Origin of the sequence: Rhodococcus sp. NPDC078407, from assembly GCF_044542515.1 — a bacterium.
Taxonomy (GTDB): domain Bacteria; phylum Actinomycetota; class Actinomycetes; order Mycobacteriales; family Mycobacteriaceae; genus Rhodococcoides.
The window spans coordinates 344,552-395,810 of sequence record NZ_JBITUQ010000002.1 but is presented as its reverse complement, the minus strand read 5'-3'; the positions used below and the strand labels follow the sequence as shown (position 1 = coordinate 395,810).

58 protein-coding genes (1 of these 58 only partly in view) are annotated in these 51,259 nt (G+C 64.4%); 33 read left to right on the top strand and 25 right to left on the bottom strand.

Annotated elements, in window-relative coordinates; translation table 11 throughout:
- The first annotated feature begins 53 nt into the window (after window positions 1-53).
- The 4 genes from ACIGGF_RS04310 (at window position 54) to ACIGGF_RS04295 (ending at window position 2,979) form a co-directional block, all read left to right on the top strand.
- Window positions 54-332: a metal-sensitive transcriptional regulator gene (locus tag ACIGGF_RS04310; protein ID WP_314145663.1), complete on the top strand. Its 279-nt coding sequence runs from the start codon at window positions 54-56 to the stop codon at window positions 330-332.
- Window positions 333-388: 56 nt separating this feature from the next.
- Entirely contained in the window at window positions 389-1,750 is a 1,362-nt protein-coding gene (locus tag ACIGGF_RS04305) for an MBL fold metallo-hydrolase (protein ID WP_314145652.1), read from the top strand.
- Between the two features lie 178 nt (window positions 1,751-1,928).
- Window positions 1,929-2,267 carry a hypothetical protein gene (locus tag ACIGGF_RS04300; protein ID WP_397520145.1) on the top strand — a complete coding sequence of 113 codons (339 nt, stop codon included), beginning with the start codon at window positions 1,929-1,931 and terminating at the stop codon, window positions 2,265-2,267.
- A gap of 85 nt (window positions 2,268-2,352) precedes the next feature.
- Complete coding sequence (locus tag ACIGGF_RS04295) at window positions 2,353-2,979, top strand: DUF305 domain-containing protein (protein ID WP_314145654.1); 627 nt, start codon at window positions 2,353-2,355, stop codon at window positions 2,977-2,979.
- 103 nt (window positions 2,980-3,082) lie between these two features.
- On the opposite strand, the gene ACIGGF_RS04290 is transcribed toward ACIGGF_RS04295, so the two are convergent.
- The 3 genes from ACIGGF_RS04290 to ACIGGF_RS04280 all read right to left on the bottom strand — a co-directional run bounded on the left by ACIGGF_RS04290 (window position 3,083) and on the right by ACIGGF_RS04280 (window position 6,389).
- Window positions 3,083-5,251: a heavy metal translocating P-type ATPase gene (locus ACIGGF_RS04290; protein ID WP_314145655.1), complete on the bottom strand. Its 2,169-nt coding sequence runs from the start codon at window positions 5,249-5,251 to the stop codon at window positions 3,083-3,085.
- Entirely contained in the window at window positions 5,248-5,499 is a 252-nt protein-coding gene (locus tag ACIGGF_RS04285; RefSeq protein ID WP_314145656.1) for a copper chaperone, read from the bottom strand. The genes ACIGGF_RS04290 and ACIGGF_RS04285 overlap by 4 nt, the downstream gene beginning before the upstream one ends.
- A 635-nt stretch (window positions 5,500-6,134) precedes the next feature.
- Window positions 6,135-6,389: a hypothetical protein gene (locus ACIGGF_RS04280; RefSeq protein WP_397520144.1), complete on the bottom strand. Its 255-nt coding sequence runs from the start codon at window positions 6,387-6,389 to the stop codon at window positions 6,135-6,137.
- 597 nt (window positions 6,390-6,986) lie between these two features.
- On the opposite strand from ACIGGF_RS04280, the gene ACIGGF_RS04275 reads away from it, so the two are divergent.
- From ACIGGF_RS04275 to ACIGGF_RS04265, 3 genes are all read left to right on the top strand, one after another.
- A complete protein-coding gene (locus tag ACIGGF_RS04275; protein ID WP_314145657.1) occupies window positions 6,987-7,979 on the top strand; it encodes a prolipoprotein diacylglyceryl transferase family protein in 993 nt (330 codons plus the stop codon).
- Between the two features lie 170 nt (window positions 7,980-8,149).
- A complete protein-coding gene (locus tag ACIGGF_RS04270; protein WP_314145658.1) occupies window positions 8,150-8,476 on the top strand; it encodes a rhodanese-like domain-containing protein in 327 nt (108 codons plus the stop codon).
- Between the two features lie 347 nt (window positions 8,477-8,823).
- Complete coding sequence (locus ACIGGF_RS04265; RefSeq protein WP_314145659.1) at window positions 8,824-9,087, top strand: hypothetical protein; 264 nt, start codon at window positions 8,824-8,826, stop codon at window positions 9,085-9,087.
- Between the two features lie 54 nt (window positions 9,088-9,141).
- Here the strand turns inward: ACIGGF_RS04265 and ACIGGF_RS04260 are convergent, their stop codons facing one another.
- From ACIGGF_RS04260 to ACIGGF_RS04245, 4 genes are all read right to left on the bottom strand, one after another.
- On the bottom strand, window positions 9,142-10,104 hold the full coding sequence (locus ACIGGF_RS04260) for a M56 family metallopeptidase (RefSeq protein WP_243597147.1): 963 nt from the start codon (window positions 10,102-10,104) through the stop codon (window positions 9,142-9,144).
- Entirely contained in the window at window positions 10,101-10,457 is a 357-nt protein-coding gene (locus ACIGGF_RS04255; protein WP_094610783.1) for a BlaI/MecI/CopY family transcriptional regulator, read from the bottom strand. The genes ACIGGF_RS04260 and ACIGGF_RS04255 overlap by 4 nt, the downstream gene beginning before the upstream one ends.
- A 121-nt stretch (window positions 10,458-10,578) precedes the next feature.
- Window positions 10,579-12,078 (bottom strand): multicopper oxidase family protein, encoded by a 1,500-nt coding sequence (locus ACIGGF_RS04250; protein ID WP_094662170.1) that lies wholly within the window; start codon window positions 12,076-12,078, stop codon window positions 10,579-10,581.
- Window positions 12,079-12,175: 97 nt separating this feature from the next.
- Window positions 12,176-12,802 carry a TlpA disulfide reductase family protein gene (locus ACIGGF_RS04245; protein WP_032375710.1) on the bottom strand — a complete coding sequence of 209 codons (627 nt, stop codon included), beginning with the start codon at window positions 12,800-12,802 and terminating at the stop codon, window positions 12,176-12,178.
- Window positions 12,803-13,260: 458 nt separating this feature from the next.
- Here ACIGGF_RS04245 and ACIGGF_RS04240 point away from each other — a divergent pair, with 458 nt between their 5' ends.
- On the top strand, window positions 13,261-13,584 hold the full coding sequence (locus ACIGGF_RS04240) for a hypothetical protein (RefSeq protein WP_149408140.1): 324 nt from the start codon (window positions 13,261-13,263) through the stop codon (window positions 13,582-13,584).
- Window positions 13,585-13,675: 91 nt separating this feature from the next.
- Window positions 13,676-14,440 carry a M23 family metallopeptidase gene (locus ACIGGF_RS04235; protein ID WP_094648452.1) on the top strand — a complete coding sequence of 255 codons (765 nt, stop codon included), beginning with the start codon at window positions 13,676-13,678 and terminating at the stop codon, window positions 14,438-14,440.
- A 201-nt stretch (window positions 14,441-14,641) separates the two neighbouring features.
- Here the strand turns inward: ACIGGF_RS04235 and ACIGGF_RS04230 are convergent, their stop codons facing one another.
- Both ACIGGF_RS04230 and lnt (ACIGGF_RS04225) read right to left on the bottom strand, forming a co-directional pair.
- The gene (locus tag ACIGGF_RS04230; RefSeq protein ID WP_176457818.1) at window positions 14,642-15,403 is read right to left on the bottom strand and encodes a M23 family metallopeptidase; all 762 of its coding nucleotides are present in this window, start codon (window positions 15,401-15,403) and stop codon (window positions 14,642-14,644) included.
- Window positions 15,404-15,590: 187 nt separating this feature from the next.
- Window positions 15,591-17,186, bottom strand: a complete 1,596-nt coding sequence (gene lnt, locus ACIGGF_RS04225) for an apolipoprotein N-acyltransferase (protein WP_373454000.1) — start codon at window positions 17,184-17,186, stop codon at window positions 15,591-15,593.
- A 242-nt stretch (window positions 17,187-17,428) separates the two neighbouring features.
- Between lnt (ACIGGF_RS04225) and ACIGGF_RS04220 the strand changes: the two genes are divergently transcribed.
- From ACIGGF_RS04220 to ACIGGF_RS04205, 4 genes are all read left to right on the top strand, one after another.
- Window positions 17,429-17,629 (top strand): hypothetical protein, encoded by a 201-nt coding sequence (locus ACIGGF_RS04220; RefSeq protein WP_141215005.1) that lies wholly within the window; start codon window positions 17,429-17,431, stop codon window positions 17,627-17,629.
- A gap of 46 nt (window positions 17,630-17,675) precedes the next feature.
- Complete coding sequence (locus ACIGGF_RS04215) at window positions 17,676-18,095, top strand: hypothetical protein (RefSeq protein ID WP_255182256.1); 420 nt, start codon at window positions 17,676-17,678, stop codon at window positions 18,093-18,095.
- Window positions 18,096-18,199: 104 nt separating this feature from the next.
- Entirely contained in the window at window positions 18,200-19,330 is a 1,131-nt protein-coding gene (locus tag ACIGGF_RS04210) for a PLP-dependent cysteine synthase family protein (protein WP_094642698.1), read from the top strand.
- Complete coding sequence (locus ACIGGF_RS04205) at window positions 19,327-20,616, top strand: MFS transporter (protein ID WP_032375707.1); 1,290 nt, start codon at window positions 19,327-19,329, stop codon at window positions 20,614-20,616. Before ACIGGF_RS04210 ends, ACIGGF_RS04205 begins: the two co-directional genes overlap by 4 nt.
- A gap of 145 nt (window positions 20,617-20,761) precedes the next feature.
- Here the strand turns inward: ACIGGF_RS04205 and ACIGGF_RS04200 are convergent, their stop codons facing one another.
- Window positions 20,762-20,986 (bottom strand): DUF4396 domain-containing protein, encoded by a 225-nt coding sequence (locus tag ACIGGF_RS04200; protein ID WP_094648397.1) that lies wholly within the window; start codon window positions 20,984-20,986, stop codon window positions 20,762-20,764.
- Between the two features lie 418 nt (window positions 20,987-21,404).
- On the opposite strand from ACIGGF_RS04200, the gene ACIGGF_RS04195 reads away from it, so the two are divergent.
- The 6 genes from ACIGGF_RS04195 to ACIGGF_RS04170 all read left to right on the top strand — a co-directional run bounded on the left by ACIGGF_RS04195 (window position 21,405) and on the right by ACIGGF_RS04170 (window position 25,651).
- The gene (locus ACIGGF_RS04195) at window positions 21,405-21,608 is read left to right on the top strand and encodes a heavy-metal-associated domain-containing protein (protein ID WP_032375705.1); all 204 of its coding nucleotides are present in this window, start codon (window positions 21,405-21,407) and stop codon (window positions 21,606-21,608) included.
- A gap of 32 nt (window positions 21,609-21,640) precedes the next feature.
- A complete protein-coding gene (locus ACIGGF_RS04190) occupies window positions 21,641-21,904 on the top strand; it encodes a hypothetical protein (protein WP_032375704.1) in 264 nt (87 codons plus the stop codon).
- A gap of 29 nt (window positions 21,905-21,933) precedes the next feature.
- Complete coding sequence (locus ACIGGF_RS04185; RefSeq protein ID WP_032375703.1) at window positions 21,934-24,198, top strand: cation-translocating P-type ATPase; 2,265 nt, start codon at window positions 21,934-21,936, stop codon at window positions 24,196-24,198.
- Window positions 24,199-24,306: 108 nt separating this feature from the next.
- A complete protein-coding gene (locus ACIGGF_RS04180) occupies window positions 24,307-24,474 on the top strand; it encodes a hypothetical protein (RefSeq protein WP_155288777.1) in 168 nt (55 codons plus the stop codon).
- Between the two features lie 23 nt (window positions 24,475-24,497).
- Complete coding sequence (locus tag ACIGGF_RS04175; RefSeq protein WP_032375786.1) at window positions 24,498-24,836, top strand: metal-sensitive transcriptional regulator; 339 nt, start codon at window positions 24,498-24,500, stop codon at window positions 24,834-24,836.
- 86 nt (window positions 24,837-24,922) lie between these two features.
- Window positions 24,923-25,651 (top strand): TVP38/TMEM64 family protein, encoded by a 729-nt coding sequence (locus ACIGGF_RS04170; RefSeq protein ID WP_317810557.1) that lies wholly within the window; start codon window positions 24,923-24,925, stop codon window positions 25,649-25,651.
- Window positions 25,652-25,667: 16 nt separating this feature from the next.
- Here the strand turns inward: ACIGGF_RS04170 and ACIGGF_RS04165 are convergent, their stop codons facing one another.
- Window positions 25,668-26,171 (bottom strand): hypothetical protein, encoded by a 504-nt coding sequence (locus ACIGGF_RS04165; RefSeq protein ID WP_176457804.1) that lies wholly within the window; start codon window positions 26,169-26,171, stop codon window positions 25,668-25,670.
- A gap of 401 nt (window positions 26,172-26,572) precedes the next feature.
- On the opposite strand from ACIGGF_RS04165, the gene ACIGGF_RS04160 reads away from it, so the two are divergent.
- The 3 genes from ACIGGF_RS04160 to ACIGGF_RS04150 all read left to right on the top strand — a co-directional run bounded on the left by ACIGGF_RS04160 (window position 26,573) and on the right by ACIGGF_RS04150 (window position 28,806).
- Window positions 26,573-27,520: an NlpC/P60 family protein gene (locus tag ACIGGF_RS04160; RefSeq protein ID WP_032375702.1), complete on the top strand. Its 948-nt coding sequence runs from the start codon at window positions 26,573-26,575 to the stop codon at window positions 27,518-27,520.
- Window positions 27,521-27,524: 4 nt separating this feature from the next.
- Window positions 27,525-28,043 (top strand): DUF6153 family protein, encoded by a 519-nt coding sequence (locus tag ACIGGF_RS04155; protein WP_353852273.1) that lies wholly within the window; start codon window positions 27,525-27,527, stop codon window positions 28,041-28,043.
- Window positions 28,044-28,233: 190 nt separating this feature from the next.
- Entirely contained in the window at window positions 28,234-28,806 is a 573-nt protein-coding gene (locus tag ACIGGF_RS04150) for a DUF305 domain-containing protein (protein WP_306303528.1), read from the top strand.
- Between the two features lie 316 nt (window positions 28,807-29,122).
- Here ACIGGF_RS04150 and ACIGGF_RS04145 read toward each other — a convergent pair whose 3' ends face one another.
- The 3 genes from ACIGGF_RS04145 to ACIGGF_RS04135 are packed head-to-tail and all read right to left on the bottom strand — an operon-like array spanning window position 29,123 to window position 30,716.
- The gene (locus ACIGGF_RS04145; protein ID WP_032375700.1) at window positions 29,123-29,944 is read right to left on the bottom strand and encodes a cytochrome c biogenesis CcdA family protein; all 822 of its coding nucleotides are present in this window, start codon (window positions 29,942-29,944) and stop codon (window positions 29,123-29,125) included.
- Window positions 29,941-30,573 (bottom strand): TlpA disulfide reductase family protein, encoded by a 633-nt coding sequence (locus ACIGGF_RS04140; RefSeq protein WP_080736598.1) that lies wholly within the window; start codon window positions 30,571-30,573, stop codon window positions 29,941-29,943. Before ACIGGF_RS04140 ends, ACIGGF_RS04145 begins: the two co-directional genes overlap by 4 nt.
- Complete coding sequence (locus tag ACIGGF_RS04135; protein WP_155288776.1) at window positions 30,570-30,716, bottom strand: hypothetical protein; 147 nt, start codon at window positions 30,714-30,716, stop codon at window positions 30,570-30,572. Before ACIGGF_RS04135 ends, ACIGGF_RS04140 begins: the two co-directional genes overlap by 4 nt.
- An 11-nt stretch (window positions 30,717-30,727) precedes the next feature.
- On the opposite strand from ACIGGF_RS04135, the gene ACIGGF_RS04130 reads away from it, so the two are divergent.
- On the top strand, window positions 30,728-30,859 hold the full coding sequence (locus ACIGGF_RS04130) for a DUF3703 domain-containing protein (protein ID WP_080733457.1): 132 nt from the start codon (window positions 30,728-30,730) through the stop codon (window positions 30,857-30,859).
- Window positions 30,860-30,868: 9 nt separating this feature from the next.
- Here ACIGGF_RS04130 and ccsB read toward each other — a convergent pair whose 3' ends face one another.
- From ccsB to lnt (ACIGGF_RS04115), 3 genes are read right to left on the bottom strand one after another with little or no spacing between them, the layout of a single operon-like run.
- On the bottom strand, window positions 30,869-31,840 hold the full coding sequence (gene ccsB, locus ACIGGF_RS04125) for a c-type cytochrome biogenesis protein CcsB (protein WP_397520143.1): 972 nt from the start codon (window positions 31,838-31,840) through the stop codon (window positions 30,869-30,871).
- Between the two features lie 4 nt (window positions 31,841-31,844).
- On the bottom strand, window positions 31,845-33,470 hold the full coding sequence (locus ACIGGF_RS04120) for a cytochrome c biogenesis protein ResB (RefSeq protein WP_230074466.1): 1,626 nt from the start codon (window positions 33,468-33,470) through the stop codon (window positions 31,845-31,847).
- Window positions 33,471-33,497: 27 nt separating this feature from the next.
- Window positions 33,498-34,976, bottom strand: coding sequence for an apolipoprotein N-acyltransferase (lnt, locus tag ACIGGF_RS04115; protein ID WP_241260673.1), 1,479 nt, complete (start codon window positions 34,974-34,976; stop codon window positions 33,498-33,500).
- 319 nt (window positions 34,977-35,295) lie between these two features.
- Between lnt (ACIGGF_RS04115) and lspA the strand changes: the two genes are divergently transcribed.
- On the top strand, window positions 35,296-35,811 hold the full coding sequence (lspA, locus tag ACIGGF_RS04110) for a signal peptidase II (protein ID WP_052053813.1): 516 nt from the start codon (window positions 35,296-35,298) through the stop codon (window positions 35,809-35,811).
- A 205-nt stretch (window positions 35,812-36,016) separates the two neighbouring features.
- Window positions 36,017-36,430 carry a Rieske (2Fe-2S) protein gene (locus ACIGGF_RS04105; RefSeq protein WP_057479439.1) on the top strand — a complete coding sequence of 138 codons (414 nt, stop codon included), beginning with the start codon at window positions 36,017-36,019 and terminating at the stop codon, window positions 36,428-36,430.
- A 182-nt stretch (window positions 36,431-36,612) separates the two neighbouring features.
- Here the strand turns inward: ACIGGF_RS04105 and ACIGGF_RS04100 are convergent, their stop codons facing one another.
- Entirely contained in the window at window positions 36,613-37,536 is a 924-nt protein-coding gene (locus ACIGGF_RS04100) for a cation diffusion facilitator family transporter (protein WP_032370892.1), read from the bottom strand.
- 238 nt (window positions 37,537-37,774) lie between these two features.
- On the opposite strand from ACIGGF_RS04100, the gene ACIGGF_RS04095 reads away from it, so the two are divergent.
- The 8 genes from ACIGGF_RS04095 to ACIGGF_RS04060 all read left to right on the top strand — a co-directional run bounded on the left by ACIGGF_RS04095 (window position 37,775) and on the right by ACIGGF_RS04060 (window position 46,337).
- Window positions 37,775-39,814 carry a cytochrome c oxidase assembly protein gene (locus tag ACIGGF_RS04095; RefSeq protein ID WP_094650928.1) on the top strand — a complete coding sequence of 680 codons (2,040 nt, stop codon included), beginning with the start codon at window positions 37,775-37,777 and terminating at the stop codon, window positions 39,812-39,814.
- 495 nt (window positions 39,815-40,309) lie between these two features.
- Window positions 40,310-41,107, top strand: coding sequence for a M23 family metallopeptidase (locus ACIGGF_RS04090; protein ID WP_094651186.1), 798 nt, complete (start codon window positions 40,310-40,312; stop codon window positions 41,105-41,107).
- Between the two features lie 25 nt (window positions 41,108-41,132).
- The gene (locus tag ACIGGF_RS04085) at window positions 41,133-41,486 is read left to right on the top strand and encodes a BlaI/MecI/CopY family transcriptional regulator (RefSeq protein WP_032382574.1); all 354 of its coding nucleotides are present in this window, start codon (window positions 41,133-41,135) and stop codon (window positions 41,484-41,486) included.
- A complete protein-coding gene (locus ACIGGF_RS04080) occupies window positions 41,483-42,439 on the top strand; it encodes a M56 family metallopeptidase (protein ID WP_094650929.1) in 957 nt (318 codons plus the stop codon). Before ACIGGF_RS04085 ends, ACIGGF_RS04080 begins: the two co-directional genes overlap by 4 nt.
- 84 nt (window positions 42,440-42,523) lie before the next feature.
- On the top strand, window positions 42,524-44,296 hold the full coding sequence (gene ctaD, locus ACIGGF_RS04075; protein ID WP_094650930.1) for a cytochrome c oxidase subunit I: 1,773 nt from the start codon (window positions 42,524-42,526) through the stop codon (window positions 44,294-44,296).
- 94 nt (window positions 44,297-44,390) lie between these two features.
- Window positions 44,391-44,990 (top strand): copper resistance CopC family protein, encoded by a 600-nt coding sequence (locus tag ACIGGF_RS04070; protein ID WP_037107040.1) that lies wholly within the window; start codon window positions 44,391-44,393, stop codon window positions 44,988-44,990.
- Window positions 44,991-45,000: 10 nt separating this feature from the next.
- On the top strand, window positions 45,001-45,963 hold the full coding sequence (locus tag ACIGGF_RS04065; RefSeq protein ID WP_094650931.1) for a cytochrome c oxidase assembly protein: 963 nt from the start codon (window positions 45,001-45,003) through the stop codon (window positions 45,961-45,963).
- Window positions 45,964-46,079: 116 nt separating this feature from the next.
- Window positions 46,080-46,337, top strand: a complete 258-nt coding sequence (locus tag ACIGGF_RS04060; RefSeq protein ID WP_052057734.1) for a DUF4229 domain-containing protein — start codon at window positions 46,080-46,082, stop codon at window positions 46,335-46,337.
- 206 nt (window positions 46,338-46,543) lie between these two features.
- Here the strand turns inward: ACIGGF_RS04060 and ACIGGF_RS04055 are convergent, their stop codons facing one another.
- The 7 genes from ACIGGF_RS04055 to ACIGGF_RS04025 form a co-directional block, all read right to left on the bottom strand.
- Window positions 46,544-46,879, bottom strand: coding sequence for a hypothetical protein (locus ACIGGF_RS04055; protein WP_094650933.1), 336 nt, complete (start codon window positions 46,877-46,879; stop codon window positions 46,544-46,546).
- A 329-nt stretch (window positions 46,880-47,208) separates the two neighbouring features.
- A complete protein-coding gene (locus tag ACIGGF_RS04050) occupies window positions 47,209-47,742 on the bottom strand; it encodes a DnaB-like helicase N-terminal domain-containing protein (protein ID WP_037107051.1) in 534 nt (177 codons plus the stop codon).
- Between the two features lie 109 nt (window positions 47,743-47,851).
- Complete coding sequence (locus ACIGGF_RS04045) at window positions 47,852-48,157, bottom strand: hypothetical protein (RefSeq protein WP_094650935.1); 306 nt, start codon at window positions 48,155-48,157, stop codon at window positions 47,852-47,854.
- A gap of 175 nt (window positions 48,158-48,332) precedes the next feature.
- A complete protein-coding gene (locus ACIGGF_RS04040) occupies window positions 48,333-48,899 on the bottom strand; it encodes a hypothetical protein (RefSeq protein WP_094650936.1) in 567 nt (188 codons plus the stop codon).
- Window positions 48,900-49,338: 439 nt separating this feature from the next.
- A complete protein-coding gene (locus ACIGGF_RS04035; protein WP_094650937.1) occupies window positions 49,339-50,214 on the bottom strand; it encodes a DUF2637 domain-containing protein in 876 nt (291 codons plus the stop codon).
- Entirely contained in the window at window positions 50,211-50,561 is a 351-nt protein-coding gene (locus ACIGGF_RS04030) for a hypothetical protein (protein WP_094650938.1), read from the bottom strand. Before ACIGGF_RS04030 ends, ACIGGF_RS04035 begins: the two co-directional genes overlap by 4 nt.
- Window positions 50,561-51,259, bottom strand: the 3' portion of a protein-coding gene (locus tag ACIGGF_RS04025; protein ID WP_094650939.1) for a ParA family protein. 90 nt of this gene lie beyond the right edge of the window; the window shows 699 of its 789 coding nt (coding positions 91-789); its start codon lies off the right edge, out of view — the gene reads right to left on this strand; its stop codon occupies window positions 50,561-50,563. The genes ACIGGF_RS04030 and ACIGGF_RS04025 overlap by 1 nt, the downstream gene beginning before the upstream one ends.

Sequence of the window (51,259 nt, the reverse complement as noted above, 5' to 3'; positions counted from 1 at the left end):
AAACTCACCCCAACCGAGTTTGAGACAATCAATCAGTCCGCACACGCGGCCTGATTCACTCAACCCAACGAGTCAACCGAACTCGGGGCAGTCCCCTCAACCGGCTGCGCCGCGCACACGGCCAGCTCGCCGGAGTGATCGGCATGATCGAGAACGGACGTGACTGCAAAGACGTCGTCACCCAACTCGCCGCCGTCTCCCGCGCCCTCGACAAAGCTGGCTTCAAGATCGTCGCCACCGGCCTCCGCGAATGCATGACCGGCGAGACCGCCGACAACAAAGAACCCATGACCGAAGCGGAACTGGAAAAACTCTTCCTCGCACTGGCCTGAACCACCCATTTCACGTCAGAAACGAGGCCGACCCGACAACACCGTAGGAGTACCCCATGAGCACGACCAATCCAGATATTGCCGTCATCGAAACCTCGAGCCTCGGTGACCGCAGCTACCTGATCAGCCACGACGGCATCGCCGTCGTGATCGATCCTCAACGTGACATCGACCGCGTCCTGGCATTGGCAGCGGACAAGAACGCCGCGATCACCCACGTACTCGAAACCCACATCCACAACGACTACGTCACCGGCGGACTCGAACTCGCACGCACCACCGGAGCCGAATACGTTGTGCCCGAGGGTGACCCGGTCGAATACGAACGCCGGTCAGTCGGCGACGGCGATGTCGTCGCCGCGGGATCTGCGCAGTTTCAGGTCATGCACACCCCAGGCCATACACATCATCACGTCAGCTACGTGCTGCGACTCGGCGACAAGCCAGTCGCGATCTTCACCGGCGGCTCGATGCTCTACGGATCCACCGGCCGCACCGACCTACTCGGCTCCGAACACACCGACGAGCTCACCCATGCGCAGTTCCACTCGGTCCGTCGAATCGCCGCCGAACTCCCCGCTGACGTCGAGGTCTACCCCACCCACGGATTCGGTAGCTTCTGCTCCGCCACACCCACCAGCGGCGACTCGTCGACCATCGGTGAACAGCAACAGTCCAATCCCGCGCTGACCCAGGACGAACAGACCTACGTCGACGAGTTGATCGCAGGACTGTCGGCCTACCCCGCGTACTACGCCCACATGGGCGTCATCAACACCGAAGGTCCGGCCCCGATCGACCTGTCGACCCCAGAACCCGCCGACCCCGACGAACTACGTAGGCGCATCGACGACGGCCAGTGGGTCGTCGACCTCCGTGCACGCACCGCCTTCGCTGCAGGGCATCTCGACGGCTCCCTCGGCTTCGAGCTGTCGACAACGTTCGTCACCTACCTCGGATGGCTCTACCAATGGGGCGCGCCGCTGACACTGATCGGCGACACATCCGATCAAATCGAAGATGCCACACGCGAGTTGGCGCGCATCGGCATCGACCGCCCCTCCGGTTCGGCTGTCGGTGAGATTCACTCACTCGCCGGCGACGGCCACGTGCGGTCCTACGAGGTGTCTGACTTCGCCGGACTTGCCGCAACCGACTCCGACATCACTGTGCTCGACACACGTCAACAGTCCGAGTACGCGGACGGCCATATCCCCGGTGCAGTGAATATCCCCCTTCACGAACTACCGCACCGACTTGCAGAGGTCCCCGACGGCGACGTGTGGGTGCACTGCGCCTCCGGCTACCGCGCCTCGATCGCGGCCTCACTGCTCGACCGCGAACACCGCACCGTGACGCTGATCGACGACGACTACGACCACGCAACAAATCTCGGACTCGACACCTCGAAGACATGACGAAACGCTTCTACGACCGAAAGCGAAGAGACGAGTGTACCCCCAGGGGGTATATCCGAGTATCATCGGCCGCGTGCGCTCAGTGAGTCGGCGTGGTCGACGGGGCACAGCTCCAACGGCAGCTTTACTGATTGCACTGACAGTGTTCGGTGTTCTGTTGATGCATTCGGTAACACCGATGTCGATGTCCGTGACCGGCTCGATGTCCGCCGCGATGACCGACGGCCATGCCTCGATGTGCGGCGGCCACGCCTCGATCGCAGCACCGTCCCACACGGACGCCGCGGTTCCGGTGATGGCAGGGGAACACGACTGCCCGTCGGCACACCAGATGATGCACCCCTGTGTGGGCACGACAACTTCGTGGCCCGCGCTGACGTACCCGGCGGTGAACGCAGCCCTCGACCCGGTACCGACGCTGCTCAACCGGATCGTTGGGCGCACCGACTCCGCGTGGGGACGTGCGCCGCCGTGGACGTTGTGGGAGTTGGACAGATCGGTGACCTTGCGAGTGTGACAGGGAGCCCGGCAGACGCGTGTCTGTCGGCGGATCGAACGACATCGAATCCTCTGTACTACTCACTCTTGCAAGGAGTTTCCTCATGCGTACCAAAGTTGTTGCCTCGATCGCTGCTGCTGCCGCGAGCGCGTTCCTCGTCGTCGGCTGTAGCGACAACTCTTCCGAGTCGTCGATGGATGGCCATTCGATGGGATCGATGTCCTCGACGCCGGCATCGTCCGCTCCGGCGAGCTCGACGGCGCAGTTCAACGATGCCGACGTGATGTTCGCGCAGATGATGTACCCGCACCACGCGCAAGCAGTCGAGATGGCCGACTTGGCGAACGGCCGCACCGAAAACCCGGAGGTCCTGTCACTGGCATCGGCGATCGCCGCCGCGCAACAGCCCGAGATGGACCAGATGACCACCTGGCTCACCGAATGGGGCCAGCCCATGCCCGACATGGACATGGGTGACATGGGCGGGATGGACCACAGCTCCGGCAGCGGCATGATGACCGCTCAGGACATGGACGCGTTGATGGCAGCGTCGGGACCAGAATTCGACCGCCAGTGGTTGACGATGATGATCGCCCACCACACCGGTGCCATCGAGATGGCGAACACCGAAATAACGGACGGTTCCAATCCTGACGCCCTGGAGATGGCCCGCACCATCGTCGCCACTCAGCAGCAGGAGATCGACACCATGCAGCGACTGCTCGGCTGACCTGGTCCGCTACGCGAAGCGGCCGCATCCTCTCCGGCGGAGAGGGTGCGGCCATCAGCGTTCCGCAGTTGTCAGCGCCGTACTCCTGGGACGAGATCAGCTCTCACAGCGCCGGTTCGCGCTGCGACGGAGCATCGGAATTCCCATCGTTCACCGCTCCGGTGATGGCGTCGGGTGTGAGGTCGAGTCGACGCAGTAACTGCGCGTTCGCGGCGACGATGATCGTTGACAGCGACATCAGGATCGCGCCGATCGACATCGGCAGCACGAACCCGACCGGCGCGAGCACTCCTGCCGCAAGCGGGACTGAGATGAGGTTGTATCCCGCTGCCCACCAGAGGTTTTGCTTCATCTTCCGGTACGAGGCGCGCGAGAGTTCGATCACCGACAACACCGACCTCGGGTCGTCGCTGGCGAGGATTACTCCGGCCGACGCGATAGCAACGTCGGTACCCGCGCCGATAGCGATACCGACATCGGCCTGCGCGAGAGCCGGTGCGTCGTTGACCCCGTCCCCGACCATCGCCACGGTGCGCCCTTCTTGTTGAAGTTCAGCAACGTTGTGGGACTTGTCTTCCGGTTTCACCCCCGCGAAGTAGCGGTCCACACCGAGCTCGGTGGCGACGGACTTCGCGACGGCATCGGCATCACCGGTGATCATCACGACCGCGATTCCGCGCGCATGCAACGCGTCTACCGCAGTGCGTGATTCGGGCCGGATCTCGTCGGCGAGCGCAAGGGCACCGATCACAGCACCGTCGGCCAGGACGTGCAGGATGATCGCCCCGTCGCCGCGCCACCGATCGGCGACAGCGAGTTCGGATCCGTGTTCCTGCTCGAGCAGCGCGGGCCCGCCGACCTGGACGCGGGTGACGTCGACCTCAGCTGAGACCCCGACAGCGGGAGACGACTGAAAACCGGCTGCAGCCGGGACGGTCAGGTTCCGCGCACGTGCGGCCTCGACGATGGCACGGGCGAGGGGGTGCTCGGAATCTGCTTCCGCGGCAGCAGCCAAAGCGAGGACCTCGTCGGCGGTGCGGTCGCCGGTCACCTCGATCGCGGTGACGGTGGGTTCACCCTTGGTGAGCGTGCCGGTCTTGTCGAAGAGCACGGTGTCCACCGTGCGCATGGTTTCGAGTGCGAGCCGGTCCTTGACCAGAACCCCGCCGCGGGCGGCGCGCTCGGTGGCGATGGAGACCACCAACGGGATAGCAAGTCCGAGTGCGTGCGGGCAGGCGATGACCAGCACGGTGATGGTGCGGATGACGGCGTCGTCGGGCATCCCGACCAAAGTCCACACGGCGGCGGTGATGACCGCGGCACCGAGAGCGAACCAGAACAGCCAACCGGCGGCGGTGTCGGCGATGCGCTGAGCACGCGACGTCGAGTTCTGAGCGTCGGCGACCAAGCGGCCGATGCCGGCGAGGGCAGTGTCGTCCCCGACCGCGGTGACCTGGACGCGCAGACCTGAGTCGGTGGCGACAGTGCCGGCGACGACCTGATCGCCGTCGCTGCGGCGGACGGTGCGTGATTCCCCGGTGATCATCGATTCGTCCATGCTCGCCGATCCGGACACGATGGTGCCGTCCGCCGGTACGCGGCCGCCGGGGCGCACGACAACGACATCACCGAGCTGCAGCTCGGCCGGGGACACCTGCACCACATCGTCGCCGTCGACGCGTTCGGCGGTGTCCGGGAGCAGCGCCGCCAACGAGTCCAGAGCGGAGGTGGTCTGCGCGAGGGACCGCATTTCGATCCAGTGCCCGAGCAGCATGATCACGATCAGCAGCGCCAGTTCCCACCAGAAGTCGAGCTGATGATCGAGCAGACCGAGGCTCGCTCCCATCGACGCGACGAATGCGACGGTGATCGCCAGGGCGATGAGCAGCATCATTCCCGGTGCACGTGAACGGATTTCGCCGATTGCGCCGGTGAGGAACGGGGAACCGCCCCAGGCATACATCACGGTGCCCAGCACCGGGGAGACCCAGGCGATCCACGACGAGTCGGGCAGTGAGTATCCGAGAAGCATCGCGAACATGTTCGAGGCCACGATCACCGGAACGGCGAGGACCAGCATGATCCAGAACAGGCGACGGAACATGCCGACGTGATCCCCATGACCGGCATGACCACCGTGCCCGGCATGACCTCCGTGTTCAGTGTGCTCGCCGCGGCCGGAGCGGGCTGCGCCGTGGTCGGACATATCGTGGCCCGGCAGCGTGCCCGCTGTCTCGACTCCGCCAGCGTCGGCATGTGTGTGGTTGTTCATCGTGTGATCCTTCTCTTTACCGAGTTCGATGGGTTACCCAGTGCGCGGGTCTGAGGGTTGCGGTTCGGCGGTGATGATCCGGCCTGGTCGAGGTGGGCTGCGCGTGTCACTGTCAGCGCTCCCGCCGACGCCGATACGTCGACTGTGTCGACCCCGGCGACCCCGGCGACAGCGTCGACTTCGTCGCGGACCGATGCCGTGCAGTGCCTACGGGTCGTGCCTGTGACGCGATAATCGGTGGTGCTCATGCGGCGCTCCCTTCGTACCCGATTCACCATACCCCATAGGGGTATGTCTGCCAGTGGGTTCGCAACCTCGCCTGAACCTCTCGGTAAAGAAGTCGATGCTGTTCGCGGCCCTGGACGGTGCGAGGCGGCTGACATTGGGGTGCGTCGACGCGCAGGCCACTGTCATGTGAGACGGGCAGAGCGGGAGTGCTATCGACCCCGGGTGTAGGCAATCGGTCGGCCCAGCTGGGCTCGCAGCGGTGGACGCGCCCAGCTGGGCACGACATCGTCACATCCGCGGTGACGATTCCGATTCAGGTGTGCTCACCGTCCGCAGGCGGAGTGGGCATCTACGCCGGGTAGCGGCGCGCGTGGCGGGCCCATGTGCCGATACCCGATGGGGGGACACCTGCTTGTTCGGCCGCCCGGAGACGTCGAAGACCAGACGGCGGAGAGCTCAGCTCTCGCCCATCATGGGGCGGCTCGAACATAGCGCTGAGCGTGTCGTAGATGGGCGTGTCGCTCACTTTCGGCTTCCTGTCCCAATTCTATTCATGGTCGGCTGCGTCGACGTTCTTACAGTCGGCGCACCTAGGCGGCGGGCCCGGTCTGCGGGTTGAGTCAATTACTGTCCAACACTGCGCAACTACATCTGCTCACTGTCGGTTGGCGGCACGCTTACGCAGCTCGGCGGTCGCCAACTCCGTGACTGCGGCACGATATAGGTCTCGATCTATTTCCCCGGCGGCGAATCGACGATCGAGGATTTCCTGCGCATCCTCCCCCGATTGTGGACGAGCGCCGACAAGCCGAATCACACCCCAGGCCAGCAGGGCGATCACGAACAGCCAGAACACGGCCATCCCCGTCATCATCGCCCATCCTCCACCCATGTCGCCCATATTCATCACTGTCGGCTCCTTCTCTTTCGGCGGCTACTCGCTGACCTGCGAAATACGACCATCCGCGCACCTACTATACCGCTTAGTAGTTCAGCTACTATCGGTGATAGTAGTTGGATGCTGTCGAAACGCCATCGCGCCGACCGGCGATAATGGAGGTCACCTGTGGGAAACAAGTCCAACAAGTCACGATCGAAAGCGCCGAAGCGCCGAAGCGCGGTCGAACGATCCGAGCGGTTTGCGTCGAATTCTCGCTCCGATAGCACGTCGGCCGAGCCTCGGTCCGGGCATCCCCTCTTCACGGTGACCCCACCCTCTGCGGTCAGCGTTGCCGTCGCCGACCACCTTCGGAGCAGGGGCCTATCGCCCCAGACCAGCACTGTGCACCCCACTGTCTCCCACCGATTCGTGTCGCCCTCCACCGCCGCAGCGCGACCGACGGCCCCGACAGTAGGACCGGCGATCGATTCCGCAGCGCCACCGGAACGCCCACGTGAAAGCATATCCGAGGATGCTGCGCCCGCACCGCGGAGATATGCACCCAAGCGCTCACCAGCCAACAGTTGTGCCGATGAGCTTTCGCAGGTCGAGCCACTGGGGCTCGCGGTGACCTACTGGGGTGTCGGCGATGCCGATTCCGAGCCCCACCAGGACGTGGCGATTCGCTTCACCGGATCGCGGGTGAAGGCCGAGGGCCACCCGCCGACCGACAAGGACAGTTTCGATCGAACACTGGTTCTGAAATCACGTCCAGCTGTCGAGGGCCGGTTCGCCGCCACCACCCGCATTCAGGGCATTGCCAGCGGAGAGTGGGAGGTGAGCGCGCGACGTATCGACGGGGGCGCAGACAGTGCCGAACGGCAGCAGAACTCCGTGCTCACCGCTCGCACTGCGCTACTGACGTACGGACCCGCTGTGCGGGTGTGGAGTTGGCCGGCGTTGGTAGCGGCGGGCGCGGTGGTTGCACTGATACTTCAGGGACTCCTCCTCTCGCGTACGGACACCAATGTTGCTGCCGCTGTTGCAATGTCAGCTCTGAGCTGCGTTCTGGGATATATCGGAGCCAAGGTGTGGTACTTGGTCTTGCACCGTCGACCCGTTGCTACCTTCATCCGCGCTGGAGCGTGCATACAGGGCTTTCTCCTCGTGTCGCTCGGCACCTTGGTCATCGGCGGAGCACTCGGGGGTATGGACGTCGGCGCAGTCCTGGATGCAACCACCCCGGGATTGTTTCTCGGCATGGCGATCGGTCGCCCCGGATGTTTCTTGGCGGGCTGCTGTTCGGGACGCCCGACCGGATCTCGATGGGGCCTGGTCTCCTCCGATCGCACCCTGGCGACGAGGAGGATCCCCGTTCAGCTCTACGAGGCCGCCGCAGCCCTGCTGATCGCAGGCGTGACGCTCGCCGTTGTACTTTCGGTCGACCTTCCCGTCGCAGGGCTGGTCTTCCTCGGCAGTATCGCCGCATACACCTTGATCCGGCAAGGCCTGTTTCTGTTCCGGGTGGACGCGCACACTCGCCGAGGCCGACTCGCTGTCTCCATCATCTGCGTCGCGATCCTCGCCGGCGTAGTTGCAGGGTCGCAGGTGCTCTCGTGATTACTGAACGTGCCCTGATACGGGCGCCTTTCGATGATCATCTCGAAGCGATAGCACCGCATTCGGTGGCCCGGTCGACGCGCCGGAGGAGTCCGGCATCGGCACTGGCTGTCCTCGTCCTTGCACTCGCTGGATGTACCGGCAGCGAGGCAACTGAGCCCAGTGCGTCAATGCCCGTCGCTACGCGGGCAGAACTGCTCAATCCCGCTGACTTCGCCGCCGCGATCGCCGACCCCAGCCGAGTCACGATCAACGTCCATACCCCCAACGAGGGCCAGCTCCCTGGAACCGACTCAAGTCTTCCCTTCGACCAGATCCAACAACAGGCCGCGACGTTGCCGCCCGACCGGACCACACCGCTGGCGATCTACTGCCGTACCGGGACAATGAGCGCCACCGCGGCGAAAGACCTGGCCGCTCTCGGCTACACCGATGTCATCGAACTACAAGGCGGCATGCTCGCGTGGCGACACACCGGACGAACCATCGAAGAATGATCAATCACCTTCCGCAGCGCCGACCCCAGAGGTTGATCACCAGAACGTGTCCAACGAAATCGGATGCCGAGATCGTCTTGTTCGGGGTTCACCAGGTCGGGACCGGACAATTCGCCGATGGTTCCCGCTGCTGCCGGGAAGTAGACGATATCGGTTTGCCACCGGGCGCAACGAAGTCGAACGAGCCCCCGCCCTGTGCCGCCGAATCAGAACCTCTCGCGCATGCTGTCCCGCTCAGCGCTACCGGCGCAGGGATGCTGCCGCTCGCGGGAAGCCCTTCTCGGCGGTGCTTTGGCTCCGCCAGCCAACGTGCACACGAGCAGTAGCGTGTGGACGCGCACGGTGCGATGACAGGCGAGCAACGAGACGGCGGGCGGCGGAGATCGCGGGCGCTCTACACCGAGGCGTACAAGCGTGAACGCCGCCGTCAAGGTCGGGGCTGGGTGGTACTGACAGCGGGTGTAGTGATCGGGTCGACCCACGTCATCACCCATCTCGGGCAGCTTCGATTTCTTCCGAGCACCGGATGGCAGGATCTCGCGGTCGGCTATCCGATGGCGATGATCCTCGCACTCATCGGTTTCATGATGATCGCTACCCGCACCGGATAGCAGAGGGCGAGTACGGCGGGCAAGCGAACGTGATCGCCAGTGCCGCAGTTCGTCTCATCCCACCGCGCAGGACGCCAACGTCATGGCCGCCAGCAGGGCCACTACTGGTAACGCAGGCAGGGCGACGGCGGTGCACGCGGCGAACGCACGCGCCCACCGGAAGGAAGCACGTGGGGTCGTTCGCTCGACCGCGAGACGCTCGAGCCGTACAGCGGTCGCGTCCGACACCATACCGAGGGCGGGCAGGGGAACAGGGTGCGGGCGAAGAGAAGTCAGAGCGCGCCGCACCGGGTCTCGCCCGTGCGAGCGTGCTGCCCGAGCGTCCGCGTCGAGTTCGACGAGAGCTCGCACGAGTGCAGGGGACTGCCGCATGATCGGCAGCCACGGAAACGCATAGGCCACCGACTCGGCAATGCCTACGAGCAGATGATGCCGGCCATCGATGTGTGCACGTTCGTGTGCGAGGACCGCCTCGACTTCAGCAGGCGTCAACTGCGTACGCAGCCCCTCGCTGGCCACGACCATCGCCGGTCGTCCCGCGACGCTGTACGCGAGAGGACTGTCCAACGGAAGCCACAAGGTCGACGCGGGTTGATTCGAACCGGAAAACCCGACGCCTCCAGCGATGATGCGCAGCAGATCGATGTGCCGCTCGTACACTCGCCGTCGCTCACACACTGCGCGCCTCAGGTGGACGATCCAGCGGACTGCGCCGCAGCCCAACATCGCAATCCCGACAACCCCGACGATGGCCTCGACGCGGGCAGGTATGTCGCCCTGAAGGGCGAGCCAGCATTGGTGTGCGATGTCGACCAGGGTCGTCACGCCCCCATGACTGGGGATCGCACTGAGCACGACCGGTACCGCAATGCTGACCAAGGTGCCCACAACGAGCGCCGACCACGTCAAGAGCGTGACGTGCGCATCGATACCTCTGTCGATCATCGACCTCATCAGCAATGGCGCGGCAGCCGCAACCAACAGCCCACCGAGGGCCCACAGGAGTACGGCAGTCACCTCTTACGCTCTTTCAGACCGCGGGTGAGCACCTTCGATTCGTCATCGGAAGCGCCGCGGGCGAAGTGCAGCAGCACGCTCGTCGGGTCGCCGGTCGATTCGAGAAGTATTCGCAAGGCGTCGGAGGCGGCTTCTTCCCTGCTTCGGGTGGCTTCGTACCAATATGCCCGTCCGTTGCGTTGTCGGTGTACCCAGCCTTTACGGTGCAAATTGTCGAGCACCGTCTGAATCGTGGTGTACGCCGGTTCTCGACCGTCCTCGAGTTGATCGATGACATCACGAACCCGGACTGCGGCGCTGGTATTCCACACCACGTCCATCACCAGAGCTTCGAGCTCTCCCAAACCCTGCATGAGTGCCTCCTAGGCGCGTGTTCACTCTATCCCGTCGAACGAGCCAGCTACGTGATCCTTCGGTAGCGAGCACCCTGGTCCGAGAGGTTTGCATGCCTCGAATACGAATGCGGCCGTAGGCTCACGCCAGGTAGGACACCGATGTCATCATTCCCGCTTCCCCGTGATAGAGGTTGTGGCAGTGCAGAAGCCACTGGCCGGGATTGTCGGTGTCGAAGTCGACTTCGACAGTTTGGTTCGGCAAGACCAGCGAGGTGTCCTTCCGGGGGCCTGATCCGGCACCGTTGACAACCTCGAAGGTGTGTCCGTGCAGATGCATGGGATGAAACATCGTGGTGGCGTTGACGAAGCGAAGTCGTACTCTTTCGCCTTCGCGAACGTCGAGGGGGGTGTGCTGCTCGTACGTCTCACCGTTGAGCGTCCAGGTGTACCCGCCCATCTCCATCCCGAGAGCGATGTCGTACGTGCGATCCGGCTCGCGTGCGGACAAGCGGACCGTATCGAGCGACCTCAGTCGATCAGCCATCACCGGGGCTGCAGAGAGTTCGGCAGGCCGGACTGAGGACTGCGGCGCGGCGCCTGGCCCGGTACGCAACACAGCGAACCCGCTCCCGTCCTTACCTTCCGCGGCGGCGACAATCGGAAACGCCCCGTCCTGCAAGGTGATGATTGCGTCGTAACGCTCTCCCATCCCTATCAACAAGCATTGCGCCTGCTCGGGCTGAACCGGAAATCCGTCGCTGTGAGTAACAGTGAGAGGATGCCCCCCCACTGCGAAACGGAAGGCCGTGTCGGCAGCTGCGTTGATGATGCGCAGGCGCAGCCGCTGGCCCGGCCGTCCGCCGAGCACGATGGGATCGGCCCCGATCTTGCCGTTGATCAGGTAGTACGGGTAGCTCACGTCGCCGGTGTCGCCACCGAGAGGCGACTGGGCGGTGGGCGCGCTCATCGACATGCCGCCCATCGACATGCCCTCGCTGCGCAGCCGTTCGAGTTCTCGATCGGGGTCGCCGGCTACCCCGTCGAGCCAGTCGTCGAGGACCAGGACGGCTTCGAGGTCGTAGTCCGAGCCGTCGGCGGGGTCCTCGACGATCAGCGGTGCATACAGTCCTCTGTCGAGTTGGGTACCGACGTGAGGGTGAAAGAAGTACGTGCCCGCGTCGGGCACGGTGAAGTCGTAGCCGAACGAGTCACCGGAAGCCACAGCCGGCTGAGTCAGGCCCGGCACTCCGTCCATGTCGTTGCGCAAGGCGATTCCGTGCCAATGGATCGTCGTCTCCTGCTCGAGGCGGTTGTCGAGCTGTGCGCGCAACACATCACCTCGGCTCAGGCGAATCTCGGCACCGGGGAGTCTGTCGCCGAAAGTCCAGGTCTGTACCTGCACTCCGCCGAGGTCGATCGTGCTGGGCTGAGCACTCAAGGAAATATCGACTTGTCTGCCGGTAGCCGAGCGGCGCGCGTCCTCGGCCTGTCCCACCACATCGGAGTCCGGTCCGACGACTGCTGTTGCGGACGAGCCATTGCCGCATGCCCCCAACACGACGGCACTCGTTCCGGCCGCGCTCAGCGCGAGAAAGTTGCGGCGCGTGAGCGAGAACGCACCTGCCCGCTGCCCGGTCATACACATCTCCCAATTCTGTAGAAGTCCGTCCGCCGGCGGGCGTTCGATCCTCGCCGCGTTGCTGGTGCTGGTGCTCGTGCTCGTGCTCGTGCTGAGATCAGCGCACAAGCGCTGTTACCGCCTCCCGCACCTGACTCGGGTCGTAGAACACCGGCGTCGAGGTGATGCGCTCGATCGTTCCATCGCTCTGGACCAAGAAACTCAGGGGCAGGACAGGGGGCGCGTCAAGTGTCTGCAACGCCGCGTCGGCCTGATCGAACGAGGGATAGTGCACTCCCAGCTCGGTGAGCAGGCTCAATGCCGCATCGGCATCGTCTTGGACGTTGAGACCGACGACCCGAACCGCATCCGGTTCTGCGGCGTACTGGGCCAGAACCGGAATCTCCTGTCTACACGGACCGCACCACGACGCCCAGACATTGAGCAATGTGGGTTGCCCAGCCAGGGAGGTCCCCAGATCGGATAAGTCCGACGTTCCCAAGCATCGTGCGGACGTACCGACGAGCTCGCCAGTTACGGGGGACGGAACCGGCGACGAGGTCGGGCACGGCTCGAGGGCAGCACGGGTAGCGATCACTGCCGACGGGAGATCCTCGTCCTCGACGTGAGGTGCCGATCCTGCGGACCCCACCGACTGGGTCGAGGGATCTCGAGACCACAATGCCAGCGCTCCAACAACTGTCACGATGACGATGATCGCAAGTAGGGACCAGCGTGTCGTCACCCGCTGCACCCTGCACCTCTGTCTCGTTCACCTCGACGATGTCTTCCGGTCTGTCAGCGTCATACTACACGATCTACTATCTTCGATAGTAGCAACGTGGATCCTGCACGCCGTCAACGCTTTCGCGGCCCCCTTCACCCTCGGGCCTCACAGTGCCAGCACACAGCTCTCCGGCCGTTCGCCGAAGACGACCGCCCCCATCGAGGCGCACGATGAAGGCCGTCCAGCGACGCCGAGTCCTTCTGGCGCAGAAGATATTACGTACATGAACCCCGGCTCCCGAGAAACAACCCGACGATCGAAATGGGTCGCAGGGTGCGAATGTTACCGATGTAATTCACTGTGACTGATGGTGCTTGTGCGGAAAGAGTGTAATAGTGATGCGGCGTGTCGCCTTGACTCGAAGGCGACCTGAATTACTGCCAGGTATGCAGTTGCCGTCCAGGAGGACCACCGACATGAGACCTCTACCCTCGTCCTCGTACATGGCGCACCGAACTCGGTGGGGTACTCGCATCCTCGTCGGTACCGCGTTCGTGGGAGGCATCCTCGCGCTGGCACCCACGGCGTCTGCAGCCCCGGACGCCGATCCGGCTGCGCCGCCGCCTGCCTTCCCCGCGCAGGCCCAATCGGACCCGCACGTCCAACAGGAGGTCCTCGATCTCGTCGTCGGCGCACTACGCGAGATTCGCGCCAACGGTGCTCTCGACGACCTGGCCGGCCCACAGAGCCGCATCGTCTCCTGCCTCGTGGGCACGATCGGAGCCAACCGATACAGCTGACGGACCAACGGGAGCCCTTTCGCGACTGATCCCCTGTCTCGCGCCGATCGACGACATCGACCCCACAGTTCTCCCCCGACTGGTGTCGTCGATGGACGTCGCCACACTTGCATCCACACTCGCGGCCGCCGAGACTCCCCACGATCCGGCCACCCCGCACACCTCGTCGCGCGCACATGCGGCGGTCCCACCCGGCAGGTCGAACGCCGAGCCCTCGACCGAACAACCGACCGCCCAAGGCACCCAGGACACTCAGGACCCCGAGTCGGCCGCCGAGTCGGCCGACTCGGCGACGCCCGAACTGCCCGCGCTCGAACCCGACGCCACTGTGCCTGAAACGTCGGCACCCGGCACGTCATCTGAAACAACGACACCCGAAACCACGACACCCGAGGCGGGCGATCATTCGTCGGCCGCCCCGCAATCCCCTACCGGCACAACAGGGTCGAGCAACGGAAAGTATCGTGCGCCGACAACAGGAACGTTGACCTCGACCTTCGGCGACGGCCGCGCCCATCAAGGAATCGACATCGCCAACTCCACCGGTACACCGATCGTCGCCGTTGCGGACGGCGAGGTGATCAGCGCGGGACCGGCCCAGGGCTTCGGACTCTGGGTGCGTATACGCCACGATGACGGCACCGTAACGACCTACGGGCACAACAACGACAACCTCGTGACCGTAGGTCAACGCGTCACTGCTGGTGAAGAAATTGCGACGGTAGGAAACCGGGGTATCTCCACCGGTCCACATCTGCACTTCGAGGTCGACACACCCGCCGGCAACAAGGTCGACCCCAGACCCTGGCTCGCGGAACGCGGAGCCACCATCACCGGTTCGGATCGTGACTCGTAGCCGAGCCTCGACCGCACGGCCCGCCGATGGGAACGAATTCCGCACTGTTGCACTGACTTCGGATGCGTCTCTGCGGTCTCGTTTTCACCATCAGACCTGAACCCTCGGTGCCTCGACATGTTCAGCGGGAGCGCAGTACGATCGCCCGCATTCCGGTAAGTTCGCCGTACCTACTGCGAGCCCGAGAGGTGAAACGGGGGCCTACGACCGAACAGCCGCGTCGGACAGCGCGACACCCCGAGAGGCGAGCCACTCCTGAGGATCGACCTTGCTCCCCGCCGCGTCGACGACCTCGAAATGCAGGTGAGGCCCGGTCGATTGGCCACGATTGCCGACGGTGGCGATCTGCTCACCGGCTTGTACTCGTTGCCCCACTGTCACCAAGGTTTGATCGATGTGCCCGTAGACCGTTGTCGTTCCATCGTCATGTTGAAGACGTACCCAGAGGCCGAATCCGTCTGCAGGACCGGAGTCGAGCACGGTAGCGTCGGCTGCCGCGTAGACGGGAGTTCCGATAGCGTTGGCGATGTCGAGCCCGGTGTGCGTAGTCCCCCATCGTGGACCGAAATCCGAGGTCAGGGTCCCGGCGACCGGACGAACGACGAGTGGTCGCAGCGCCGCTGCATCACGCGCAGCGCTCTCCTCTGCCCTTCGTTGCCCCTTCGCCAACTGCTCGATCGCATCGTTGATATTGGAGATCTCCGGTATGGCGAGGATCTGAGGCAAGTATTCGGCCACCGGGTCCTGCATCGGTGTCGCTTCGTGCACGGGGACTGCCTGCGCCTGTGCGGGACTCGCATATTGGGCACCCGCCGTGACCAGAGCGCCCGCTGCCACCGCAATACCGACAGCGACACTGCCGCGGCGCTCGGTGGCGCGCGCCCGAGCGCGATGCCGCCCTCTCGGCGTCACCGCCACTCCCTGCACGTCACAGTCCATCAACTGTCGACGTCGGTCGGTCATGCGGGTCATACGGTGTTGTGCCACAGCAGAGTCCTCGGAAATCGAATGGAGCGAGGCGTAATCATCGACGTGCGCACCTCACTGATGTATCGAACGGATCACGACGCGATAACGAAAAGATACACGACGAGTGGGGTAATTACTATCATGGTTAGTAGTTCGATGTCCCCCGCAGTGGTTTCGTGCCTCACAGCGCGGTAGCACCGGACGTCGACGGTCGGAGACCATCGGCCGGCGAACGCTGCCTTCTCCATGCGAGAGCACACCCCACGACAGCAAGAACGACCGCGGCGTACTCCGGAAGCGGTCCCAGCTTTGTCGCCCACGTCGATCTCGTTTCCAGGGCAACATCAGCGACCAACGTCTGCGCAGTGAACAAGCCCGAACGATCTGCGACCTTCCCCTGTGGGTCGATGACGGCACTGACCCCACTGGTCGCCGCAACGAGAACAGTCCTGTTGTGCTCGACCGCCCGCAGCCGCGACATCGCCAACTGCTGGTAGGTCATGTCGGTGCGCCCGAACGTCGCATTGTTGGTGGGGACCGTGATCAGCTGCGCCCCCGCACGCACGGACTCAGTGACCAGGTCATCGAACGCGACCTCGTAACACGTGGCGACGGCCGTCGGAATTCCGGCGATATCGACGACACCGTCGCCCGACCCGGGAACGAAGTTACCGGCCTGCGAGGCGTACGAGGACAACGCCGTCATCACAGATCGCATCGGGAGATACTCTCCGAAAGGAACAAGTTTGCGTTTGTCGTGTCGCTCCCCCGGTCCGAGTACCGGATCCCACACGATCGAGGTATTCGTCGAGGTGCCGTCGTCGTTGCCAAGGACCGCACCGACCAGAATCGGCACCCCGACCGACCGCGCTGCAGCGTCGATCCCGGCAGTGGCGTCGGCATTGCGCAGCGGATCGATATCGGATGCATTCTCCGGCCAGATCACCAGGTCGGGAGCGGGCACACTGCCGACGGTGATGTCGTCCCCGAGTTGCCTTGTTCGCTCGATGTGATTGTCGAGAACTGCTCGACGTTGCGAGTTGAAGTCCAGACCCAACCGCGGAACGTTGCCTTGCACAACGGCGACCGTCGCACGCGCTGCGCCTGCGTCGCCAGCGGGAGTGAGCGCGAAAGCCAGAGCTGGCACGATCACTACAGTGGCCACCGATCCGACTGCGAATCGCGACGTCGGCGAGCGTACCTGGCGGACCACACTTGCCAGTGCCGCGCCGATCACTGCGACTGCGAAAGATACACCGGGCGCACCGGCGAACGCGGCAAGCGAGAGCAGAGGGCCGTCTGCTTGGGCGAAAGCTAATCTCCCCCACGGAAATCCCCCGAACGGAATCCGTGCGCGCAGACCTTCGGTGGCGGTCCAGATCGCGGCGATCCACAGCGCTTCGAAGCGCAACCCGGACACTGCGGCCGCTGCAGCGCAGAACAGTGCCACTGCTATCGCTTGGATCGCCGCGAGCGCCAGCCACGGCGGGGCGCCGACGTAGACGCCCACCCAGGGCAGAAGGGGCAGAAAGAACGCAAGCCCCGACAGATACCCATAGAAGAATGCCGCCCGGATAGAACGGCCGCGGATGACGAGAACAAGAACCCCGATACCCAGCGGCGCGAGGAACCACAGCGACCGAGGTGGAAAGCCCGCGTACAACAGCACACCAGCAGATACCGCGGACGATGACCTGCCTGCTATCGCGGTGAACGCACGACGTCGGGTTCGTCGGTGACGGTTCATTGTTGTTGCGCTGGACTCGATATCGAGCATGCCTGCATGGCTCTTTTCTCATGTACGGCATAGCGCCACCTGACCACCCTCGGTTGCTACTATGCACGATAGTAGTAACAGCGGTGAGCCCGGACCGGCTCCCCCGCCGACACCGCGCCTCTGCGACGTCGATGCATACCCCGGGATATCGACCGCGCACCTTCGCTGTGCCCTTTCTTCTTCGCGGTGCCCTTCGTGGCCGGGCATCGACCGGTGCACGGACCACCCTCGGCTCGCACAAGATGCGTGCTGGACCCCGGGATGGAGACTGGCTTCTACCGCGCCGCAGCACGCCGACATATGCGGGTGCATCTGCTCTGGCGGCCATCATGATCACCGCCCCGATCGTCCTGGCCGTGTTCGACGTGACCAGAAACATGTGGTGCCTGCGGGCGGGCGGTGTGACCGCCCGATTCGGCGGCGGCACATCAGGGGCACCCTGAATGGGTTTGGGCCAACCCAGTTTCCGGCTGCTACCGTCGAGGCGTTGTGAGAATCTCTGTGCTGGGCCCGCCGCGCCTGCGGACGGTTATCGCAGTCGCCGCTGTCCTGTATTTGTTGGCTCACACCATCGCTCAATGCGGCATCGCCTGGGAACAGGACCATCACAGCGACGGCGTACACATCGTTTCGTCCTCGTCTCAGGCCGCCGCGGAACTCTCCCCGAACCACGCGCACATCGACGTCGGATCGCCCCACATGGCGCACGATACGAACACCGTCATCGCAATGCCCCGATCCGACAACCCGCCCCGCCCATCGACCATCGCCGCGGTCGCCGCGATGGCCTTCGATGTGGTGTTGGTGGCGATGTCTGCCCCGCGCATTTCGCGAGCCCCACCGGATCTACCCATTCCGATCCGGCACGGCCGAACCGTCTTGAACGAACTCTGTATCAACAGGTGCTGATCAGCAGCCCGCGGGCCATCCGAGGACTCCTCTTCTCATGGCCCAGTTCGTGCTGCCCATCACTCACTTACTGCGCCCTCGCAGGTCACATACAGGGATTACTCATGAACAGTGCTGTTCGCTCCACACTCGTGCCACCGTCCTCCGCCGGCCACATGTTGGCGACCGCCAAGAACTGCCCGGAACCGAGCACGATGGTCGGCAACACTCCTGTTCTGTGGATCGGTGAACCGTTCGCGGACTCCGGCCGCGGTTTCTGGGCGAAACTCGAAGGCAGCAATCCCGGCGGGATGAAAGACCGCCCCGCGCTGCACATGGTCGAGAAAGCAAAGGCCCGCGGCGACCTCGCTCCCGGTTCGATGATCATCGAATCCACCAGCGGCACCCTCGGCCTGGGTTTGGCCCTGGCCGGGATCACCCATCACCACCCCGTCACCCTCGTCACCGACCCGGGACTGGAACCGATCGTGCACCGGATGCTCGCCGCGTACGGTGCCCGCGTCGAACTGGTCACCACACCGCACCCCGACGGCGGCTGGCAGCAGGCCCGGCGTGAGAAGGTCCGTGAGCTCCTCGATACACATCCAGGGTCGTGGTGCCCGGATCAGTACACCAACCCGGACAATGTCGAGGCGTACGAGTCGCTCGCTCACGAACTCATCGCCCAGCTCGGACGCGTCGACACCTTGGTTTGCTCGGTGGGCACCGGAGGGCACTCCGCCGGGGTGGCCCGGGTGCTCCGGCAGTTCTGCCCCGACCTGAAACTGGTCGGTGTCGACACCATCGGATCGACGATCTTCGGGCAACCCGCCAGCACTCGGCTCATGCGCGGGTTGGGTTCGAGCATCTATCCCGACAACATCGACTATCCCGCCTTCGACGAGGTGCACTGGGTGGCCCCGCACGAAGCGGTGTGGTCGTGCCGCACCCTGGCGGCGACGCACCACGCCAGCGGCGGCTGGAGCGTCGGGGCCGTCGCCCTCGCGGCCGGCTGGATCGCTCGCACCAGCCCGCCGGAGACCCGGGTCGCGGCCGTCTTCCCCGACGGACCGCAGCGCTACTTCGACACCATCTACAACGACGACTACTGCACCGAGCACGGCCTGCTCGACGTTGACCCGCCGACCGAGCCGACGACCATCGCCCACCCCACCGATGAGACTGTGACGTCGTGGACGCGGTGCGCCACCGTCGTCGATCCCACCGTCGTCGATCCCACCGAGAGCGTTCGATGAAAACTTTTCTGACCAAGTTCCGTAGCTTCGACCGGCCCAGCCAGGTGTTGATGGTCAACCAGTTCTCCATCAACGTCGGTTTCTACATGCTGATGCCGTACCTGGCCGGGTATCTGGCCGGTTCCCTGGGCCTGGCGGCGTGGGCGGTCGGGCTGGTGCTGGGGATGCGGAACTTCTCCCAGCAAGGGATGTTCCTGCTCGGCGGCACCCTCGCCGACCGCCTCGGATACAAACCCCTGATCGTCGCCGGCTGCCTGCTGCGAGTTGCCGGTTTCGTACTGCTCGCGGCCGTGGAATCGCTGCCGGCGATCCTGCTCGCCTCGGCCGCGACCGGGTTCGCCGGTGCGCTGTTCAACCCGGCCGTGCGGGCGTATCTGGCCGCCGACGCAGGGCCACGGCGGGTCGAGGCGTTCGCGGTGTTCAACGTGTTCTATCAGGCCGGGATTCTGCTGGGCCCGTTGATCGGTCTCGCTCTGACCACCCTCGACTTCCGAGTCACCTCACTGGCAGCGGCCGCGATTTTTGCTGTTCTGACGATCGTGCAGATTTGGACGCTCCCCGCGCACCGGGCCGAGACGACCGGGGCCACGACATCGGTACTCGAGGACTGGCGGGTGGTGATGGCCAACCGACCCTTCGTGCTGTTCGCGCTGGCGATGATCGGATCCTACGTGCTTTCGTTCCAGATCTATCTTGCGCTGCCGCTGCAGGCTGCGGTGGTAGTCGGTAACGGCAGGTCCGACACCGCTCTGGTGACCTCGTTGTTCGTGGTCTCCGGCGTGGTCGCGATCGCCGGGCAGTTCCGGATCACGTCCTGGTTGTCCCGCAGGTGGGGTTCGGGGCGAAGCGTGGTGGTCGGTATGGCAATCATGGCGCTGGCGTTCCTCCCGCTGATCGTGCTGCCGAGCCCGGCCGCGCTGGGCGGGTGGGCCGCCGCCGGTGCCCTGGTGTTCACCGCTGCACTGTTGGCGGTCGGCACCGCCGCGGTGTTTCCGTTCGAGATGGACACGGTGGTGACCCTGTCGGGCGGGAAGCTGGTGGCCACCCATTACGGGTTCTACAACACCATCGTCGGGGTCGGCATCCTGCTCGGCAACCTGGGTACAGGAGCCGTCTTCGGGCTTCTCAGCGACGCGCATCTGGGTGCACTGATCTGGGCGATACTGACCCTGGTCGGGGCGGCATCTGTGGCCGCTCTCTATGCGCTCGATCGATCCGACCGGCTCACCCCACCCCCCACCGAGACCACGGTGACCGAAAGCGGCGAGGTACCGGCCACCGGCTAGCGGCAGTGCACGCCGAGAAGTGGCCTGCATTGCCCACACCCGAGACCTCGACGATGGTTGCCGAACAGAGGGTGTGACGCGGCACCGTTCACGACTATCCACCGACCGGTGGCCCGCATTCACACGAATGCGGGCCACCCACGCCTCAGGCGGGGGTGTTGCGGTGACGTTGGAGGCGACGGACGACGGGGTAACCCGTGACCACCCCGAGGACGATACCGATTTGCATGAGCATCCAGAACGCAGCGTCGGTGGCCGGTGGCATGGTCTCGGTGTAGTACAGCAGCAGCATCCAGCCACCCATCCCGAGGTCGAACGCCAGTACGGTCAGTGCAGCGACGCCGAGCGCAGCCACGACAGAACGCCGAATGGATTGCCTGCGTACCGACTACCGGTGTGATGGCCGAACGCTCGTATACGAAGAGCATGATCGTGGCCAGTATGGCGATGACGATGATCATCACCCAAAGAACACTCTGTCCGCACGAGATTCGACGTCGGCAAGGACGGAAGCGACATCATCGAGAAGATTGTGGGCATCTCTGCGCGCGCGTAATCCGCGTTCGTAGTAGCCGGAGTCGAGGACGCCCGCCGATGCAGGCTCTGGTGCGACGTTCGATTCTGGGTGCCGCTCCCGCATCCGAGGGCGGTGTTCCGGTCAGTGCCCAGGGTCATGCCGTAGCACCGGTGCGGCACATCTCGTTGCATACCGTAGGGGGGTATGGTAAATCTGTAAGTGGGTCGCGACGACCTCGATCACATTCCGAATCGAAGAAAGAAGGGCATCGATGAACACCACCGTCACCGTCACCGGAATGACCTGCGGGCACTGCGTCTCCTCGGTCCGAGAGGAGATCAGCGGCATCCCCGGTGTGACCGCCGTGAATGTCGACCTCGCGAGCGGCCGAGTCGATATCGACTCGGACACCCCGATCGAGCAGACGGCCATCGCCCACGCAGTCGACGAGGCCGGCTACCAGCTCGCCTCCTGATCGACACCAGACCCGGACAGGAGATTCGCACGATGAACGCATCATCGAAGTTCGTCGGATTCACCATCGCCCTAGCCGCGGTCTTCGGGCTCGCCTTCGGAGCCGGGGACGCCTTCGGCCCCGAAGGTGCCGCACCACCCGACACACACGACACCTCGACTCACGACGCCGCCGCGGTGTCCACTGCGGGCGGGCCCGTCGCCAATCAGAGACCTGGAGGATTGATGGTCACCGACAGCAGATACGCCGCGGTGCCCGCCGCCTCGGAGCCGATGCCCGCCGGGCACGGACACTGACACACCACCACACCCCGAGAGGAGCGACGATGAATCCCGTCACGCACCACCCCACCGCCGACGGCCGGGTCGAACTCGACATCAGTGGTATGACCTGCGCCTCCTGCGCGAACCGGATCGAGAAAAAGCTCAACAAGCTCGACGGTGTCACCGCGACGGTGAACTACGCCACCGAAAAAGCACGCGTCGACTACGTCGGTGATGTCTCGACCGAGGATCTCGTGGGCACCGTCGAGCAGGCCGGCTACACCGCCACGGTCCCCGCGCCCGCCGCCTCCTCCACCGACCCCGACGCGGCCGGGCCAGCCGAGATCGACCCCACCGCCTCGCTGCGCCAACGCCTGCTCATATCGCTGGTGCTCAGCGTGCCGGTGATCGCGATGGCCATGGTTCCGGTACTGCAGTTCACCAACTGGCAGTGGCTTTCCCTGACCCTCGCCGCACCCGTGGTGGTGTGGGGGGCATGGCCGTTCCACAAGGCCGCCTTCACCAATCTGCGGCACGCCACCTCAACGATGGACACCCTGATCTCGATGGGCACCATCGCAGCACTGGGGTGGTCGTTGTATGCCCTGTTCTGGGGCACCGCCGGAACGGCCGGCATGACACACCCGTTCGAGCTGACCATCTCCCGCTCCGACGGGGCCGGCAACATCTACCTCGAGGCCGCAGCCGGAGTCACCACCTTCATCCTCGCCGGCCGCTACTTCGAAGCACGCTCCAAGCGACGCGCCGGTGCCGCCCTGCGTGCCCTGCTCGAGCTCGGTGCCAAGGAAGTCTCCGTCCTGCGCGAGGGTGTCGAACAGCGCATCCCCACCGATCAACTCATCGTCGGTGACGAGTTCGTCGTCCGCCCCGGGGAGAAGATCGCCACCGACGGCGTGGTCGCCGACGGCTCTTCCGCGGTCGACAATTCGATGTTGACCGGCGAATCCGTGCCCGTCGAGGTAGGACCCGATGATCTGGTCGTCGGCGCGACGGTCAATGTCGGTGGCCGAATCGTGGTCCGGGCGACCCGCATCGGCTCGGACACCCAGCTCGCACAGATGGCGAAACTCGTCGAAGACGCTCAGACCGGTAAAGCCCAAGCTCAGCGTCTGGCCGACAAGATCTCCGGAGTCTTCGTCCCGATCGTGATCGCCCTTGCCGCGGCGACACTCGGCTTCTGGATCGGCACCGGCGGTGGGATCGCGGCCGCGTTCACCGCAGCCGTCGCCGTCCTGATCATCGCCTGCCCGTGTGCCCTCGGCCTGGCCACCCCGACCGCGCTGATGGTCGGCACCGGCCGCGGCGCTCAGCTCGGCATCCTGATCAAGGGTCCCGAAGTGCTCGAATCGACCCGCCGTGTCGACACCGTGGTACTCGACAAGACCGGCACCGTCACCACCGGCAAGATGACTCTGCTCGACGTGATCACCGCCGACGGCGAGGACACCGCGCAGGTGCTGCGCCTGGCCGGTGCACTCGAAGATTCGTCCGAGCACCCCATCGCCCAGGCCATCGCCAAAGGTGCCCGCGAGAAGGTCGGAGCCCTGCCACCGGTGGAGCAGTTTATAAATATCGAAGGCCTCGGGGTGCAGGGCATAGTCGACGACCACGCAATGATCGTCGGACGGGCCCGCCTCCTCGCCGACCGGGCGCAGCAGCTGCCGGACGAACTCGAAAGTGCGATGCGTGCAGCCGAATCCGAGGGCAAGACCGCCGTCGCAGTCGGTTGGGACGGTCGGGCTCGCGGAGTACTGGTCGTCGCCGACGCGGTCAAACCCACCTCCGCCGAGGCGATCGAGCAGCTGCGGGGCCTGGGTTTGACGCCGATCATGCTCACCGGCGACAACGCAGCCGCCGCGCGTGCCATCGCCGACCAGGTCGGCATCCACGAAGTGATCGCGGAGGTGCTGCCCGCAGACAAGGTGGACGTCGTCAAAAGGCTGCAGGAGCAGGGCAAGGTAGTGGCGATGGTCGGCGACGGCGTGAACGACGCCGCCGCGTTGGCGCAGGCCGACCTCGGTCTGGCGATGGGCACCGGTACCGACGTTGCGATCGAAGCCAGCGATCTGACGTTGGTGCGCGGTGATCTGCGCGCAGCAGCGGATGCTATCCGCCTGTCCCGCCGAACGTTGGGCACCATCAAGGGCAACTTGTTCTGGGCGTTCGCCTACAACGTGGCCGCCCTCCCCTTGGCTGCGGCCGGGCTGCTCAATCCGATGCTGGCCGGTGCAGCGATGGCGTTCTCGTCGGTGTTCGTGGTCAGCAACAGCTTGCGGTTGCGCCGGTTCAAGTCCCTCACCGGATAACCGCGCGGGTAGAACAAGCACCCAAAAGGCTGGGGTGGGCGTGGCATGCAGGCGCGCCACCCCACCCCACCGCTACAACCCCGATGCAGCCTACGAAAGGAGAGGGCCATGTCCTTCGTGACAACGACCTTGGTGCAGATCACCCGGCACCCGGCGACCCGAGCGGTGGCCCGCTGCGCGGTGATGTGCGCTGCGGCGGCGGCCCAGCGACGACTCGACGGACCGACCCTCTCGCGCCATACCCCGGGCGGGCATAATCGAGGATGCTCGGCATGACACTCGGATTCCAGGAGGACACCATGGCCACTCCCGCGGCCGCGCAGGCACCCGCCGAGACCGACGGCCATGATCACGCCGCGCACGGCTACATCACCGAAAAGGACGCCTACCTCAAACGCCTCAAGCGCATCGAAGGCCAGGCCCGAGGACTGCAGCGCATGGTCGAGGAAGACAAGTACTGCATCGACATCCTCACCCAGGTCTCGGCGATGACCAAAGCCTTGCAGGCGGTGGCCATGGGCCTGCTCGAAGCTCACATCAGCCACTGCGTGGTCGACGCCGCCATCGCCGGCGGTCCCCAAGCCGACGCGAAGATCAAAGAGGCCACCGACGCGATCTCACGGCTCGTCCGCTCCTGAGCACCGGCAGTGCGAAGCCATTCCTCGCCGTCCACTCCCGCGTGCTTGTCGGAAACCTCGGCGAGGCGGCGCAGGCAGAGACCGTCATGACCGAAACCGTATCGGCGATTCTGCGCGATCGCCGAGTCCTCGCCACCGTGGCAGCGCTGGCAATACTGGCAGTGGCTGCCGCCCTCGTACCCCGCCCGTCGATCATTGTGGTGCGCGAGTGGGCGGAGTCGATGGGCCCGTCGTTCATGGTGGTGTTCTTTCTGACCCAGGCGGTGTTGACGATTGCCCCGGTACCGCGCACGGTGTTCACCCTCAGCGCCGGACTGTTGTTCGGTCCCGCCACCGGGGTCGCCGTCACGATCGCCGCCACAACTGTCAGCGCTGTGCTGGCGTTGCTGCTGGTGCGCGCGCTCGGGCGCACCGCGGTGCAGGAGCGGCTGACGAATCCTGCGGTCAAGTCCATCGATGCCCGGTTGGCTCGGCGGGGGTGGCTGGCCGTCGGGTCCTTGCGGCTCATTGCCCCGGCACCGTTCGCCCTGGTCAACTACTGCTCCGGACTCTCCGCGGTGCGCCTGCTGCCCTACACGACGGCCACTGTCGTGGGGATTCTGCCCGGTACGATCGCCGCGGTGCTGTTCGGGGACGCTTTGACCGGGCGAACGAATCCGGCATTGATAGTGGTGACGTCGGCCTGCGTGGCCGCCGGGGTGGCAGGATTGCTGGCCGACGCCCGCCTGCCGGTGTCGCAGGCACAGCCCAACACCGCAGATGGCGCATCGAGAAGCGGTCGCCTTCGTCGTCTGTTGCTGCCGGACCGCGGATAGGACGTGGCGAGAAATCCTACAATTTTGCTGCGCCTGCACCGCCAAAGCCAGCGGAGTTGCCGAACTCCTGACCTACGCGAGAAGTAGGGCACGCGCGTTCCCCGCGGATTCGCAGTCGAAGAGCCCACACCATCACCCCCACCGACATCACTCCGATTACGGGCTGCACGGGTGCCCATAGATCCAGAGCACCGCTCACCCCGACCGCCACCACTACCAGTTTGTTGCATATCGGACATCCGACTGCCAACAACGACAACGCATTCGCACTGACCCCTACACGGGAAGAAACCGACGACGCCAGCCCAGTGCTCACGTATGTCGCAAGAATGAGGCCACTGAGAACTGCGGTGGCAATCCACACCGGATAGTTCCACCACAACACCGGGGTCATTCGAACGTAGAACGCAGTGTGGATGATCCCGGTGGGGATCGCCACGACCAGCGCGGCCACCGTCGCGCCCAGTAACGCGGCCACCCAACGCCGCGCCGGCCAGTCACGCATCGTCACAGTCGTCATCCCTCTCCCGGTCAGCGGATACCACCCCACCATCTACTATGAATGATAGTAGTTTGCAGGTGCGGTGAGTCGGCGTCAATCGACGCCGACTCGCCGCCCATACGGCACAGGCGTCGAGCGTCGACGCGAGCCTCAGCCGACCGTGAGGAACCGTCTACGACTGCCGATACCCGACAATGGTGACCGGCGAGGCCGGACACAGTCCCATGCGGCTCTCGCCGCGCTCCGTTTCCTTCGCTGGTGACGCAGGGAACCCACACCGACCCCAGAGGATTTCTTCTGTGCATTCTTTTTCAGGCCCGACGCGGCGTGTCCGCGCTACCCTGATCGCCTCGATCATCGTTGTTGCCGCGGCATTTTCGGTAAATGCTCCAGCTTCGGCGGACCCTGCTGCACCCCCGGTGAACGCATCCGAAGCCGTACGACAACTCGCTGAACTCAATGCGACCGCCTTCACTCTCACCGAGAGCATGTACGCCGCGCAGGACACCCTCGATCGTCGCCGCGGCGAACTGAGTACCGCAGTTCAATTCGCCCACGAGACCTCGGCGGCGGCTCGGGAAGCCGAAGTGGCCGCATCTGCCAACCGTCGAGCACTGGCCACAGCTGTCGACGCCGCGTACAAAGGTGTACCGCAATCCCCTCTCGGGGCCGTTCTGGTCGCGGACAGCCCACAGCAACTACTCGATCAGATGGTGTTGTTGGACCGGATCCTCGCCGATCGAGCCGCTGCACTCGCCGACTCGACACAGATCGACGACGAAGCGCGAGACCAGCTCGAACAAGCCCGGCAAGCACAGGCGTCCGCTGCGGTAGCCGAGGCGGACGCCGCACGTACACAACGCGACCTCGAGCAACGCCAGACCGACCTGGCCGATCAGATCGCCAAAATCACCGACCAATTCGCCGCCCTCACCGATGCGGATCGAGCTGCCATCGTCAGCCCCGGCACCACGAATCCTTCCGAGCTACCCGCCGCCGTCTCGGCTGCGAGTGGAACATCAGCGGAGGCGATGCGCATCGCCCTCGACCAACTCGGCAAACCCTATTCCTGGGGAGCTACCGGGCCGGGGTCCTTCGATTGCTCCGGACTGATCTACTTCGCCTACAAACAACTGGGACTGACCGTTCCACGCGTGGCCGCAGACCAAGCACGAGCGGGCACACCTGTCTCCCGCGAATCAGTGCAACCGGGTGACTTCATCTCTCTCTACTCACCGATCGGACACATCGGGATCTACATCGGCGACGGGAAATACGTCAACGCCCCCACCGGCGGCGACGTCGTCAAAGTCGCGCCCGTTCCCTGGGATGAAGTGACCGCAATCAACCGGCCCATCGCCACCTGATTCGATGTCCACGGTCCGGACGCCGCGACTGCGAGGAGACCGGATGCCCGTGTGGCAGACCGGTAAGATCGAACCGGTGAGGACTTCAGCCACGGAACCTATGAACCAGAAGTGGCTCCTAGGTGCTGTTTGCGCTTCGATAGTGCTGTTCGGAGTCCTTCTCATGCATTCTGCGCCGATGTCGTTCGCAACGGCGACGAGTATCGGCGAACACTCGATGACCTCGACGGTGAGCGCTCCACCTGCCGTCGACGAGCATTCGGGAGCATCATCTGCGACAGCATCGGAGAGTGGTTCCGCAGCACACTGCGGGAACGGCTGTGGCGATCACAGCTCGGTCATGCATCTGTGTCTGGCTATCATCGGTGCTGTCGCGGCGTTGGCCGTCTTACGGGCAATCGTTGTGGGCTTCGCCGGTTCTCTCGTCCACGCTGCGCGGCTGTCGGCAGTTCGTCGTCGAACCGGGCACCCGCCGCCCTGGACCATTTTCACTCTCTCCGAATTGTCTGTGCTTCGGATCTGACAGGTGACTCACCGTTGTGTGAGACACAGATGTCGACGGGTCAGTGTGCCTGTCGATCCGAACCACCCCACCATAATTTCAGGAGTTTGTTATGCGTTCGAATCGATCTACCCGTTTCACGATCGCGATAACGGCGGCTTCCGCTGTCGCCGCCGCAGTTCTCGCTGGCTGCAGCAGTAACGACGGCGAAATGAACATGCCCGGCATGTCGAGCAGCGATACACCGGCCTCGTCGTCCTCCGAGAATTCCGCCGAAGCATCGGCCGAATTCAACGATGCCGATGTCACGTTCGTCGAAGGGATGTACCCCCACCATGCACAAGCGGTGGAGATGGCTTCACTTGTCGACGGCCGAACCGAGAATGCTCAGGTCATCGAGCTGGCCCAGGCCATCGAAGCAGCTCAAGCACCGGAGATGGAGCAGATGAATGCCCTGCTCACCGCATGGGGACAGCCCGCAGCGTCCGCCGACATGGGCGGAATGGACATGGGCGGAATGGACATGGGCGGTATGGACATGGGGAGCGGTGGCATGACCGGCATGATGAGCCAGGAAGACATGGACATGTTGTCGGCCGCTAACGGAGCGGAGTTCGACTCCATGTGGCTCACCATGATGATCGAGCACCACAAGGGGGCAATCGAGATGGCTCAGATCGAGTTGGCCGACGGCTCCAATGCTGATGCCAAGGAGCTTGCCTCCACAATCATCGATGCGCAGCAGAGCGAAATCTCCACAATGGAAAGTTTGCTCGCCCAGTAACTCTCAATTCTGGGAACTATCAACCGTAGGGCGGGGCTCGGCTAATACCGAGCCCCGCCCTTCGGTTTCGAAGGACCTGGCCCTTTTAGCTGCCACACCGATCAACACGGCCCCGGAAACATGCCCTCCCCTGCTGATGCACCCGCCTGCGGGGTCCTTGGGACACGCAGACCCGCGGTAGGGACAGGGGGCGGCTCTCGGATCGGGTCATCGCGGCCCGGCGGGGGCGCGCCGTCGACAGAGAGTGGGTTCGATACCACCGGCACTGGCAGTTGGGGAGGCGTGGTCTTGCACGTGCGGCTGCTCGGTTTCCTTCTCAGATGGGTAATACAACCGAACTGACGAATTCATTGCGTATCCAGGCAATGAACAGACCCCACACCCCCGTCAGCAGGGCGACACCGACGGCGATCATGATCACTCCGCCTGCCACTTTGATTCTCTGCGAGTTCCGCCGTAGCCAGCCGACACCGCGCATCGCCGAACTCGAGCCGAACGCGAGGACCACGAACGGTAGACCGAGTCCCAGACAGTAGGCGACGATGAGAGTGACGCCGCGCGCTGCGGTTGCGCCTTCAGTGCCAGCGGCAACGGACAACACCCCGGCGAGCGTGGGGCCAAGGCACGGCGTCCAGCCGAGCGCGAACACGCCACCGAGCAGCGGCGCTCCAGCAAGAGACGAGATGGTTTGCGGCGCGAATCGAGTGTCGCGTTGGAATGCGGGAATGAACCCGATGAACGTCAAGCCCATGATGATCGTGATGGCACCGCCGACCTGCTGAAGCACCTGTTCGTTGATGCGCAGGGTGCCGATGACCCCGAAAATCGAGGCGGTGGCGAGGACGAAGACGATGGTGAAGCCGGCGACGAACAACCCCGCTGCACCTGCCACGCGCCAGCGGCTTGCCAGCTTCGGCGGTGCTTCACCAGTCGAGGCGGCGGCGAGCGACGGCACGTCGGCACCTGCGATGCCCGCCAGGTACGACAGGTAGCCCGGCACCAGGGGCACCACGCACGGTGACGCGAACGAGACCAGCCCGGCGAGCATACATGCGGCGATCGCCAGTACCAGAGGTCCGCTCGATGCCAGATTTTGGAACGTCGAGCCAACGCCGCCTTGGGCAAGAAGAACAGTCATTCGTCTGCTATCCGTTCGACGACAGGGAGCAGGTCTTCGGCGAGGAGGGCACGCATGAACACTGCCGCCACCCGGTGCTCTCGATCGAGTACCAGCGTCGAGGGAATCACGCTGGTCGGGTAGTTCCCGCCGAGGGCGATCAGCGTCCGCATCGAGGGGTCGTAGATCGAGGCGTAGGAGACATTGTTGTCGACAACGAAGTCCTGCGCTTTGTCCTTCTGCGGATCTCGAACATTGATACCGAGGAACTGCACACCGCGCTCGCGGGTTGCTTCGTAGACCTCTTCGAGGTCGTCGGCTTCGCCGCGGCAGGGGCCGCACCACTGACCCCAGAGATTGATCACGACCACCTCGCCGTCATAGTCCGACAGAGCGGTGTTCTTACCTTCCTCCATCAGATCGGGTCCGGCGAGTTCACCGATGGTTCCGCGCGTTTCGGGGGGATCGTAGACGATGTCGGTTTGACCACCGGGTGCAACGAAATCGAAGCTACCTCCGGAGGGCACGGCGTCGGCGCCTGCGGAACATCCGGAGACCAGGAGTACAACGGCAAGGATGGATGCCGTTGCCGTGGCGGGCAGACTGCTCTGTTCGCGTGTGCGAGCCCCCGTAGGGCGGCCGAGTCTCATGAAGTCGACGCCTTTGCTGCAGTACGGATCTGCGCCGATGTCTCGAACATCGTGGGATCGGTGACGCGGTCGATGCCCCAGTCTTGGCCGGTGACGAAGCTCGGGGCACTGTGACTTCCCTCTCCGGAATGCACTACGGACACGAGGCAGTCAGTTGATTCGGATCGTGGTCGTGGCTCCTGGATCCTGGTCCGGTCGATACCCGGTCGGCAACACCGGCCGGGTCGACGCGGGATTGACGCGACCGGTGCCGCATGACCTCGCCGAAGCACAGGGCGGCGGCTAGCAGGCGACATCAGTTCAAACCCGCGTACGAATGCAGTCCGGAGACCACCATGTTGATGATGAACAGGTTGAACAGCATGGCCACGAATCCGGCGATGTTGATCCACGCGGCCCGGGTGTCACGCCACCCGCTGGTGGCCCGGGCGTGCAGGTACGCGGCGTAGATGATCCACGCGATGAATGAGACCGTCTCTTTCGGGTCCCAGCCCCAGAACCGACCCCACGCGGCCTCGGCCCAGATCGCGCCGAGGATGACACCGATTCCGAACAGGGGAAACGCGAAGATGGTGGTCTTGTACGCCAGCACGTCGAGCGAGTGCGCCGAGGGGAGACGAGCGACGATCCGGCCCACTCTGCTGTCGGGGACGGCGTTGTTGTTGGGATATCGGATCCGGATCAGGAACAATGTGCTGGCTGCACCGGAGATCAGGAACACCCCGCTGCCGAGCGAGACGATCGAGACGTGCACCGGCAGCCAGTACGACTGCAGTGCCGGTACCACCGGTGCTGCGTCGGCGTACAGCACGGTGCCGGCGACGAACAGGAGGATCAACGTCGGCACCAGGACGAACAACCACAGGGTGCGCAGTTGCTTGGAGCGCAGCACCACCAGTGCAGCCAGTACACCGGCCGCGCAGGTGACCGAGACGAATTCGTACATGTTGCCCCACGGCGGCCTGCTGGCGGCGATCCCGCGAAGAACGATCGACCCGACATGCAACGTCAGCGCCACCATCACCAGCCCGAGTCCGGTACGGCCCATGCGTTCGGACGGAACCCGCCGGGGTGCGTCGGGAATGCGTCCGGGCGTCGTCGATGTCACTGCGATCACCCGCGTGCGCAGTCGCTCCATATTGTGCAGCTCCGCGCTACGGGTCGACGCGAGCTGGCCGAGGAATGCGATTGCTGCGAGGAGATAGACCACGAAGGCGGTCTCGAAGCTGATGTCGCTCCAACGAGCGAGGGTGTCGTCGATCGGCATGGTGCTACACCGTTTCTCTGTCGTGGGTCTCGGAGTCGCTCGGGGTTGTCTGCGGCCAGATCTGTGACCGGAGGGTCTGGAATTCGGGTCCCCAGCCGGCGTGATCGGTGCGAGCCAGGCCGCCCATGTCCACTCGCGAGAGTCCGTGTTCGCCAAGGTGGGCCCGGAACCAGACGCGCCGGCGTGTGATGACCAGGGACACCAGCAGTCCGGTCATCATCGTGACCGCGAACACGAGGACCCACCGCTGCGCGGGGTCGTATCCGACCTGGAGATTCGCGAATTCCTTGGCACCGTCGAACCGGACGAGGGTGCCGTCGGAGAGGGTTGTCGATTCTCCGGGCCGCAGGTTGACCCGGTCCTGCTTGACCAGCCGGCCCTGGTTGATCATCTCCTGGTCCAGGGAGAAGATCGACTGCGGGATGCCGGTGTCGAGACCGGTGTCGCCCTTGTAGATGTCCACTGCCACAGCGGGATCGACCAATTCCGGGAAGCGGGAGGAGAGCAGATTTCCGTTGAATTGCGCGGTGGGCGCGAAGAGTCCTTCGATGGCGATCTGGCCTCGGCGGCGTTCGTCGGCGGTGGCGTAGGTCCCCCCGGGTGGGTCGAATCGCAGCGCGCCGCTGCTGAGGAACGTGGTGGCGTCGTCGGGGCGGAACTGCAGGGCTTCGGTGCGGGTCTGGCCGTCGGGGAAGGTGACGGTGAATTCGGGGGCGTAGCCGTGTCCGGTGAGGTATATGCGTTCGTCGCCGAGCCGGAGGGGTTCGTTGACTTTGAGTTGATAGTCGCGCCAGGTGTCGGCGGCGATGTCGTCGGCGCTCTGGTAGGAGATGTTCGAGGTGAACATCTCGGCCTGACCGTTCTCGAGGTAGTCGGCGGTGAAGTCCTTGACCCGGATACAGAACGGCTCGAGTCCGGTGCCGTCGGTGCTGTTGCCGGCGCGGAAGGAGTCGTAGACGGCGGGAGAGGTGTTGCAGAAACCGGGTCCGTTGTCGGCGATGACGATGACCGAGCCTTCGTAGCCGAACAGTTTGCCGATGGCGATAGCGGCGAGCAGGCCGATCAGCGAGAAGTGGAAGAGCAAGTTCCCGGCTTCGCGGGTGTAGCCCTTCTCGGCCGAGAGAGTCAGTGCGCCATCGGGCTCGGGTCGAACGACGGTGCGCCACCCTTTCAAGTGCGGCGCGATGTCGGCGATCACCTTCTCGGGGTCGCCGGCGAGGGTGCCCGAATGATGCAACGGTAGTCGGGTGAGGTTTCGAGGCACTCGAACAGGTTGTGCGCGAAGAGCTTTGCCGTGCTCGATCAACCGGGGAGTCAGACAGCCGATCAGGGACACGAACAGCAGGACGTAGATCGCGGTGAACCAGGAACTTGCGAACACGTCGAACAGTTCCAGCGTGTCCATCACCGGCCCGAGAGCCGGGCGCGCGGCGATGTAGGCATCGACGGCCTGGGTATTGAGATTGCGCTGCGGCAGCAAAGCGCCGGGGATTGCTGCGGCGGCGAGGAGGAACAGCAGCACCAGCGCTGTACGCATCGACGTCAGTTGTCGCCACCGGTTGCGCAGCATCGCCACTGTTCTGCGCACCAGTCCCGGCGAGTGGGCACGGGGGTGTTCGTCGATCGTCATCTCCGCACGCCCTTCACCGACCACCATCTAAATACTACGCGACATAGTAGTTTGGGGGTTCGGTGTGGTGGAGCGTGGTCGGCGCAGCAGCGAGAACGCCAGTGCCGCAACAACGCCGGTGGCGGCAATCCATTCCGGAACGCTGCCGGTGATCGTCGCCGGGGTGAGCGTGGTACTCAGCGAGACCTCGGTGACGACAGCTGCGGGGGTGAACAGCTCCGTGCGCTCGACGACCTCCCCGCGTGCATCGATGACGGCGCTGACTCCGCTGGTGGCCGAAACGACGACGCTGCGCCCGTGTTCGACCGCTCGTACCCGCGACATGGCGAGTTGTTGATAGGTCATGTTCGTCCGACCGAAGGTGGCGTTGTTGGTGGGCACTGCGATCAGCTGGGCACCGGCGCGAACGGAGTCGGTGAGCAACGAGTCGAAGGCGACCTCGTAGCAGGTGGCCACCGCCACGGGCACTCCGGCGACGTCGACGACACCGTCACCCTGACCCGGAACGAAGCGTCCTGCTTGGGCGGCGTAGGGAGAGAGTGCGGTGACGATCGTGCGGAGCGGCAGGTACTCCCCGAACGGCACCAGTTGCCGCTTGTCGTGCATCTGTCCGGGCCCGGTGGCGGGATCCCACACGATCGAGGTGTTGCTCGTGGTGCCGTCGCCCTGGCGTAGTACTGTGCCGACGAGAATGGGCACACCGACGGCGCGGGCTGCGGCGTCGATTCGTGCGGCGGCATCGGGGTTGCGCAGGGGATCGATGTCGGAGGAGTTCTCCGGCCAGATGACCAGATCGGGTGCGCGTACGCGGCCGGAGTCGATGTCGTCGGCGAGCTCGATGGTGCGCTGAACGTGGTTGTCGAGCACTGCTCGTCGTTGGGCGTTGAAGTCGAGACCGAGCCGCGGCACGTTGCCTTGCACCAAGGCGACGGTGACCCTGTCCTGCGGCGGCGGAGCGAACAGTGGGGCCACCACCGTGAGCGCCCCTACAGCAGTGGCCGCACCGATGCACGACGCTGCTGCAGTTCTGCGGGTGATGCGATCGGAAGCGATGGCACCGGCCAGAGCGGACCCGATCAGCACCACGACGAACGACAACCCCGGCGCGCCGATCAACGCAGCCAGAGGCAGCAGCGGACCGTCGGATTGACCGAATGCGATGCGGCCCCAGGGGAATCCGCCGAACGGGATCCGAGATCGTGCCGCTTCAATCGCCACCCAGGCGCTCGCCACCCAGACCGGCCCCCACGGCAGTCGCGACATCCGATCCGCCACTGCGCCGAACATCGCCACGAAGAGGGCTTGAACGACAGCCAGCGCCAGCCACGGCACCGATCCGACATACTCCCCCACCCACGGCAGCAGAGGCACGAAGAACGCCGAGCCGGCAACGAAGCCGTAGCCGGCCCCCGCACGCGCCCCTCGCCCGCACACAGCCAACAGCAGCATTGCAATTGCTACCGGAGCGAGAAACCACAGATCTAGGGGCGGGAACGTGGCGTACATCGCCAGCCCCGAAGTTGCCGCTGCGGTCAGACGTGCCCAGGTTCGGGGCCCTTCACCTCGACTTGTCCGATACAGCCGCCACACTCGACCTCGGTCGACGCAGGACGGTCCGGGCCCGGGTTCGGCATCGGGCATCGCCCTCATGACGAGGGTGCCGCCGCCCTCACGGCGACACGACGCATCGGGTGGCGGAGAAATCGACGGTATTCATCAACTACTATGGTGCATAGTATTTCAAGTGTTGGCAAATCCGGGGTCACCTGCACCGTCTGCGGTGCACCCGGACGTACGCACGGTGTACACCCGAGAACGAGGACCAGTGACCCGCTCCCCCATCGCCACCGCTCGGCTCCGCGCCGCCGCAACCGCCCTTGTCCTGGCTCTGGTCGCTGCCGCTCTACTGGTCGACTACTGGGCGCAGGCGGCGTTGCCCGGCTCGACGATTCCGCTGCGGATACTCGAGCTGCGACTGGCCTTCAATCGCGGAATGGCGTTCAGCCTGGGTGATTCTCTGCCCGTGTGGGTCGTCGTCGCCGTGACGGCGTCGATCACCACCGGGTTGGCGATCTACGGGTGGCGTACCGCGCCTCACGCGGGTCCGGTCACCACGGCAGCGCTGTCGTTGGTCCTCGCCGGTGCACTCTCGAATGTCCTCGACCGGCTCCTCGACGGCGCGGTCACCGATTACTTTCACACCGGTTGGTGGCCGACATTCAACCTCGCCGACATCTACATCACCTGCGGGGTGGTGCTGATGATCGGGGCGGCACTGTTCACGCGAGAGGCCACAAAGATTACCCCTCGGCCCGCAGTGCCCGACAGCGCCGAATCGTGAACTTGCATGAGATACCTCGGTGCTCGAATCGAATGCCCTGCAGTGCAGACACATTCGCGACAGGACAATCATGCTGATTCGCTCGAACAGTGAGAGTGATCGACACCGGAACGGCTCGAAACATATTCGACCACAACCACCGACAAGCGATCGTCGCCTCTCGCTCACCGAGGCGCACCGAGGCGCACCGAGGGGAACCTGCTGCATGAGCGACAACATCCCGGCGCTACCGCGCCGTATTTTTCTCGCTACGAGCTGCGCTACAGCGTGCCTGGCTGCCGCCGGATGCAGCGTCGGCGAAGCCCCGTCCGGTGAGGACACCGCTTCCGACGGTCCCATCACCTTGTCGGTGAACGATGTTCCTGTCGGCGGTGGAATCGTGCTCGCCGACCGGCAGGTCGTCGTCACCCAACCGGAACCCGGTACCTTCCGGGCCTTCTCGGCTATCTGTTCTCACCAAGGGTGCACAGTGAACCGAGTCCGCAACGGCACGATCGAGTGCCCCTGCCACAACAGTGCCTTCTCGATCACCGACGGGGTGGTCGTGCGCAGCCCCGCTACCGAGCCACTGCCGAACCGCGCCGTGACCAGAACCGTAGATACCCTCACAGTCGACTGATCCATCACCGGGCGGCCGAACATGCGAGGTGGACGGGTTCGGGGTGAACGGTGTCGACCGGGCCGATGTGCGGCAATCGAGGACCCACTCTGTGCCCCCACCCGACTGGTGCCGGTTCCGGTACATCGCTGCCGTGTCGACGACAGCACGGCGTGCCGATCTCGCACCGGGTCGAGACCTGCCTACCAATTGACCTCTCGGCAACGGCCTTCGCCTTCCTGGGGTTCGACCTGCACAGTGGCGTGCTCGAGACCGAACTCGTCGCGGAGAACCTGCTGCGCTGCAGCGAGCACCCGGGGTGTCTCGGCCTCCGGGGCGACCGTCAGATGCGCCGAAGCGACCTCCATCCCCGACGTCAGTGTCCAGATGTGCAGATCGTGTACCTCTTCGACATCGTCGACACCGGTCAGGGCCTTTTCCACGGCGGCGACATCGATGCCCGACGGAGCGTGTTGCAGCAGAATTCGTACGGCATGACGCCCCAGAGTGAATGCACGCGGCAAAACGAACAACCCGATGGCGACCGCGATGACCGGGTCGGCGTACCGCCACCCGAACACGACGGTGACCAGTCCGCTGACGAGCACTCCGATCGAGCCGAGCATGTCCGCCATCACCTCCAGATACGCACCCCGAACATTGAGGCTCTCTTTCGCACCACTACGCAGAAGGAGGAACGCGATGAGGTTCATGGCCAGACCGAGCAGTGCCACCAACATGACCGGAATCCCGGGCACCTCCGGTGGGTTCGTGATGCGTTGCGCGGCTTCGTAGAGAATCCACCCAGCGACACCGAAGAGCAGCACTGCATTGAACAGAGCCGCGAACACTTCGGCTCGATACAGTCCGAACGTGCGGCCGGTCTTGCGAGACTGCCGCTGTGCGAGTGTGATTGCCACGATCGCCATCAAGACCCCGAACACGTCGGTGAACACGTGCGCGGAATCGGACAACAACGCCAGCGACGAGGTGGACAGACCCACTACCACCTGCGTCACCAACGTAACCGCCCCGAGACCGACAGCGATCCACAGTCGCCCGAGGTGCTTACCGGATGCGCTCGCCGGCGATCCCGGCTCTATCCCGTGGCCATGTCCGTGTCCCATCGTGGGTACCCCTTCTCGGCGTGGTTCGATAGCAGGAACACAACATATTGCGATATGCGCATATATGCAAGTGTCGTGTTCGCTGGAAGCTGCTGCCCGCGCGGCCGCACTGCGTCGGCGCAGAACTATGATTCGTAGTAGTTCGATCTCGGTTGCGCGACTTGGTGGCGCAGCCGTGCCGATATTGCCGGCCGACAGTTTTCCCGCCACACATCATCCACGTAAGGGGTGCCGCGTCATGGCCACCGACGACATGGCCACCGAAGCCGCACTCTCGACCCGCGGTCCGGTGAATCGACGCTCCGGTTCGCAGGTGATGCTGCTGTGGGCCGCGATCGCGGCAGTGGTGGCCGCTGTGCTCGCGGCGTTGTCGACGTCGCAGGCGCTGATTCTGCTCGGGCTTCCCGATCCGGGACCGATCACGACCTACGGTATTCCGGCGCTGACCGCGCTCGGAGAGGTAGCCGCGGTCGTGGCGGTGGGGTCGTTGCTTCTCGCAGCGTTCCTCGTTCCTCCCCAAATGTCGGGTGTGCTCGCCATCGACGGGTACATCGCCGTCCGCACCGCGGCGAAGGCCTCCGCAGTGTGGGCGGTGTGCGCGGCGGCGTTGGTGCCGCTGACGCTCTCGGACGCGTCGGGTCAACCTGTCGGATCCGTTGCGGCGCAACCGGTGCAGTTCCTCGGTGCGATCGGCGATGTCGAGGCCTCCACTGCATGGGCCATCACCTCTGCGGTCGCGGCGATCACCGCCGCAGCATGCGCGGCGGTGTTGCGGCATCGGTGGACCCCCGCCTTGTTCGCCCTGTCGATGCTCGCGTTGATCCCGCGCGCGGTCACCGGCCACTCCTCGACCGGCGGCAATCACGACATCGCGACGAACTCGTTGATTCTGCACATCCTCGCTGCCGCTCTGTGGGTGGGCGGACTCCTCGCACTTCTCGCTCATGCGCTGCGCGGGGGTGGACACCTTGCCGTCGCGACCCGCCGCTATTCGACGCTCGCTCTGGTTGCGTTCGTGATCATGGCGGTCTCCGGAGTGGTCAACGCTGCCGTGCGTGTACCCGTGACGTCGCTGTGGGATTCGACGTACGGCGCTCTGATACTGGCGAAGATCGCAGCCCTGGCGATCGTGGGGACCCTCGGGTGGATACAGCGACGACGAACGGTCGGCGCTCTGGCTCACAATCCCGAGAACCGCAGATCCCTGATCACGTTGTCGATGATCGAGACCCTCGTTCTCGTCACCACAGTGGGCCTGGCGGTTGCACTCGGTCGCACTCCCCCGCCCCCGCCGCAGGACGCCTCGCTACCTCAGGCGCACGAAGAGGCCTTGGGCTACGTGTTGGACGGCCCGCCCACCGCTGCGCGGTTGGCGTTCGAGTGGCGTTTCGACCTGGTGTTCGGCTCCGCTGCGGTGATCGCGGCCGTCCTGTACCTGGTGGCCGTGCGGCGCCGCCGGCGGGTAGGCCTGCCATGGCAGAGGCGGTGGACAGCGAGCTGGTTGATGGGCACTGCGGTGCTGCTCGTGGCGACCTCGTCCGGGGTCGGGCTCTACAGCCCGGCGATGTTCAGCGTGCACATGGCGGGACTGACCGCGGTCGCCATCGCCGTGCCGTTGCTGTTGGTCCTCGGCCGACCGGCCACCTTGTTCGCCTCGGTCCTGCCGACCGCGCCGGCAGCCGACGCACCGGGCTCGCGCGAATGGCTCCGGGCTGCATGGCACAGCCGAGCAGCCCGGATCGCGATCCACCCGTGGGTCAGCACCACGGTGTTCCTGAGCAGCTTCTACCTGATCTACCCCGGCGGAGTGTTCGACACCGTCGCCGACTCGCATGTGGCACACATGGTGATGAAGGGCTGGTTCCTGACCGTCGGGATGGTGATGTTCTGGGGCACGGTCGGCGAAGACCCGGTACCGAGACCGATCGCGGGACTGACGAAGTTGCTCGCGAGTATCACCGCGTTGGCCGGGTTCGCATTCTTCCTCGTCGTGACGATCGATCTCGAGACCGCGCTCGGAGCGAGCTTCTACAGCGGACTGCGTCTGGATTGGAACGCAGACCTGCTGGCCGACCAGCGGCGCGGCGGCACTCTTGCGTGGGGCATCGGCGAGTTGCCGTTGCTCGCTGCCGCGGTTCTCGCCGCGGTCCGGTGGTCGGCGGCCGACGAGAGCGCGGCACGGCAACGAGATCGCCGAATCGACGATCAAGGTGATACCGAACTCGAGGCGTACAACACCATGCTCGGTGGCCTGTCCTCTCGGCGCGATCACCCCTGATACCCGAAGAATCCGTTCTCGGTCAGGGACGCCGTAGCCCGCGGGATGTCCTCCGAGGACCGTGACCAGCGGTATGGGCGAATCCGGGTCGAGTGGGATGGAAAAACTATGCTCGATAGTAGTAACCTGTGGCCTGACCGTCACCATTTCGTTATCTCGAGCGAGGCCTCGGCCTCGTAGCCACCAAGGATTGTGATCTTGGCCCGACACCGCACACCCGATCCGATCGACGACGACTGCGCAGCGCCGGCGCGCGGCGGCGTGATCTCGATGCCCGTCGGCACCAGGCCGACGGCGCTCACCGATCGCCCCCGTCATCGACGGGCCGAGTTCGCACCCTCACGTTTTGTGACCGAGTCGCCCGCCGATGCCGGGTACTCCGACACTCTGCCGGAGGACGAGCACACGCCCTCGGCGCTGACGCCCGCACCGGATGGAACCGTTCACGCGGTCAGCGACGCCTGGGACACCGCGGCCGCGGACACTACCGCGTCGATGTGGGCGGCGCACGTGGCCGGTCCGGACGAGACGACACACGGCGAGGTCGACCGCGGCGTAGTCCAGCCCGTGTCGCGAAGTGCTCGCCGCGGACTTCATCGCCGCCGGGTGCCGAAGCCGGGTGGCCGCGCCATCGCTGCGTCGGTCGCGGTCGGTGCCTTTCTTTCCGCGGCAGCGACGGCTCCGAACACCGGGTCGCAGGACAGTGTGGCGCTCAGCGCCGCGAGTATCGATCGACCTCCCGCCGGCGTCCTGCCGCCGAGCCCGGTCGTTGCCTCACCCCCGCAGGTGTTGCAGTTGCCCGATCTCGATGTCGGCCGACTCGCGCAGCGCATGACCGAGCAACTCGCCGAGGGGGGAGTTCGGGCGGCGGAGCGCGCTGCACGCGATGCCGAGGCGCGCCGCCCGCTCTCGGTGGTGCCGGTGTCTGGCACATTGACCTCCGGTTCTGGGCCACGTTGGGGGACAACGCATTACGGACTCGACATCGCCAACACGATCGGGACGCCGATCGTATCGGTGACCGACGGCGAGGTCATCGAATCAGGGCCGGCGCAAGGGTTCGGCCTGTGGGTGCGAATTCGTCAGGACGACGGCACGATCGGGGTGTACGGGCACATAGACCAGGCGCTCGTCACCGCCGGTCAACGTGTGAAAGCCGGCGAGCTCATTGCTACGGTAGGCAACCGAGGCCAATCCACCGGACCCCACCTGCATTACGAAGTGTGGCAACCCGACGGTGCCAAGTCCGACCCGACGGCGTGGCTGTCGGCACGCGGAGTCGATATCAGCTGACACGACAAGGAAAGAAGAACTGGCGATGAAAAGGCTCGGTGATCTCGAAGCGGAGGTGATGAACGTGCTCTGGGAATGCGATCGACCGCAGTCGGTCCACGACCTGCGTGAACTCATGGCCGACAGAAACCCCGCCTACACCACGATCCTGACCGTCGTGACCCATCTCCACGAGAAGGGGTGGGTCGAGCGGACCAAGCAGTCACGCGCGTACCTGTACTCCCCGGTGCAGTCGCGCGCGGAGGCCACCTCGCAAGCTCTGCGCGAAATCCTCGACACCAGCACCGACTCGGCCGCCGTCCTGATGCATTTCGCGAAAACCGTCACCGACGACGAGCTCGACGCTCTGCGGGGGAACCTGCCGGACGTGAACCGGTGATCGTCGCGCTGGTGTTGCTCCTCGCGGCGATCATCGCGGCCGTCGCCCTGCCGCGGCCGCTGACCTCTCTCACCCGCACCGTGAGCCCCACTCTCGCCTTGACCGCATGGATCGGCAGCATCGCCGGGGTGCTGTTTCTCGTGGGATCCGCGGTGACCGTGTTGCTCTGGCCCGGCCATGCGCCCGCCGAGGGCATGGTCGAACTCGCCGTCCGCTGTCTGGGCTCACTGCAACACGCGGCCCAGCCGTGGATCGGCGAAGCGGTCGCCGGAGCATCGGTCGTCCTCGCGGCGTCGGCGTCGGCGCGCGTCCTGCGCTCGACTCGCCGTCAACTTCGAGCCCGGTCCAAAGTCCGCGACTATCACCGCGATGTCATCGCCGTCGTCGCTCGCACGGACCCCGGACCAGAACCGATCATGTGGCTCGACCACCCGCTCCCGCTGGCCTACAGCATCGACGGTCGCCCCGGCTACGTCGTGGCCACCGAAGGCCTGCTCGCCCATCTCGATCCCGATCAACAGCGAGCTGTGATCGCACACGAACGAGCCCACCTGCGCGGGCGCCACCACCGCATCGTCAACATCTGCGAGATCCTGGCAGCGGCGTTCCCTCGCGTTCCCCTGTTCGCCGCAGCACCTGCAGCGGTGCGGGTTCTGGTCGAGGTCGCCGCGGACCGGTCCGCGGCCGCGGTCACCAGCGCCGACACTGTACGTTCGGCACTGTCGACGGTCTCGCAGGCGCATTCTGCACGTCCACTGTGGGCACTGGGCCTGATCGGCGAATCGACCACCGAACGACTCCGCCACCTCGATACGAGCGCGCAGATGCCGACCCGGACAGTGCCCGGCGCATACGCTGCCGCCGCCGTACTGCCGCTCGTGGTGCCGGCCGCCATGGCAATCCTCACCCTCAGTGCGATCTCCGCCGCAGCGTGTGCGGCCGTACTGACCTGACCCACCCAAATACTATGCAGCATAGTATTTGAGTTAGGCTGTCGGACGCGTCCTGTAATTCGCGTGCGATTCGAAGGTGGTTCCATGACGGCGCTGACATCTCCTCCGGCTGCGCCGGCGGTTCGCCCCTATCCACCCCGCGGGGCCCGCAAGGGGTCGTTCCTGCACACGATGGTCACCACCACCGATCCGAAGGTCATCGGACTGATGTACCTGGTGACCTCGTTCGGATTCTTCCTCGTCGGCGGCCTCATGGCCTTGATCATGCGCTCCGAACTTGCCGTTCCGGGAATGCAGTTCCTCTCCAACGAGCAGTACAACCAGCTCTTCACCATGCACGGCACGATCATGCTGCTGCTCTACGCCACCCCGATCGTCTTCGGCTTCGGCAACTACATCCTGCCGCTGCAGATCGGCGCACCCGATGTCGCCTTCCCCCGGCTCAATGCCTTCTCCTACTGGCTCTATCTGTTCGGCGCACTGGTCACCACCGCCGGGTTCATCAGCCCCGGCGGTGCCGCCGACTTCGGCTGGACCGCATACACCCCGTTGAGCAGCGCCGTCTACTCCCCCGGTATCGGATCCGACCTGTGGATCGTGGGCCTGCTCATCGCAGGCCTGGGCACCATCCTGGGCGGGGTCAACATGGTCACCACCGTGGTGTGCCTGCGCGCACCGGGAATGACGATGTTCCGCATGCCGATCTTCACCTGGAACATCCTGGTGACCTCGATCCTGATCTTGCTGGCGTTCCCACTGCTGACCGCAGCGCTGATGGGCCTGCTCGCCGACCGGAAACTCGGCACCCACATCTTCGATCCCGCCAACGGCGGGGCGTTGCTCTGGCAGCACCTGTTCTGGTTCTTCGGTCACCCCGAGGTCTACATCATCGCGCTACCGTTCTTCGGAATCGTCTCGGAGATCTTCCCGGTCTTCTCCCGCAAACCCATCTTCGGGTACAAAGGTCTGATCTACGCCACCGTCGGCATCGCAGCCCTGTCCATCGCGGTGTGGGCGCACCACATGTATGCCACCGGCGCCGTGCTGCTGCCGTTCTTCTCGTTCATGACCTTCCTCATCGCTGTGCCGACCGGGGTGAAGATCTTCAACTGGATCGGCACCATGTGGCGCGGCCAGGTCACCCTCGAATCCCCCATGCTCTTCTCCATCGGATTCCTCGTCACGTTCGTCTTCGGCGGGCTGTCCGGAGTGCTCCTGGCGAGCCCGCCCATCGATTTCAACGTCACCGACACCTACTTCGTCGTCGCGCACTTCCACTACGTCGTGTTCGGAACGGTCGTCTTCGCGACCTATGCGGGGATCTACTTCTGGTTTCCGAAGATGACCGGCCGCATGCTCGACGAACGACTGGGCAAGTGGCACTTCTGGATGACGTTCCTCGGATTCCACGCCACCTTCCTCGTCCAGCACTGGCTCGGAGCGCAAGGAATGCCGCGCCGGTACGCCGACTATCTTCCGTCCGACGGGTTCACCACCCTCAACCAGGTCTCGACCGTGGGATCGTTCGTTCTCGGAGCCTCGACGCTGCCGTTCATCTGGAACGTCTTCAAGAGCTACCGCTACGGCGAAGTGGTCACTGTCGACGACCCGTGGGGGTTCGGTAACTCCCTCGAGTGGGCGACCAGTTGCCCACCGCCGCGGCACAACTTCACCGAGATGCCCCGAATCCGCTCCGAGCGGCCGGCGTTCGAGCTTCACTATCCGCACATGGTCGAACGCATCCGCGCCGAGCAGCACGTCGGTGGCCCGCACTCGGATTCGATCGCGCCCTCGGAAGTGATCACCGAAGCCATCGCCGGCCATGAACGATCCGATCCTCCGGACCCGGTGAAATAACCATCGCCGCAGAAGTGACCCACCGCTAAACCGCCCTCCCTACTACTATGACCCGTAGTTGTTGGGTCGGGCTCGATACAGAGGAGTACCCCACGTGAAACGTCTGATGCTGATTGCCGTGATGATCTGCGGGACAGCATTGTTCGCTGCGGCGCCGGCGTCGGCGCACAGCGAACTGGTCAGCTCCGACCCGCCCGCCGATGCCACACTCGACTTCGCGCCGATCGGTGTCGGTCTGGTGTTCAACCAGGACATCAACGAATCGTTCGCGACCATCAGCGTCGTGGGTCCTGGCGACACTCAGTGGGCACAGGGAACGGCCACGGTCGAGGGCCCCGACGTATCGGTCCTGCTCGAGGACGGACTCCCCAACGGGGAGTACACCGTCGGCTACCGGGTCACCTCCGCGGACGGGCACCCGATCACCGGATCGTACGGTTTCTCCGTCGACGTTGCGGCGACCGCCACCCCTCAGGACGCCGCTGCACAGCAGTCGCAGAGCGGTGCGACCTCGACCTCGCCGACTCCTGCTACCACGGCAACGCAGCCCTACGATCCCAACAATCCGTCCGCCAGCGAAGACCGGCCACCGAAACAGAACACCATGATGCTGCTCTCGATCGTGGGCCTGGCTGTGCTCGGTCTCGGTGCCATCGCCCTGACCCTGGTGATCCGAGGCAAGAACAAGCAATGACAGGGTGCCGATGATCATCGCTGCCGTTGCTCCCCCGGAAGGGCCGCCGACGCTGGCAGCGTTGTTGAGCTGGGATCTTCCTCCCCTACCGATCCTGCCGATCGCCGGTGTCGTCATGGCCGGGCTGTACTGCTGGGGGCTCTACCGGGTCCGCGGTCGAGGTATCGCATGGTCGCGGTGGCGGAGTGCGAGTTTTCTGCTCGGTTGCGCGGCGCTGGTCCTGGTGACCGGACTGCAGATCGAACGCTACGGCTACAGCCTGTTCAGCGTCTTCATGTTCCAGCATCTGACGTTGTCGATGACCATCCCACCGTTGTTGGTGGTGGGTTCGCCCGGACGACTTCTCCTGCGAGCCACCGCGCATCACGGAGCCGGTAGGTGGGTACTGATCGCGGCGCTGACGGGGTTGCGTAGCCGCGCCGGACGCATCGCTCTCCATCCCGGGCTGACGATCCCGTTGTTCCTTTTCAGCTATTACGGGCTGTATCTGTCGTCGATCTTCGATGTTCTCGCCATCACAGTCATCGGGCACGTATCGATGGAGATCTTCTTCTTCGCCAGCGGGCTGCTGTTCATCATCCCTGTGCTCGCCGTCGGCCCCCTCCCCGTTCGGCAGAGCAATCTGGGCCGGTTGTTCGACCTGTTCGTCGAGATGCCGCTGCACGTGTTCTTCGGTGTCATCTTGATGATGTCGAGCACCCCAATGCTGGCGACCTTCGCCTTCCCACCCCCGGAATGGGGCATCGATCCGGTATCCGATCAGAAGCTCGCCGGAGCGTTGGCGTGGTCCTACGGCGAACCGGTCGCCCTACTGGTCGTGCTCATCTTCTGCATTCAATGGAACCGGGACGAAAAAGAGGAATCGGCCGTCGCGGATCGCCAAGCCGAAGAGGACGGATACAGCGAACTGAACGCTTACAACGACTTCCTCAAACAGATCGGCACCGAAACCCGGTCCCGCACCGGACGATGACGCCAGACACTCTTACCGGCCTGAATGGAAAGCACGATGAGCCACGACGCACGACAGGACAGCAGATGCCACTGATCCGCACACCCTCAACTGCTCGAGGACGGCTTGCCCTACATGTGCTGGCTTACAACGTCGTGCGCCTGCTCCTCGTGTGCGTGGCCGCAGGAGTGCTTTTGGCCGTCGACGCGCTGACCAGTCTCGACATCCCCTTCGTGTTGGTTCTTCTCATCGCACTCGCAGCAAGCCTGCCGCTGTCGGCACTGACCCTCAGGAAACTTCGCCGAACCATCAACGAAGACATCGATGCAGTGGATCGGAAGCGCACCACGAGACGAGGACCAGCGACACGACCACCCCGTACCAAGAGACCGTGAAGCCGCGTGCGAACTTTCGACACAAACCCGGTCGTCGTTCGGTGCGATGTTCGCTGACTCATTCACAATGGGAAGTCGCTTCTGCGGGGTGACCCTCTTGGGATCGTCGCGCGCTGAAAACTATTGGTCGCACTCCGGCATTTCTGCATCTACGAACTCGAGAAGTTCTTCGCTTTCGATCTGTACCAGTCGACCTATACCGTGAATTAGACCAGCAGGTCATACGCCCACTCGTACACCCAGCGAGGTAACGCAGGTGCGTCGAACGGTGCGGCGGCGAAATTCGATTCGACGCGAACTACGCAGTCGGGGATCGCGTCGACGGTGCGGGAGCCGAAGGATCGAGCAGCGACGATCCACTGTCCGCGGTGATGCACTCGGATCGCGGTCGACACGGTGCACCGCCCATCAGAGTATCCGGCGGTGAGCTGGTGGAATTCCCACTCGACGTGCTGGTTCTGTCCGAAGAAGTGTGTCAGCGTCTCGGCGAAGGATGGCCCGTAGAGGGTCCCTCGGTCGGTGTCGATGCGGATGAAATTCATGGCTTCGGCCTCTTCGAGTCATAGCGGCAATGCGAGGTGTGCGTGGAAAGTTGCTCAGAACAGGGGAATTTGGCTGCGCGCCGCGAGACTGTCGCGGAACTCTTGGAACTTGCTTAGAAGGTCTGAGGCGACTGCCTCGGTGTAACAGATGGACCGCGCAACTTCGTTCAGTGTGTTGCCGGCGGCCAGGGCTTCATCTATCTCATGCCCGGCAGCGAGGTTTTCAACTTCGTCCGTATCTCGATGTGCGACGTCTGCGGCGGCCAACCGGACAGAAGCGAGGGCAGCTCGACGCCGCTCACGGCCCGGCTCTGTCTCTTCCCGCGCCGTCACAGTGTGCTACCGCTGCGGAAGGCGTTCAGGCGGTTTGTCGCTTCACGTTGCGCCCTTCCGATTTCGACGAGCTGGTCGAAGAGGAATTCTTCCGGCGCTTCCTCGGCGATCTGCTGAATTCTGATCCCTGCCTCGAAGAAGCTGCGTCGGTAACTTTCCGACAGGACCATGCCGGCGTAGTCGGTTGCCGATGCTCCGCATGCGTTCGCTGCGGTGACGTCGGTCAGTGTTCGACGCAGCCGTGCACCGCGGTGTCCACTGGCACCTGACCGGACAAGAACGCCCAGAACACTCGCGGGGTCGTGTGGGAGGTTGTCGATGATCAGCCCCTGCACGATGCCATACAGCTCGCGATAAACGGGATCGTGGAAATCGTTGGCCTGCAATGACGCTGCAATGCGGGCGGCCTCGTCGGTGTCCTGCAACCACATCAGTGCGCAGATGACCAGTGCTTCCGATGCCGTCTCCGGATGGTCCGTCAGATCAGCGTGATCGTCGTCGGTGGGTTCGACTGCTCTCAACGGGGTCATCTGTTCGCCTCGTTTCTCTTTGCGGGTCTGTTGCGGGAGAACTGGATTCGGTACTCCGGTGGCGCTGTGCTTGGTTATGCCGCGTTGGTCGTCATTGCGGAGGTGTGGGTCAGATGTAGAGAAGGTTCGGTGGTGCGGTGCCGTCGAACTGCTCGAGGCTGTCGAGGACGGCGTTGTAGTTCTCGGGCCTGCAGCTTCCGAGTCCGATGATGAGGGCACAGGTTCCGTCGAGTGTGACGAGGTAGGACGGCGGCGTTCCGTTGTCGGACGATGCGTGCTCGCGTGCGTCGAGGAGGGCGACACGGACGGCATCGGCGGCGGCGCGTTTCGCACCTTGGAGATTGGGTTCTGCTCCGGTTGCGGTAAGAATTTCGGGGTTGTCCTCGGGGTGTGTGGTGACGGTCCAGGTGATCATCGTTTGGTTCCTCGTCGCTCGTGCCGGCCAGCTGCTTCTAATCGAGCGTCACACGAGGTCCGTAACAAAGCGTTCGCTGCGGAGGCGGTCAGGCGAGGGTGTGGATAACTGTGGTGTCGAGTCAGCCTGTGGATAAACGACGTTCGGCCCCGGGGTTGGGGCCGAACGTGTGGTACTAGACGTCGTCGAAGACATCGAGGAGTTTGGCGGGGTCGCGACGGTAGCGGCTGCCGTCGAGAAATACTCCGACGGCAGCACGGTGAACGCGTCGGAGTTCGGCCATCAGGGTGTCGTACCCGATGCGGTCGGTGATGCGCCACGTGACAGGTCCCATGTGCAGGTCTACCCAGTGGATGGTGCGACGTTGTTCGGAGCTGTAGCGGTGGTGCGGCACTGCTGTGTGTTCGGGGCTGTCGAGCCACAAGACGGAGATCGCAGCGGCCCCGAATTCTGCGCCTGGTTGGGCGGGGTGGGGGGCTTGTCCATCGGCTCCGGCAAGTGCGGCCCGGACGGTGGCAAATCCGGTGATGACTGCGGATACTGTTTCGGCGCTGCGGAAGGTCATCATGACGTGACCTAGTGCGACGATCATCTGCGCTTCGTCGGTTGCTGCGGAGGTGGCGGTGATAGTGGCCTGTTGGGGTCCTGTGACCAGGACGGTTGTGTGGGTGACAATTCCGGTGGTTCGGGCGTTGTGTGCGGCGGTGGTCCGTCGTCCTGTGCTGGAAGTACTCTGCGGCATGTCGGGCTCTCTTTCTGTTGCGGGACCGGCTCCCCCGGCCCTTTCGCTCTGCCAATTTCTTTTGCCGTCATCTGGCTCGAAGAAGAGAAGGCGGCGCACTGGACCGGCGTCCTGGCCCTGATCCGGAAAGTTTTCAGCCGCAGGCGCTTTGAAAAGTTTTCGGAGCCCATCGGGCCGGAGCAAGGCGGAGTCAGGATTAGGTAAGACGGGTCAGGGTGTTGCATGCTCGACCGGAGCCAGATGTGCGAAGGAAATTGTTCTTTCGCAGTGCGAAGCGCAGCGGAGCTCTATCCGGAGACCGCCGGAGGTGGTCCCGGGGCAGCACACGTTTCGACGCAGACTGAGCCACCCGAGGCGACCACCTCCCAGCCATCGACAGCCTGGGGCGATTGCGCGGGAGCGACGGAGAGCAACAAAGCTCGATATCGCGGCAGCCCTTCTATTCTGCGGACATGCGGTCACGCTCGCTGGCTGGCGTGTCATCGAATTCGGCTTGCCCATCCGGGTGGCCCTCGCGGATCCCCGCGGTGACTTCTTCCCACTTCCGATATCGGCGCATCGCGGTCGATGCAACGGAGCCGTCCGTTTCTTTACCGATTCGTGCCCACGACCATTCGCGGTGTGCGTGTCGGAGCCGCGCTGTTTCCGCAACTTCCGGTGTGAGGTCGTCTACTTGCAGTCGAGGCGAGTCCGCCGTGTCGACGTGTTCTCCCCACGTGCCGTCTTCGCCCTCTGAGTGATCCCGGCTTGGGCTGGGGCCTTCGTGGCTGAAGTCGGTGTCTGTCCAGTCCCGCTCCGCTGTGGCAGCACTTGGAGCGAATTCCACTCTGACGGCTCCGCGAGGCGCACGAAGTATGACGGCCAGCACTTCGGTCATCGCAAGGAGCGCAATAGGTGCGATGGTGGCAATACCCGCCGAGACGACGGCCGGAAGCAAGGTCGCACTCAACACTGCGTGGTACGGGTTACCCGCAATCGACGCCGATGCGGCAACACGCAAGATCGTGACGACGAAGCGACGGCCCTTGATCGTGCGGTTGTCCGTGTGGTTGGACAGCGCTATGGCTGTCACGGTTGTCGAGACGATCGCCCCGTCCAACACGACTGGAATCACCCACGCTTCGCCGGGACCTATCCCAGCCCTCACCGCGAGATCCCGCAACACAGCGAAACTGAGCCAGAAGGACGCCCCGGCGATGCCAACTGTCAACGCAATGGCTGTTGCCAGGGCCCACTGCAAAATCGCTGGATGCAGCGCAACGACATCCGACGGCTTCGTTGTCAACGGGATTGCCGCTGAATGTGATCGGCTCATCGGATTCTCGGTCCTCGTGCGAGAGGGCCGGTTCGTTGCGGGAAGGGCGCACCGTCGTTGAATCTGTGGCGCAACAACTCCAAATACTCTTCGATCGCCGCATTGACGAGATCCGACGGGCCCCGCGGCGCGCCGGGTGTTGCGGACAGTGCTTCGGCTGCGTTGAGAAGATCGTCGACGGTGGACTGGTAGAGGTAGTACGAACGCTTCTGTTTTGCGTTGTCCGGTGACGGTTGCGCACCGGTCTCGGCCGCCGAAACGGTGTCGGGTGCGTGCTGCGTGTGCTCCGGCGGGTCGACCGGGCTCGACCCGGCGAGTGCGCTCTTCATACGTTCGGGGCGGCCCATCACAGGTGTCCCCTCGTGAGCAGCGAAAGTGTGTCGCGGTAGATCGTCGACAGGCTGCGAGATTGTGTTGTCCCCCAGTCGATCAGGCTGGTTTGGGCCTCCATCGAGTCCTTGATGACAACACGTTTGGGTACGGCATCGCCGAGAACGTTGATGCTCGCGGCGATCTCGATCAGTTGTTCTCGACCGCTGATTGTCGCGATCTCGTGAAGGTTGACGATCGCCCCGAGCATGTCGAGGTCCGGGTTGTAGCTGCGCTTGACTGCGTCGATGGTGCGCAGTAGCCGCGCGAGTCCATTCGCTGAGAACAGCGCGGACTGAGTCACGACGACGGCGGCGCGCGCTGCCACAAGGGCGTTGATGGTCAGCAGATCGAGGCTAGGTGGGCAGTCGATCAGGACCACGTCGTAGACGCCTCGCACGACGTCGATTGCGTCGCGAAGCCGCCGCTCTCGGCCGGCACCGGCGACGACCAATTGATCGCGGACATAGGCCAGGGACTCGTTTCCCGGCGACGTGGGTACCAGGTCTACGCCAGGCCAGATGGTGGGGACAACAGCATCGGCGATGGTCGCGTTCGACGACTCGGCGAGTACGTCGGCAACACCGACATCGTCGCTCTCGAGCTCGGTCCTGGTCAGGACTGTGCTGGCGTTGCCTTGCGGATCCACGTCGATAACGAGTGCTCGCTTCCCCGC

Coding starts and splice junctions, on each gene's coding strand:
- ACIGGF_RS04305 (WP_314145652.1), top strand. CDS start 389: ATGAGCACGACCAATCCAGATATTGCCGTCATCGAAACCTCGAGCCTC.
- ACIGGF_RS04300 (WP_397520145.1), top strand. CDS start 1,929: ATGTCGATGTCCGTGACCGGCTCGATGTCCGCCGCGATGACCGACGGC.
- ACIGGF_RS04295 (WP_314145654.1), top strand. CDS start 2,353: ATGCGTACCAAAGTTGTTGCCTCGATCGCTGCTGCTGCCGCGAGCGCG.
- ACIGGF_RS04290 (WP_314145655.1), bottom strand. CDS start 5,251: ATGAACAACCACACACATGCCGACGCTGGCGGAGTCGAGACAGCGGGC.
- ACIGGF_RS04285 (WP_314145656.1), bottom strand. CDS start 5,499: ATGAGCACCACCGATTATCGCGTCACAGGCACGACCCGTAGGCACTGC.
- ACIGGF_RS04270 (WP_314145658.1), top strand. CDS start 8,150: ATGCCCGTCGCTACGCGGGCAGAACTGCTCAATCCCGCTGACTTCGCC.
- ACIGGF_RS04265 (WP_314145659.1), top strand. CDS start 8,824: ATGACAGGCGAGCAACGAGACGGCGGGCGGCGGAGATCGCGGGCGCTC.
- ACIGGF_RS04255 (WP_094610783.1), bottom strand. CDS start 10,457: ATGCAGGGTTTGGGAGAGCTCGAAGCTCTGGTGATGGACGTGGTGTGG.
- ACIGGF_RS04250 (WP_094662170.1), bottom strand. CDS start 12,078: ATGACCGGGCAGCGGGCAGGTGCGTTCTCGCTCACGCGCCGCAACTTT.
- ACIGGF_RS04240 (WP_149408140.1), top strand. CDS start 13,261: ATGAGACCTCTACCCTCGTCCTCGTACATGGCGCACCGAACTCGGTGG.
- ACIGGF_RS04235 (WP_094648452.1), top strand. CDS start 13,676: ATGGACGTCGCCACACTTGCATCCACACTCGCGGCCGCCGAGACTCCC.
- ACIGGF_RS04230 (WP_176457818.1), bottom strand. CDS start 15,403: ATGACCGACCGACGTCGACAGTTGATGGACTGTGACGTGCAGGGAGTG.
- lnt (WP_373454000.1), bottom strand. CDS start 17,186: ATGCTCGATATCGAGTCCAGCGCAACAACAATGAACCGTCACCGACGA.
- ACIGGF_RS04220 (WP_141215005.1), top strand. CDS start 17,429: ATGCGTGCTGGACCCCGGGATGGAGACTGGCTTCTACCGCGCCGCAGC.
- ACIGGF_RS04210 (WP_094642698.1), top strand. CDS start 18,200: ATGAACAGTGCTGTTCGCTCCACACTCGTGCCACCGTCCTCCGCCGGC.
- ACIGGF_RS04205 (WP_032375707.1), top strand. CDS start 19,327: ATGAAAACTTTTCTGACCAAGTTCCGTAGCTTCGACCGGCCCAGCCAG.
- ACIGGF_RS04195 (WP_032375705.1), top strand. CDS start 21,405: ATGAACACCACCGTCACCGTCACCGGAATGACCTGCGGGCACTGCGTC.
- ACIGGF_RS04190 (WP_032375704.1), top strand. CDS start 21,641: ATGAACGCATCATCGAAGTTCGTCGGATTCACCATCGCCCTAGCCGCG.
- ACIGGF_RS04185 (WP_032375703.1), top strand. CDS start 21,934: ATGAATCCCGTCACGCACCACCCCACCGCCGACGGCCGGGTCGAACTC.
- ACIGGF_RS04180 (WP_155288777.1), top strand. CDS start 24,307: ATGTCCTTCGTGACAACGACCTTGGTGCAGATCACCCGGCACCCGGCG.
- ACIGGF_RS04175 (WP_032375786.1), top strand. CDS start 24,498: ATGGCCACTCCCGCGGCCGCGCAGGCACCCGCCGAGACCGACGGCCAT.
- ACIGGF_RS04170 (WP_317810557.1), top strand. CDS start 24,923: ATGACCGAAACCGTATCGGCGATTCTGCGCGATCGCCGAGTCCTCGCC.
- ACIGGF_RS04165 (WP_176457804.1), bottom strand. CDS start 26,171: ATGACGACTGTGACGATGCGTGACTGGCCGGCGCGGCGTTGGGTGGCC.
- ACIGGF_RS04155 (WP_353852273.1), top strand. CDS start 27,525: ATGTCCACGGTCCGGACGCCGCGACTGCGAGGAGACCGGATGCCCGTG.
- ACIGGF_RS04150 (WP_306303528.1), top strand. CDS start 28,234: ATGAACATGCCCGGCATGTCGAGCAGCGATACACCGGCCTCGTCGTCC.
- ACIGGF_RS04145 (WP_032375700.1), bottom strand. CDS start 29,944: ATGACTGTTCTTCTTGCCCAAGGCGGCGTTGGCTCGACGTTCCAAAAT.
- ACIGGF_RS04140 (WP_080736598.1), bottom strand. CDS start 30,573: ATGAGACTCGGCCGCCCTACGGGGGCTCGCACACGCGAACAGAGCAGT.
- ccsB (WP_397520143.1), bottom strand. CDS start 31,840: ATGCCGATCGACGACACCCTCGCTCGTTGGAGCGACATCAGCTTCGAG.
- ACIGGF_RS04120 (WP_230074466.1), bottom strand. CDS start 33,470: ATGACGATCGACGAACACCCCCGTGCCCACTCGCCGGGACTGGTGCGC.
- lnt (WP_241260673.1), bottom strand. CDS start 34,976: ATGTACGCCACGTTCCCGCCCCTAGATCTGTGGTTTCTCGCTCCGGTA.
- ACIGGF_RS04105 (WP_057479439.1), top strand. CDS start 36,017: ATGAGCGACAACATCCCGGCGCTACCGCGCCGTATTTTTCTCGCTACG.
- ACIGGF_RS04100 (WP_032370892.1), bottom strand. CDS start 37,536: ATGGGACACGGACATGGCCACGGGATAGAGCCGGGATCGCCGGCGAGC.
- ACIGGF_RS04095 (WP_094650928.1), top strand. CDS start 37,775: ATGGCCACCGACGACATGGCCACCGAAGCCGCACTCTCGACCCGCGGT.
- ACIGGF_RS04090 (WP_094651186.1), top strand. CDS start 40,310: ATGTGGGCGGCGCACGTGGCCGGTCCGGACGAGACGACACACGGCGAG.
- ACIGGF_RS04085 (WP_032382574.1), top strand. CDS start 41,133: ATGAAAAGGCTCGGTGATCTCGAAGCGGAGGTGATGAACGTGCTCTGG.
- ctaD (WP_094650930.1), top strand. CDS start 42,524: ATGACGGCGCTGACATCTCCTCCGGCTGCGCCGGCGGTTCGCCCCTAT.
- ACIGGF_RS04065 (WP_094650931.1), top strand. CDS start 45,001: ATGATCATCGCTGCCGTTGCTCCCCCGGAAGGGCCGCCGACGCTGGCA.
- ACIGGF_RS04055 (WP_094650933.1), bottom strand. CDS start 46,879: ATGAATTTCATCCGCATCGACACCGACCGAGGGACCCTCTACGGGCCA.
- ACIGGF_RS04050 (WP_037107051.1), bottom strand. CDS start 47,742: ATGACCCCGTTGAGAGCAGTCGAACCCACCGACGACGATCACGCTGAT.
- ACIGGF_RS04045 (WP_094650935.1), bottom strand. CDS start 48,157: ATGATCACCTGGACCGTCACCACACACCCCGAGGACAACCCCGAAATT.
- ACIGGF_RS04040 (WP_094650936.1), bottom strand. CDS start 48,899: ATGCCGCAGAGTACTTCCAGCACAGGACGACGGACCACCGCCGCACAC.
- ACIGGF_RS04035 (WP_094650937.1), bottom strand. CDS start 50,214: ATGAGCCGATCACATTCAGCGGCAATCCCGTTGACAACGAAGCCGTCG.
- ACIGGF_RS04030 (WP_094650938.1), bottom strand. CDS start 50,561: ATGGGCCGCCCCGAACGTATGAAGAGCGCACTCGCCGGGTCGAGCCCG.